43 protein-coding genes and 3 pseudogenes (2 of these 46 cut by a window edge) are annotated in these 57,671 nt (G+C 67.6%); 13 read left to right on the top strand and 33 right to left on the bottom strand.

Annotation, left to right across the window (positions count from 1 at the left end):
• From ruvB to JHB91_RS12870, 16 genes and pseudogenes are all read right to left on the bottom strand, one after another.
• On the bottom strand, window positions 1-697 hold the 5' portion of the coding sequence (gene ruvB / locus JHB91_RS12940) for a Holliday junction branch migration DNA helicase RuvB (RefSeq protein ID WP_199373376.1). It extends 326 nt beyond the left edge of the window; the window shows 697 of its 1,023 coding nt (coding positions 1-697); the start codon lies at window positions 695-697; its stop codon lies off the left edge, out of view.
• 55 nt (window positions 698-752) lie between these two features.
• Window positions 753-2,678 (bottom strand): potassium transporter Kup, encoded by a 1,926-nt coding sequence (locus tag JHB91_RS12935; protein WP_199373377.1) that lies wholly within the window; start codon window positions 2,676-2,678, stop codon window positions 753-755.
• Window positions 2,679-2,699: 21 nt separating this feature from the next.
• On the bottom strand, window positions 2,700-3,290 hold the full coding sequence (ruvA, locus tag JHB91_RS12930; protein ID WP_199473150.1) for a Holliday junction branch migration protein RuvA: 591 nt from the start codon (window positions 3,288-3,290) through the stop codon (window positions 2,700-2,702).
• Window positions 3,287-3,823 carry a crossover junction endodeoxyribonuclease RuvC gene (gene ruvC, locus JHB91_RS12925; RefSeq protein ID WP_199373379.1) on the bottom strand — a complete coding sequence of 179 codons (537 nt, stop codon included), beginning with the start codon at window positions 3,821-3,823 and terminating at the stop codon, window positions 3,287-3,289. Before ruvC ends, ruvA begins: the two co-directional genes overlap by 4 nt.
• Before the next feature lie 9 nt (window positions 3,824-3,832).
• Window positions 3,833-4,564: a YebC/PmpR family DNA-binding transcriptional regulator gene (locus tag JHB91_RS12920; protein WP_199473149.1), complete on the bottom strand. Its 732-nt coding sequence runs from the start codon at window positions 4,562-4,564 to the stop codon at window positions 3,833-3,835.
• Between the two features lie 74 nt (window positions 4,565-4,638).
• Window positions 4,639-5,262 (bottom strand): alpha/beta hydrolase, encoded by a 624-nt coding sequence (locus tag JHB91_RS12915; RefSeq protein WP_199473148.1) that lies wholly within the window; start codon window positions 5,260-5,262, stop codon window positions 4,639-4,641.
• 1 nt (window position 5,263) lies between these two features.
• Entirely contained in the window at window positions 5,264-5,791 is a 528-nt protein-coding gene (locus JHB91_RS12910) for a GNAT family N-acetyltransferase (protein ID WP_199473147.1), read from the bottom strand.
• A gap of 25 nt (window positions 5,792-5,816) precedes the next feature.
• A complete protein-coding gene (gene aspS, locus JHB91_RS12905) occupies window positions 5,817-7,583 on the bottom strand; it encodes an aspartate--tRNA ligase (protein ID WP_199473146.1) in 1,767 nt (588 codons plus the stop codon).
• Window positions 7,584-7,686: 103 nt separating this feature from the next.
• Window positions 7,687-8,019, bottom strand: coding sequence for a zinc ribbon domain-containing protein (locus JHB91_RS12900; RefSeq protein WP_199473145.1), 333 nt, complete (start codon window positions 8,017-8,019; stop codon window positions 7,687-7,689).
• 137 nt (window positions 8,020-8,156) lie between these two features.
• A complete protein-coding gene (locus tag JHB91_RS12895) occupies window positions 8,157-10,241 on the bottom strand; it encodes a hypothetical protein (protein ID WP_199473144.1) in 2,085 nt (694 codons plus the stop codon).
• Between the two features lie 77 nt (window positions 10,242-10,318).
• Complete coding sequence (locus tag JHB91_RS12890) at window positions 10,319-10,993, bottom strand: hypothetical protein (RefSeq protein ID WP_199473143.1); 675 nt, start codon at window positions 10,991-10,993, stop codon at window positions 10,319-10,321.
• 607 nt (window positions 10,994-11,600) lie between these two features.
• Window positions 11,601-12,092: a hypothetical protein gene (locus JHB91_RS13985; RefSeq protein ID WP_233398748.1), complete on the bottom strand. Its 492-nt coding sequence runs from the start codon at window positions 12,090-12,092 to the stop codon at window positions 11,601-11,603.
• Window positions 12,093-12,630: 538 nt separating this feature from the next.
• Window positions 12,631-12,741: pseudogene (locus tag JHB91_RS14040) on the bottom strand (Rhs family protein); the annotation flags it as partial.
• A gap of 482 nt (window positions 12,742-13,223) precedes the next feature.
• A complete protein-coding gene (locus JHB91_RS12880; RefSeq protein ID WP_199473142.1) occupies window positions 13,224-18,203 on the bottom strand; it encodes an RHS repeat-associated core domain-containing protein in 4,980 nt (1,659 codons plus the stop codon).
• A gap of 136 nt (window positions 18,204-18,339) precedes the next feature.
• Window positions 18,340-18,792 carry a universal stress protein gene (locus JHB91_RS12875; RefSeq protein ID WP_199473141.1) on the bottom strand — a complete coding sequence of 151 codons (453 nt, stop codon included), beginning with the start codon at window positions 18,790-18,792 and terminating at the stop codon, window positions 18,340-18,342.
• Between the two features lie 88 nt (window positions 18,793-18,880).
• A complete protein-coding gene (locus JHB91_RS12870; protein ID WP_199473140.1) occupies window positions 18,881-20,743 on the bottom strand; it encodes an ABC-F family ATP-binding cassette domain-containing protein in 1,863 nt (620 codons plus the stop codon).
• Window positions 20,744-20,825: 82 nt separating this feature from the next.
• On the opposite strand from JHB91_RS12870, the gene JHB91_RS12865 reads away from it, so the two are divergent.
• From JHB91_RS12865 to ybaL, 3 genes are all read left to right on the top strand, one after another.
• Window positions 20,826-21,782 (top strand): 2OG-Fe(II) oxygenase, encoded by a 957-nt coding sequence (locus tag JHB91_RS12865; protein WP_199473139.1) that lies wholly within the window; start codon window positions 20,826-20,828, stop codon window positions 21,780-21,782.
• 119 nt (window positions 21,783-21,901) lie between these two features.
• The gene (locus JHB91_RS12860) at window positions 21,902-24,304 is read left to right on the top strand and encodes a TonB-dependent receptor (protein WP_199473138.1); all 2,403 of its coding nucleotides are present in this window, start codon (window positions 21,902-21,904) and stop codon (window positions 24,302-24,304) included.
• A gap of 36 nt (window positions 24,305-24,340) precedes the next feature.
• Complete coding sequence (gene ybaL / locus JHB91_RS12855) at window positions 24,341-26,053, top strand: YbaL family putative K(+) efflux transporter (RefSeq protein ID WP_199473137.1); 1,713 nt, start codon at window positions 24,341-24,343, stop codon at window positions 26,051-26,053.
• Window positions 26,054-26,081: 28 nt separating this feature from the next.
• Here the strand turns inward: ybaL and clpB are convergent, their stop codons facing one another.
• The 6 genes from clpB to rluD form a co-directional block, all read right to left on the bottom strand.
• Window positions 26,082-28,667 carry an ATP-dependent chaperone ClpB gene (clpB, locus tag JHB91_RS12850; RefSeq protein WP_199473136.1) on the bottom strand — a complete coding sequence of 862 codons (2,586 nt, stop codon included), beginning with the start codon at window positions 28,665-28,667 and terminating at the stop codon, window positions 26,082-26,084.
• Between the two features lie 75 nt (window positions 28,668-28,742).
• On the bottom strand, window positions 28,743-30,356 hold the full coding sequence (locus JHB91_RS12845) for a hypothetical protein (RefSeq protein WP_199473135.1): 1,614 nt from the start codon (window positions 30,354-30,356) through the stop codon (window positions 28,743-28,745).
• Between the two features lie 7 nt (window positions 30,357-30,363).
• Window positions 30,364-32,658, bottom strand: coding sequence for a TonB-dependent receptor (locus tag JHB91_RS12840; RefSeq protein ID WP_199473134.1), 2,295 nt, complete (start codon window positions 32,656-32,658; stop codon window positions 30,364-30,366).
• Between the two features lie 75 nt (window positions 32,659-32,733).
• On the bottom strand, window positions 32,734-33,261 hold the full coding sequence (gloA, locus tag JHB91_RS12835) for a lactoylglutathione lyase (protein ID WP_199473133.1): 528 nt from the start codon (window positions 33,259-33,261) through the stop codon (window positions 32,734-32,736).
• Between the two features lie 83 nt (window positions 33,262-33,344).
• On the bottom strand, window positions 33,345-34,142 hold the full coding sequence (pgeF, locus tag JHB91_RS12830; protein ID WP_199473132.1) for a peptidoglycan editing factor PgeF: 798 nt from the start codon (window positions 34,140-34,142) through the stop codon (window positions 33,345-33,347).
• Window positions 34,139-35,152 carry a 23S rRNA pseudouridine(1911/1915/1917) synthase RluD gene (gene rluD, locus JHB91_RS12825; protein ID WP_199473131.1) on the bottom strand — a complete coding sequence of 338 codons (1,014 nt, stop codon included), beginning with the start codon at window positions 35,150-35,152 and terminating at the stop codon, window positions 34,139-34,141. Before rluD ends, pgeF begins: the two co-directional genes overlap by 4 nt.
• Before the next feature lie 91 nt (window positions 35,153-35,243).
• Between rluD and JHB91_RS12820 the strand changes: the two genes are divergently transcribed.
• On the top strand, window positions 35,244-36,098 hold the full coding sequence (locus JHB91_RS12820; RefSeq protein ID WP_199473130.1) for an outer membrane protein assembly factor BamD: 855 nt from the start codon (window positions 35,244-35,246) through the stop codon (window positions 36,096-36,098).
• A gap of 70 nt (window positions 36,099-36,168) precedes the next feature.
• Here JHB91_RS12820 and JHB91_RS12815 read toward each other — a convergent pair whose 3' ends face one another.
• From JHB91_RS12815 to sucC, 5 genes are all read right to left on the bottom strand, one after another.
• Window positions 36,169-37,806 carry an NAD+ synthase gene (locus tag JHB91_RS12815; RefSeq protein ID WP_199473129.1) on the bottom strand — a complete coding sequence of 546 codons (1,638 nt, stop codon included), beginning with the start codon at window positions 37,804-37,806 and terminating at the stop codon, window positions 36,169-36,171.
• Window position 37,807: 1 nt separating this feature from the next.
• Window positions 37,808-38,122 carry a CcdB family protein gene (locus tag JHB91_RS12810; RefSeq protein ID WP_199373400.1) on the bottom strand — a complete coding sequence of 105 codons (315 nt, stop codon included), beginning with the start codon at window positions 38,120-38,122 and terminating at the stop codon, window positions 37,808-37,810.
• Entirely contained in the window at window positions 38,119-38,385 is a 267-nt protein-coding gene (locus tag JHB91_RS12805; RefSeq protein ID WP_199473128.1) for a type II toxin-antitoxin system CcdA family antitoxin, read from the bottom strand. The genes JHB91_RS12810 and JHB91_RS12805 overlap by 4 nt, the downstream gene beginning before the upstream one ends.
• A gap of 201 nt (window positions 38,386-38,586) precedes the next feature.
• On the bottom strand, window positions 38,587-39,465 hold the full coding sequence (gene sucD / locus JHB91_RS12800) for a succinate--CoA ligase subunit alpha (RefSeq protein ID WP_199373402.1): 879 nt from the start codon (window positions 39,463-39,465) through the stop codon (window positions 38,587-38,589).
• Between the two features lie 52 nt (window positions 39,466-39,517).
• The gene (gene sucC / locus JHB91_RS12795) at window positions 39,518-40,684 is read right to left on the bottom strand and encodes an ADP-forming succinate--CoA ligase subunit beta (RefSeq protein ID WP_199373403.1); all 1,167 of its coding nucleotides are present in this window, start codon (window positions 40,682-40,684) and stop codon (window positions 39,518-39,520) included.
• A 174-nt stretch (window positions 40,685-40,858) separates the two neighbouring features.
• Here sucC and JHB91_RS12790 point away from each other — a divergent pair, with 174 nt between their 5' ends.
• From JHB91_RS12790 to coaE, 8 genes and pseudogenes are all read left to right on the top strand, one after another.
• Window positions 40,859-42,448 (top strand): ATP-binding protein, encoded by a 1,590-nt coding sequence (locus JHB91_RS12790; RefSeq protein WP_199473127.1) that lies wholly within the window; start codon window positions 40,859-40,861, stop codon window positions 42,446-42,448.
• Between the two features lie 67 nt (window positions 42,449-42,515).
• On the top strand, window positions 42,516-43,916 hold the full coding sequence (locus JHB91_RS12785) for a sigma-54 dependent transcriptional regulator (protein ID WP_199373405.1): 1,401 nt from the start codon (window positions 42,516-42,518) through the stop codon (window positions 43,914-43,916).
• Window positions 43,917-44,349: 433 nt separating this feature from the next.
• Window positions 44,350-44,442, top strand: a pseudogene (locus JHB91_RS12780) (prepilin-type N-terminal cleavage/methylation domain-containing protein); the annotation flags it as partial.
• A 546-nt stretch (window positions 44,443-44,988) separates the two neighbouring features.
• A pseudogene (locus JHB91_RS14140) lies at window positions 44,989-45,102 on the top strand (prepilin-type N-terminal cleavage/methylation domain-containing protein); the annotation flags it as partial.
• Between the two features lie 313 nt (window positions 45,103-45,415).
• Window positions 45,416-47,140 carry a type IV-A pilus assembly ATPase PilB gene (pilB, locus tag JHB91_RS12770; protein WP_199473126.1) on the top strand — a complete coding sequence of 575 codons (1,725 nt, stop codon included), beginning with the start codon at window positions 45,416-45,418 and terminating at the stop codon, window positions 47,138-47,140.
• Between the two features lie 178 nt (window positions 47,141-47,318).
• On the top strand, window positions 47,319-48,515 hold the full coding sequence (locus tag JHB91_RS12765) for a type II secretion system F family protein (protein WP_233398738.1): 1,197 nt from the start codon (window positions 47,319-47,321) through the stop codon (window positions 48,513-48,515).
• 7 nt (window positions 48,516-48,522) lie between these two features.
• On the top strand, window positions 48,523-49,383 hold the full coding sequence (locus JHB91_RS12760; RefSeq protein WP_199473124.1) for an A24 family peptidase: 861 nt from the start codon (window positions 48,523-48,525) through the stop codon (window positions 49,381-49,383).
• 43 nt (window positions 49,384-49,426) lie between these two features.
• Window positions 49,427-50,050 carry a dephospho-CoA kinase gene (coaE, locus tag JHB91_RS12755; protein ID WP_199473123.1) on the top strand — a complete coding sequence of 208 codons (624 nt, stop codon included), beginning with the start codon at window positions 49,427-49,429 and terminating at the stop codon, window positions 50,048-50,050.
• A gap of 4 nt (window positions 50,051-50,054) precedes the next feature.
• Here coaE and JHB91_RS12750 read toward each other — a convergent pair whose 3' ends face one another.
• From JHB91_RS12750 to JHB91_RS12725, 6 genes are all read right to left on the bottom strand, one after another.
• Window positions 50,055-50,513 (bottom strand): hypothetical protein, encoded by a 459-nt coding sequence (locus JHB91_RS12750; protein ID WP_199473122.1) that lies wholly within the window; start codon window positions 50,511-50,513, stop codon window positions 50,055-50,057.
• Complete coding sequence (locus JHB91_RS12745) at window positions 50,510-52,036, bottom strand: DUF2235 domain-containing protein (RefSeq protein ID WP_199473121.1); 1,527 nt, start codon at window positions 52,034-52,036, stop codon at window positions 50,510-50,512. Before JHB91_RS12745 ends, JHB91_RS12750 begins: the two co-directional genes overlap by 4 nt.
• Before the next feature lie 30 nt (window positions 52,037-52,066).
• The gene (locus JHB91_RS12740) at window positions 52,067-52,690 is read right to left on the bottom strand and encodes a hypothetical protein (RefSeq protein WP_199473120.1); all 624 of its coding nucleotides are present in this window, start codon (window positions 52,688-52,690) and stop codon (window positions 52,067-52,069) included.
• 83 nt (window positions 52,691-52,773) lie between these two features.
• Window positions 52,774-53,742 carry a Nudix family hydrolase gene (locus JHB91_RS12735; RefSeq protein ID WP_199473119.1) on the bottom strand — a complete coding sequence of 323 codons (969 nt, stop codon included), beginning with the start codon at window positions 53,740-53,742 and terminating at the stop codon, window positions 52,774-52,776.
• A 78-nt stretch (window positions 53,743-53,820) separates the two neighbouring features.
• Window positions 53,821-56,547 (bottom strand): preprotein translocase subunit SecA, encoded by a 2,727-nt coding sequence (secA, locus tag JHB91_RS12730; RefSeq protein ID WP_199373423.1) that lies wholly within the window; start codon window positions 56,545-56,547, stop codon window positions 53,821-53,823.
• A 153-nt stretch (window positions 56,548-56,700) separates the two neighbouring features.
• On the bottom strand, window positions 56,701-57,513 hold the full coding sequence (locus JHB91_RS12725) for a M23 family metallopeptidase (RefSeq protein ID WP_233348231.1): 813 nt from the start codon (window positions 57,511-57,513) through the stop codon (window positions 56,701-56,703).
• A gap of 120 nt (window positions 57,514-57,633) precedes the next feature.
• Between JHB91_RS12725 and JHB91_RS12720 the strand changes: the two genes are divergently transcribed.
• Window positions 57,634-57,671 carry the start of a DUF721 domain-containing protein gene (locus tag JHB91_RS12720; RefSeq protein WP_199373425.1) on the top strand. The gene runs 388 nt beyond the window's last position, so the window shows 38 of its 426 coding nt (coding positions 1-38); the start codon lies at window positions 57,634-57,636; its stop codon lies off the right edge, out of view.

Raw genomic sequence — 57,671 nt, 5'->3', positions numbered from 1 at the left:
CGAAGTCACGCACGCGGCGCAGCAGGCGGTTGGCGATGCGCGGCGTGCCGCGCGCGCGGCGCGCGATCTCGTCGGCACCTTCCGGCGCGCAGTCGATGCCGAGGATCCGTGCCGAGCGACGCACGATCCGCGTCAGCTCCTCCACGTTGTAGAACTCCAGGCGCTGGACGATGCCGAAGCGGTCACGCAGCGGCGCGGTCAGCAGGCCCGCGCGGGTGGTGGCGCCGATCAGCGTGAACGGCGGCAGGTCGAGCTTGATCGAGCGCGCGGCGGGACCCTCGCCGATCATGATGTCGATCTGGAAGTCTTCCATCGCCGGGTACAGCACTTCCTCGACCACGGGCGACAGGCGGTGGATCTCGTCGATGAACAGCACGTCGTGCGGCTGCAGGTTGGTCAGCAGCGCCGCCAGATCGCCGGCCTTCTCGATCACCGGGCCCGAGGTCACGCGCAGGTTCACGCCCAGCTCGTTGGCGATCACGTGACTGAGCGTGGTCTTGCCCAGGCCGGGCGGACCGAAGATCAGCACGTGGTCGAGCGCCTCGCCGCGACCCTTGGCCGCTTCGATGTAGATCGACAGCTGCTCGCGCACGGGCTGCTGGCCCAGGTATTCGTCCAGCCGCTGCGGGCGGATGGAGGCCTCGAGGGCGGCGTCCTCGCGCGAGGCGGAGGGGGCAATGATGCGGTCTTCGCTCATGCCGACATGTTCGCATGGGCGCCGCGGCCCTGGCGCGCCAGCCGCCCTTCCCTGCTCAGATCTCGACCTGCGCGCCCAGCTCCACCAGGCGGTTGCCCGGGATGCGGAAGAAGTTGTTGGCCGGCGCCGCGTTGCGGTGCATGAAGGCGAACAGCTTGTCGCGCCACACCGGCATGCCGACGTGGCGGCTGGCGACGATGGTCTCGCGGCTGACGAAGTACGTGGTGTCCATCGGATCGAAATCCATGCCTTCTACGTCGCAGGAGCGCATCAGCGCCAGCGGCAGGTCGGGCGTCTCCATGAAGCCGAAGCGCGCGGTGACCCGGTAGAAGTCGTCGCCGATTTCCTTCACTTCCAGCCGTCGCTCGCGCGGCGCGTACGGCACCTTGAGCGTCTCCGCGGTCAGGAACACGTTGCGCTCGTGCAGCACCTTGTTGTGCTTGAGGTTGTGCATCAGCGCGTGCGGCACCACGCCGGGGTCGCTGGTCAGGAAGATCGCCGTACCCGGTACGCGCACCGGCGGGGCCAGCATCAGCCCGGGGATGAAGGTGTCCAGGCGGATGCCTTCCTTCTGCACCGCCAGGCGCAGCAGCTCGCGGCCGTGGCGCCACGTGCGCAACATGGTGAACAGCACGATGCCCAGCACCAGCGGGAACCAGCCGCCCTGCAGGATCTTGGCGCCGTTGGCGACCACGAACGCGACTTCGATGGCCACGAACGCCACGCAGCACGGCAGCACCCAGCGCCGTGCCCGCAGCCACAGCGCGCGCGCCACGATCACCAGCAGCAGGGTGTCGATCAGCATCGTCATCGACACCGACACGCCATAGGCCACCGCCAGCCGCGACGAGCTGCCGAACGCCAGCACCAGCCCGATCACCACAATCGCCATCGACCAGTTGATCGCCGGGATGTAGATCTGGCCGATGGTCTCGCTCGAGGTGTGCTTGATGCGCATGCGCGGGATGTAGCCCAGCTGCATGGCCTGGCGCGCCACCGAGAAGCCGCCGGTGATCACCGCTTGCGACGCGATCACCGTGGCCGCCGTGGCCAGCACGATCATCGGCCAGCGACCCCACTCGGGCACGCCGATGTAGAACGGGTTGCGGATCGCCGTCGGGTCCTCGAGCACCAGTGCGCCCTGGCCCAGGTAGTTGAGCATCAGCGCCGGCAGCACGAACCAGTACCAGCCTAGGCGGATCGGACGCGGGCCGAAATGGCCCATGTCGGTATAGATCGCCTCGCCGCCGGTCACCGCCAGCACCACCGCCCCGAGGATGAACACACCGCCCCAGCTGTGCTCCATGAAGAACTTGGCGCCCCACCAGGGGTTGATCGCCTGCAGTACTTCGGGTTCGTGGAGGATGTTCACCACCCCCAGCACCGCAAGCGACAGGAACCAGAGGATGGTGATCGGCCCGAACACGCGCCCGACCTTCTCGGTGCCGTAACGCTGGGTGGCGAACAGCCCCGCGAGCACCAGCACCGTGACCGGCACGATCCAGCGGCGCAGGCCCGGCGCCACCACCTCCAGGCCTTCGACCGCCGACAGCACCGAGATCGCCGGGGTGATCACGCCGTCGCCGAAGAACAGCGAGGCGCCGAACACGCCGAGCAGCCCCACCATGTACACGGACTTGGATCCGGGCTTCAGGCTGCGCTGGGCCAGCGCCATCAGCGCCATGATCCCGCCCTCGCCTTCGTTGTCGGCGCGCATGATGATCGTGACGTACTTCAGCGTCACCACCACGGTCAGCGCCCAGAACACGAGCGACAGGATGCCAAGCACGGTGTCGTGGTTGGCGACCAGGCCGTAGTGCGGCGAAAACGCCTCGCGCAGCGTGTACAGCGGGCTGGTGCCGATGTCGCCGAACACCACGCCAACCGCACCCACCACGAGGGCGGGCAGGCCGGTCCTCGACTTGGCCTTGCCTGGCGCGCCGTGGGTCGCGGCAGCGCGCCGTGGAGTACCTGCGGACATGGGTTTCCGGGGTGCCTGCGGTCAACGAAGCGCGGACTGTAGCGCCTTTCGGATGATGGTTTCCGCAGGATCGCCGTCCACGTGCGCCTGGCGCGCCATGCGCTGCGCCTCGGCCGGCTTGTAGCCCAGCTGCTGCAGGGCCTCGGTCGCCTCCGACAGCGGGTCGGCGGGCGTGCCCGGCATCGGCATCGCCGTCGCACCACCCATGATTGCCTCGGCGCGGTCGCGCAGTTCCACCACGATGCGCTCGGCGGTCTTCTTGCCGATGCCCGGGATGCGGGTCAGCGCGGCGACGTCGCCGCCCGACACCAGGCGCGCGAACTCCTGGACGCTGGCGCCGGACAGGATCGCCAGCGCGATCTTCGCGCCGATGCCGGTCACCCGCTGCACGTCGCGGAACAGGCGCCGCTCGGCCTCGCTGGCAAAGCCGTACAGCGATACCGAATCTTCCTTCTGCGCGTAGTGCGTGAACAGCGAGACCTCGGCGCCGAGCACGGGAAGTTCGTAGAACGTGCTCATCGGCGCTTCCAGCTCGTAGCCGACGCCGTTGACGTCGATCACAAGCCACGGCGGTGATTTGTGCGCGAGCTTGCCGCGCAGGCGTCCGATCATTTGCGGCTCCAGGCCAGGCGTTCGTCGATGCCCAGGCGCCGCGCGCTGGCGCTGACGTGGGCGTGGGTGATGGCGATCGCGAGCGCGTCCGCGGCGTCGGCCTGCAGGCGGCCGCTGAGCCCCAGCATCGCGCCGACCATGTGCTGCACCTGGGCCTTGTCCGCGGCGCCCTTGCCGACCAGCGCCAGCTTCACCTGGCGCGCGCCGTATTCGTGCACCGGCAGGTCGTGCATGACCACCGCGCAGATCGCCGCGCCGCGCGCCTGACCGAGCTTGAGCGCGGAGTCGGCGTTCTTGGCCATGAACACCTGTTCGATGGCGACCTCGTCCGGGCGGTGCTCCTCGACGATCGCGCGCAGACCGTCCAGCAGGCGGCGCAGGCGCTGCGGCAGGTCGCCCTTGCACGCGGCCACGCCGGCCATCAGGTTGAGCGGCGCGTGGAACACGTGCTTCACCCGCCCGGTGGCATCGACATCGATGATGCCCACGCCGGTGCGCTGCGAGCCGGGGTCGATGCCGAGGATCCTGGTCACGTCGTGCTGCTACGCGTACGCGTCGTCGCCGAGTTCGGCGTTGGAATACACGGCCTGGACGTCGTCGATGTCCTCCAGCCAGCGCAGCAGCTTGACCACCTGCTGCGCGGTCTCGCCTTCGACGGCGATGTCGTTGTCGGCGCGCATGGTGATTTCGGCGTGGTCGGCGGGAAGGCCGGCGGCGGCCATCGCGTCACGCACGCTGCCGAAGTCCTCGGGTGAGGTGACCACGTCGATCGCGCCGTCCTCCGGGTACACCACCACGTCGTCGGCGCCGGCCTCGATGGCGGCATTGGTCACCGCGTCCTCGCTGGCGCCCGGCGCGTAACGCAGCACGCCCTGCTTGTGGAACATGAAGGCCACGGAACCGTCGGTGCCCAGGTTGCCGCCGAACTTGCCGAACGCGTGGCGCACGTCGGCCACGGTGCGCACCTTGTTGTCGGTCAGGCAGTCGACGATCACCGCCACTCCGCCCGGGGCGTAGCCCTCGTAGCGGATCTCCTCGTAGTCCACGCCTTCCAGTTCGCCGGTCGCCTTCTTGATGGCGCGCTCGATGACGTCCTTGGTCATGTTGGCCGAAAGCGCCTTGTCGACGCCGCTGCGCAGGCGCGGATTGCTGCCGGGATCTCCCCCGCCGGCGCGCGCGGCAACCGAGATCTCGCGGATCAGCTTGGTGAAGATCTTGCCGCGACGCGCGTCTTCGGCGTTCTTGCGGCCTTCGATGGAGGGGCCTCTGCCCATGCGTATTCCCGTCAACCCTGGTGGCGATAGGAGATGGTACCCGCTCCGGCGAATGCGCTCCCCGGCGCAGCCGGTCAGCGGGCGAAGCGGCCGTCGCGCAGGAACGTGATCGCCAGGCGCGCGGCCTCGGCGGAGACCAGCAAGCCGCTGTGCGAGGCGTCGATGACCACGTGGCCGGCCAGGCCCGGCAGGCGCGTCTCGGCCACCGCCACGGTGCCGTCGTGCGGCTCCTCGAAACGCGCGACCAGCGCGCCCAGCCCGTGCGGCCGCGACCCGGCGACCATGCCGACCTCCACTCCCTGCGGCAGCGCGATGCAGCCCTGCCGCAGCAGCGCGGCGCTGCGCCCGAGGTAGAGCGCGGTCAATGCGCGGCGCGACAGCGCGTGGGCTGCGCCGCTGCCGCACAGCGGCGTGCCCAGGCAGACCACGCGCGCCACCGGCAGTCCCGGCTCGGTATGGAGCGCCTGCAGCGCGACCAGCCCACCAAGGCTGTGGCCGACGAGGTGCGTGGGCTCGCTGCCGCGCAGCCGCGCGCGCAGCGCGTCGACCGCGGCCCCGGTGCTGCCCAGGATGCTGCGGTACCCGATGATCCCGGTAGTGAAGCCGGCTGCGCGCAGGCGTGCAGCGAAGCGGTGCATCGCCAGCGGCGGCATCCACAGCCCGTGCAGCAGCAGTACGCGGCGGGCGGTGGCGGGCATGTCAGGCTGCGCCAGGCGCCGGGCGGCGCAGGATGAACTCGAGGTCGCGCACGCGGCCGACCGGGAACAGGTATTCGCCCACCGGCTCGAAGCCGCGGCGCGCATAGAAGCGCTGCGCGCCGAGATTTCCGGACCAGACGCCGATCCACAGCGTGCGCGGACCGTCGCGTTCCAGCCAGCCCATGGCGGTGTCGAACAGCCGCCCGCCCCAGCCGCCGCCCTGGTGGGATGCCATCAGGTACAGGCGCTTGAGTTCGCCGTCGCCCGGGGCGACATCCGGATGCGGCAGGCCGCAGGGCCCGACCGCCGCGTGGCCGACGGCTTCACCGTCGTCCTCAAGCAGCCAGACCGCGTAGTCCGGGTGCGAGAGGATCACGTGTTGCTTTTCGACCGCATAGGCGTCGGCGAGGAACGCCTCGAGATCCTCCGGCGGGTACAGGTGGCCGAAGGTTTCGACGAACGTCCGCGCCGCCAGCCGCGACAGGGTCGCGGCATCGTCGGGCGTCGCGCGGCGGATGGTGACGGTCACGCAGTCGCGTCCAGGCGCGCCGCGATCAGGCAGCAGGCTTCGGCCGCACCGCCACGTGCACCTCGGCCAGCTGCACGTCCGGGATCGGCGACGGCGCGCCGGTCATCAGGCACTGCGCGCCGGTGGTCTTGGGGAACGCGATCACGTCGCGGATCGATTCGCTGCCGGCCATCAGCGCGGCGATGCGGTCGATGCCGAAGGCGATGCCGCCGTGCGGCGGCGCCCCGTACTTCAGCGCGTCCAGCAGGAAGCCGAACTTGGCCTCGGCCTCCTCCGCGCCGATGCCGAGCAGTTCGAACACCGCCGACTGCATCGAGGACCGATGGATGCGGATCGAACCGCCGCCGATCTCGTTGCCGTTGAGCACCATGTCGTAGCCGCGGCTGGTCGCGGTGCGCGCACTGGCGCGCAGCGCGGCCTCGTCATCCACTGCCGGCGCCGTGAACGGGTGGTGCAGCGCCACGTAGCGCTGCGCCTCGTCGTCGAACTCGAACATCGGGAAGTCGGTGACCCACAGCGGCGCCCAGCCCGCGGCGACCAGGTCGAAATCCTTGCCGGCCTTGAGCCGCACAGCGCCCATGAAATCGCTGACCGTGTTGTAGGCACCGGCACCGAAGAACACCATGTCGCCGTTGCCGGCGCCCACGTGCTGCAGCAGCGCGGCGAACGCCGGCTCGTCGAAGAACTTCGCGATCGGCGAGTTCACCGCGCCGTCGTCGCCGATCTTGGCGTAGGCCAGGCCCTTGGCGCCGTACTTCGCGGCGTGCGCGGCGTACTCGTCGATCTGCTTGCGGCTGAGCGCCGCACCGCCGGGGATGCGCAGCGCGCAGACGCGGCCGCCGTCCACGCCGGCGAAGTCGGTGAACACCTTGAACTGCGAGTCCTTGACCAGCACGTCGACGTCCACCAGCTCCAGCGCGATGCGCAGGTCCGGCTTGTCAGAGCCGTAGCGACGCATGGCCTCGGCCCAGGTCATGCGCGGGAACTCTCCCAGCTCCACGTCGATCACCTCGCGGAACACGTCGCGCATCATCGCTTCCACCGTGTCCTGCACGATCGCCTCGTCCACCCATGCGAACTCCATGTCCAGCTGGGTGAATTCCAGCTGGCGGTCGGCGCGCAGCGCCTCGTCGCGGAAGCAGCGCGCGATCTGGTAGTAGCGGTCGAAGCCGGCCATCATCAGCAGCTGCTTGAACAGCTGCGGCGACTGCGGCAGCGCGTAGAACTCGCCGGCGTGCATGCGCGCCGGCACCAGGAAATCGCGCGCGCCCTCGGGCGTGGCCTTGGTGAGGATCGGCGTCTCGATGTCCTGGAAATTGCGCGCGTCCAGCCAGCGGCGCAGCGCGGCCACCAGCTTCGAGCGCGTGCGCATCTTGCGCTGCATTTCCGGCGTGCGCAGGTCCAGGTAGCGGTACTTCAGGCGGATGTCCTCGCCCGGGTTCTCGTGCGCGTGGAACGGCAGCGGCTCGGCCTTGTTCAGCACCTCGATCGCGGTCGCCACCACTTCCAGCTGGCCGGTGGCGATCTTGGCGTTGACGCTCTCGCGGCGGCGCACGGTGCCGGTGACGCGCAGGCAGTCCTCGTAGCCCACCCTGGCGGCGGTGGCGATCACCTCGGCGTTGCCCGCCGTGGCGGCGTCGGGCTCGGCGACCACCTGCACGATGCCTTCGTGGTCACGCAGGTCGATGAAGCACAGGCCGCCGAGGTCGCGGGCCACGTCGGCCCAGCCGCACAGGGTGACGGTCTGGCCGACCAGGGAGGCGTCGATCAGGCCGCAGAAATGGGTACGCATGGAAACTCCGGACGCGGGAAACGGGCCGCCGGGCGGCGGAGCCCGCTAGTTTAAAGCGTCCCGCCGCCGATGCCGCCCCGGTCCGGATTGTTTCCGGGCGCCGTCAGGCAACCGGCTTGGGCTCCGCCTTGGGTGCAGGTGCCGCCGCCGGCGTGGCGGGCTCGCTCTTCGCCGGGGTGGCGGTCGCCGGCTTGGCATCGGCCTTGCCGGCGCCCTCGCCGCCTTCGGCCAGGTTGCGCTTCTTGTCGCCGTCCTTCTTGAAGTCGGTCTCGTACCAGCCGCTGCCCGCAAGGCGGAACGAAGGCGCCGTCAGCTGCCGGCGCACCTCGCCCACCGCCCCGCACTCCGGACAGACATCGGGATCGGGATCGGAGAGCTTCTGCAGGCGGTCGAAATCGTGTTCGCACTGGGCGCAGCGGTAAGCGTAGATCGGCATGGCGGTGGCATTGACTCGGTGACGTGGGCTGCGGGCATTCTGGGGGCGCGGGCGGGCGAATCAAGCCACGGTCCCACGGTCCCACGCCCACAGCCCACGACCACCAGGCCCCGAGTCCGCGAATTGCCGGGATTCCGTTACCGCGCGCGGGAGACTTTCCGCTCGCCCACCCGCGGCGGCATCGCATCGATGCCGTCCGCGACGCGGTCGTGGTACGTCGGGCGCACGTGGCGCTGGATGATCGGTGCCTCGCCGAACCAGGCAGCGTTCACGTAGAGCTCGTCGATGCCGTAGATCCGGTTGCCACGCTGCCCCATCGGCCGGAAGTAGCGGACCTGCAGCGGCATGCATTCGGTGGCGCCGATCGCGTATGCCTCAGAACAGGACGGGACCGGGCCGCCGATGTTTCCGCGGTAGCGGCTCTCGTAGAGCCGGGTATGCGGCTCGCCGCCAATGACGGTGCCAAACAGCTGCCAGGAGGCGCGGGAGGTCGAGGTCGGGTACTCCGCCCCCGGATAGCGCGTCACCTGCCGGGTAATGCCGTCCGGGTCGCGCACGAAGGTCGTGTCGGCACGCGGTGACTGCCACGGGCTGGCATTTGCGTTCTGGGTGAACGTGCCGTACTCCCAGCTCCCCAGCACCGACAACGCATCCACTGCCGCGCCGACGCGCGCGTCCATCAGCACCGACGTGCCCACCAGGCTGTGCGTCAGGCCGTCGTCCGCCTGCCTGCGCGCCAGGTAGAGCACCGGCACGGCCATCGACTCACCGCCTTCGAGGCGCCAGTAGGTGACCTCGGTCTGCGGATACCGCAGCTGCAGGGTGCCGCGCGGTCCGAGCTTCCACTCGAATGATCCGCTGCCAAACCCGCCCACCCGCGGCTGCATGTCCGCGTCCACCTTGGACCCGGTGTCCTGGACGAGGCCGCTGCCATCGGGAAGGAACGTGGTCTGCGCGTATTCGCACCCCGAGAGCACGTCCGTCGTGCTGACCGCATCCGGCTCCAGGCAGAAGTGCGGCAACGCGCGCCTTCCGCTCACGTCCGCCGGCCAGATGCGCTGGGACATTCCGTCCAGGCTGAAGGCATGCGCGATCCGGGTGCTGCTCGCGTCAGTCGGCGGGAGATGGGGATGGTCGGGATAGGACACCCGCACGGCCCCGGTCACCGACCACAGGCTGTAGCGATCCCCGACGAAGTGGCGCCGCCAGGTTTCGTGCACGGTGTCACGCCTTGTCAGCACCTGCACCGGCGGCTGGCCCGGCGCAAGCTGCACGAAGTCGTAGGAGAAGACCGGCGCCGACGCGCGCGGGGTCATGCGCAGCGTGCCTGCATCGAGCGCCGTGACGGTGGCGGCCGGATCGGTGCCGCTGCGGCCGTGGTACTCGAAGCCGCCATTGCCGCGCAGGAGCAGGTGGGCCGCGCTCTGGAGCGTCGCCTCACCATAGGCGAGGGGCGGCAGGATCGCGGTCCGGGCTCCCAGCACGGCGAGCGGCAGCGGAATTCCCGTCGGCTGCTGGACGAATGCTTCCAGCGACGCGGCAACGCCTGGCTGGGCTGCCAGGAACGTGCGCACTCCGGCATCGTCCTGCAGCAGCGCGTAGCCGTGCGCATAGCCGGCCGGCAGCGGCGCGGCACCCGAGGCGAGTGCCTGCAACACATTGCCGCCGACCGCGGCTTCAAGGCCGATCGAGCGGATCGCCTGCTGGTGTTCCTGGTCCGACAGCGGCAGGCGGCCACCCAGCACGCGGCTGACGTGATGGTGCAGCGAGGTGCCCATCGCGGTGATGCGGACGCGGTCGAGTTCACCAGACGTCAGGATGGCATCCGCGCCCGCGTTGCGCGCCAGGCGCGCGTAACTGCCCAGGATGGCCGCGTGCCTGCCATGGGCGGAATCGATTTCGATCGAGACCATCGCCTCTGGGCGACCACCCGGGACCTGCACGGAGAACGCCGGCAGGCTGACCGGCAATGTGGCAACGGCATCGCCGACGCGCAGCGTCACCATTGCCGGCCCGCTGTCCACGCCCGCTATCGCGACCTGGCCGTCGATACGCAGGCCCGTCGCCGCGCCAGGCAACCGCAGACGCGCCGACGGCGTGGCAGACACCACAGGCGGGACGACGCGTGCCGGCGTGCGCGACGCCGATGCAGTCGATGCGTCCCATGCCAGGGCACCGCCCGCGACAAGCGCCGCGACGGCAACCGTGAATCCGAGCTTCATCTGTTTCCCCTTTCGATACCGCCCCCTGCGGCAGCGCGGGATGCTCTCAGCTCGGCACGCGAACGGCAACCTTCAGGTCAGTCGCTGCTGCCCCACGGTGCCGGCGGCGCCGCCACCGGCGTGGCCAGGTCGAACGCGACCTGGAACATGCGGCCACCGGGACGCGACAGCTCGTAGAGGAAGCGAGTGCCGGGCTCGATCTCCATCGCCCAGGTGTTGGTGGTGGAGACGTCGGCACCGGTGCGGCCGAACAGCGCGATCGAGTCGGCATCCACCGGGAACTCCTGGCGCACCGCGGTGCCGGCGGTGGTGCTCTCGCCGCCGTACATGGTCTGCACGTCGGAGCTGCCGTCTTCGTGGCGGTGGTCATGCTTCAGGCGCAGGCCGGTACCGGTGCGAGTGAGCACCCAGGTGCGCGAATGGTCGTCGCCAACGTGGAACGGCACGCGCAGCTCGCGGGTCGGCTCATCGCAACCGCGGACGTGCATCACCAGCGCCTTGCCCTCGAAGGCGTCGGGTTCGGCCGAGGCCGGCTCGTTGGCGACGATGCGCCCGGCAAACGCCTGGCCGCAGTGGCTGGCGAGCGCGGCAAGGAAGGCATCGGCGGGGGCGGCATCGGTGGCCGGCGCGTCGGACGCAGGGGCGGATGTGTTGCCCGCGGCGACGTCGGCCGTCGCCTGCGGAGTGGACGGAGTGCAGGCGGCGATGGCCACCAGCGCGGCTGAAAGAGCGGAGAGTCGGATGATCGTCATGCGGTCACCGTAACCGCCGCGCACCGCCCACCGCAAACGCTATCGCGCCGCACAAGCCCGTCGCCGCTTCCTATACACCCTTGCCCGACGTCTCACCGGTAGCACCAGCTGATCGGCATGTTGGTCCCAGGTACTGAACTTCGTATCACCACGCAAGTGGTCATGCCCGATGGAAAGCACGTCACTGACCCTGGCTCCTTTGAAGCTCATCTGAAAGTGCAAGGATGAGCCAGTTTGCTTCCCGATTCTGCTCGTAAGCATCTGGCGCATACGCACCAGCGGACGATGTAGACGTTCATCTTTCGTCAAAGCACCTGCTGCGGCCGCAGCAGCGCTACTCGAACCACAGTCAGTCCTGATGTCACCATTCATGGCGAACGTGCTGCCGTTCGCGCCTGGTTCCATTGATCGTGTCGACATCACATTTGAGATCCGGCATGTGGTGTCGTTGCCACAAGCCTCCTGCCGTCTGGATCAATGAGCGAGTAAAGATCGCTTTTTGCGTATCCCCTTGGCGATCACCTGCTTGGCCGCTTAGGCCTTGAATTCGTCCGTGTACCGCATGCTGCCTATATGCACCTCATTCGATGCCGGTGCGATTCAGTGATTAAACTTCCTGCTGGACGCACCTGCCTCGACCAATCAACTGGGCGAAGCGTCCACCGATGTTCCCCGTGGGACTGTCCTCCTGGAGCCAGAGACAAACACCTTCGAGCTTCAGGAAGTCCCGGCCTTGGGCCAGGGGCGCGATCGCGATGCCGACGTTCGCTCCAGTTGCATCTCCCGGCACCTCAAGGCATCCACTTGTCACCAATGCATCGTCACGAACTGAAACATGGAGGTCGCCTTCCACCCACTTGCATGGGCGCCCTTCGAGCCGCGTTATGGCGACGACCAGCCCCCGGTCGAAAATCAACAACAATCTCCTGCCTTCCGCGGATTCACGGTAGCGAATGTCGCGGAGCTTGAACTTGTATTGGGAGAGGCTCAGGCACAAGCCTGCCACGCAACGATTCGGAGTTACAGGCACGTTGCCGCCCGCGGCCCCGGCAACTGACAGCACGCACGCCACAAGAATGGCAACAGGTAGGCGTTTCATGCATGACTCCGTCATGGGTCAAATCCAAGACTAGACGTCGTGCCTCCTGGCCCGGCAACGCGACTCTAGGATTGATTACGACGGTCGAGAGGTTATGACTTCCGTCGTAACCAGCTAAGGGCTCAGTCCTACGCGCACCACGTTTGCTGCCTGGCAAGTCCGTGTAACCATCTGGAATCCCGGGGAAGTGAAGAATGTCGCGGACAGTAGCGCCGATCCAGTTTTGGCGCGAAGTGTTTGTATGTCCCAGGTGCCCCGCAACTCCTTCTCCGTATTCTAACGTCAACCCTCCCAATCGATCCCAGTCGCCAGGAGATAGATCCATGGTGTTGTAGGTTCCAGTTGCGCGGGGTTCGGGCAGAACTTGCAACAGCAGGCGCATTCCGCCTTGGCCTTCGACGCGAAGCTTGCTGAACTCGGATGCGATTAGAGCGATGTTTTCGCGCGTCGCATCGGATCCTGTGAAGAAGACAGGTATCACGAGTACATCTCGCCCCAATTCATTGTCGACTAGGTAAGCCATTCGTCCGTCAGGGTCTGTGTACTTGTACGGATTGCTATTGGCGTAGCGGTACCGATTGAAGTTCGCGTCGGTGCTTCCGTCTGCCGCCACCGGATCAACGCTAAGGAACTTTCCGATTGCGGGATCGTAATAGCGCTGAACACTCTGACCCGACGCGGGTTCCGCCTATTGCTGCGATCAATCCTAGGCGCCATGCGGCCTGCGGTCGCCAACTCGCTTGGCAGCGTCAGCGAGCGCATCGGAGATCGCCACACTCATGACCCCAGCGACCAACAATGCGCCCCAAGTCAACGTGATGTCGTGACCCATCATAAGAGAAAAAACTATGTAACACCCGACGAAGAGCATCACACTAGCAAGCATTCGCTGAAGCCTCCGCCATTTTCTCGTGAGAAGTATGTAGATCACCAGGAACGTCAGCAAGTACCCCGACATCACAAGGAAATACCCAGCAAACACGACGCTCTGCCAGATCCTCACAGCTGCATTCGCTTCAAAGCGTGGTGTTCCTAAGCCGTCCACCAACCTATGCGCCTCTAGCGTAAGTGCGAGAAGCATCAGCAGCGCGAGAACGAAGACCAAAGGAAATGCCAGCAAAGTAAGCCGCCTTAGCATGAGCGAATCCTCGTGCCCGTTGTCGTGCACGCACCCGAACTCCGAAGATCTTTAATCAGCGCGTTTCCTATCGCCTCCCGGTCAGACTGATTGCCAAAGTCAATCGCGCGCCCAAGGCCCTTCTCTACTCCGTCAAGAACCCTGTTATACGCCCTGTCTGCGGGATGACTGCCAGCAACCCATCGCGCACCGAAACTGGAGTTGATGGATTCAGTTATACGATTTCGCTGCTCAGTTGGCAGTGCGTCCAGCGCCGCTTGAACAGCTGTCTGCTCCATGCTTACAAGCTTGGCATCGAGTCCCGGCCCTGACAGGGAGCCGTTGCGAATCTGCGAGTATGTCTTGGCGTTGAGGGAGTACAGTGCGCTGCTAACGCCATCCAGGAACTGATTCGCCTCCGGATTGATGCCACCACCCATACGTCCGGCGAACCTGACTCCAGGGATGTCCCTGTTAGCTAGATACTCAACAGTCAGTGCCGCAGCTCCAAAGAAGCGCGTTGAGCCTGCTGCACCGCGATCGAAAGCCCTATATATGTCGCGCCTCATGCAATAGACGCTGTCGCTGTTCGCGACGACACACCTACGACCATCCGGATCGATATTGGTGTACGGATTGTTGTTGGCATACCGATACCGATGGAACTGCCCCACCGGGTCGCTGTGCGCGGTGACGGGATCAACGCTGAGGAACAGTCCGATCCCCGGATCGTAATAGCGCTGCTGCATATACGTCAGCCCCGTCGCCCGGTCCTCGACGTGCCCCGTGTAGCCAGGGCGATCGTTGCCGGTGCTCGCCGAGGGGCTCAATTGCTTGCCATAGGGCTCGTACTCCGTCCGCTCCACCAGCCCACCGGCCTCGTTGGTCACCGCCACGGGGCTGCCCAGCGCGTCGGTGTGCTGGTACTTCACCACGGCCGTACCGCCCCCGATCGGCACCTCACGCTGCGCGACCAGGCTGCCGGCCAGGTACACGTGGTCGGTCTCCTTCATCTGCCCGGTGCGGGTGTTCTGCTGGTACAGCAGTTGTCCGTTCTGCCCGTACTGCGAAAACACCACGCCGGTCGCGAAGTTCATCGCCAGGATGCGCCGGCCTTGGTCGTCGTAGCGGTAGCGCTCCACGCCCATCACCTCGCGCAGGCGGTTGCCGTAGTCGAAGTCGTAGTTGGCCTCGTTCTTGAACTGCACGTTGCCCTGCAGGTCGTAGCCCAGGGCGGTGGTCGCCGCGCCGTTGCTGCAGGTGGTCGCGCCGGTGCGCACGAACGCCAGGCGGTTGCTGGCGTCGTAGCAGTACAGGTCGTCGCGCCCGGGCGCCTTGACCCGCACCAGGTTGTCCAGGGTGTCGTAGGCGTACGCGGCGCCGCCGGGGTACATCGGCGAGGTGGCCCCCACCAGCCGGTCGAGGTCGTCATAGACCAGGGTGCGCGTGGTGCGGCCGCCTTGGCCGACGGTCAGGTCGCTGATCTCGCCGATGTTGCCGTTGGCGTCGTAGGCGAACTGGTAGCGGCCGATGCTGTTGTTGAACGCGACCAGCGACGGCAGTTGGCGGGCGTTCTGCAGCATCTCGTGGACGATGCCGTTGCCGTAGGTGAACGACTGGATGCTGCCGTTCGGGTAGTAGGCGACGTTGCTGGCGTAGGCCTGACCGCCGCCCACTGCCTGGGTGGCCTGGCCCAGCGCGTTGGGCGCGAAGTCGACGTTCTGGCCACTCGGGTAGTGGAGCTTCTGCAGGCTGCCGTTGCGATCGTACGTGTAGCCCAGGCTGTACGTGTACCAGGCGGGCAGCAGCTGGACCTCGGTCTTCAGCAGCCGCCGGTGGTTGTAGTCCCAGGCGTTGTCGATGTTGTTGGCCCCCACGACGTTGACCGTGTGCACCTTTTTCGGCAGCCCGTCGGGCGTGTACTCCCAGCTCTGGTCGCCGCGGCCGTCGGGGAAGGACAACTCCCTGAGGCGATTGCGGGCGTCGTACAGTCGGTCGACGCGGCGCGCAACGACCGCCGGCGACTGGGAATTGAAGCATGCGCCCGCGGGCGACCACGCCAGGCCCGAGGCCGACCAGGCAAGGTTGCCGGCTTCGTCGTATCCCATGGCATTGGTGCCGGTCTCCACCTCCGTGCGCTTGCACAGGCGCTGGTGGGCGTCGTAGGCGAAGTAGTGCCGCTGCCACTCGCTGCCGGTGGCGTTGCGGCGGGTGATCGTCGTGGGTTTGCCGAACGCGTCGCGGCCGATGTCGGTGAATGCCCCCTCCGGGTGGGCGATGGCCACCGGGAAATCCATCGTCGGCTCGCTCCAGGCCAGGTACTCCGTCTCGGTGAACACCGCCGGACTGGCGCCCTGGTGCTTCGGGCTGGTGACGCGCGTCTTGAATCCGGCCAGGTACTGCGTGGTGGTGCTGAGCAGCCCGAGCTCGGAGGTCTGGCGGACCGCGGTCACTCGGTCCAGCGCGTCGTATTCCGTGGAACCACCTGCGGTAACGGTTGCGTAGTCACCGAGACTGGCGAGGGGATAGGACGCAAACGCCAGCCGGCCCGCGGTGTCGTAGCGCTTTACCGAAATGCTGCGCGTGGCGCCGGGATTGGCGTCGTCGAAGCGCTCCTCTACCAGCGGACGCCAGAGCGCGTCGTAATAGGTCACGCTGCGTGCTTGCCCGGTGCTGGTCGTCTGCTGCCAGTGGCCCGCAGGGAGGCCGTACTTTGCGGTCGCAGACGGCATGAAGGTCCGGATGGTGGGGTTCCAGTGCGCAGCGCTGCACACACCGCCCTGCCCCTGGCCTTCGGAAGGATGGGTCTGGCTGGCCAGCCGACCCATCGAATCGTAGGTGTAGCAGGTCCTGTACCCGTTCTCGTCGGTGACAGAGCTGATCCAGCCATTGTCGTCCACCACTGCGGTCCGCGTGGCGCCCGAGGGCGCCTCCGGCGTTGCCGCGTGGTGAATCAGCGCCGGCACACCGCGCATCCAATCCGACAATTGCGTCAGGTTGCCCGCGCCATCGGCCACCGACTTCAGGGTGCCCGCCTGGTGGTTGCCGGTCGCGCCATTCCAGACATAGGTGCGCTGCAGCTTGCCCAGGGCGAACTCATCCTTCGGCATCACGAAGCTGTCGGCGGTGTAGCTGGTGGACGACAGCACCATGCCAGTTGGCCAGTCGGCGTTGACGCAGGTGCTCGCCGGTGCGGTACAGGTGACGGAAGCGACCTGACCCAGGATCCACCGGTCCAGGCGGTCGTGGTAAGTCGTCACTTCGGTGCGACTGGGGTTGCCCACGAGTGTGCTTGACTTCGTCACCCGCAGGGGGCGGGCGAAGGCGTCGAACAGTTCGGTCACCGTGCTGAAGTTTGCGCCGTCCTGCACCACGACCCGACTCGTCTGCGGCCGCGGATACTCGTCGCCGAAATCCCCCGACCGCTCAACGCCACTTACGCCAACCGGGGTCGGGAACGGCTGCCCCGACTGCGCGAGTTCGTACCCCGTATCCACGCGTGTGAGCAGCGCTGACGGGCCACTGCCGCGCTCGACTCGCAAGAGCTTGCCCTCGTCGACGCGAAACGTGTTGCCAAAGGTATAGCGTTGGAAGTCCCCCGGCCCGGTCACCTCGGTGTACGCGCCTTCGCCATACACATACGCCCACGCCATGGTCGGGATGGCAGGCCCCGAAAGCGTCTTGGCGATCACGGCATAGGCGTCCCAGACGCTGGGGTAGTACTCCGTGTCGTCGTTAAGGTCGCTCGGCTTGCCGATGGCGCAATTGCTCTCAAAATCGATGCCGTTGCGCCTGAAGCGCTGCAGCTCGACCATGAAGCTCCCGGCGACGCCGGAAGGGTGCGTGACTGTACCCACCTTCGTCTGCGGCCAGACGTCGCCGGGGTTGTCGCAGCTCCGCCAGGGTTCGCCCGGTGCGCCAACGGAATAGCGGATCGGCAGGTTCTGGAAACCCGCCAGGTTGATCGCCCAGGCACCATTGTTTCCAGGCAGTTCAACCGAAGACAACGAACCATTGCTGTAGCCGTAGCTCCACGTGCGGCCGTTGGCTGTCACCGTCTGCACCCGGTCGCCTGCATACACAAGCGTGATCACGCGCCCGTCGCTGGCCTCGACCCGCGTCAGGCGCGCCGGGGCGTTGGCGGCATTGCTGTAGGTGTACGCAACCCAGTTGCCGAAGCGGTCTTCGACACGAGTGGCATACAACGCGTGGCGGCCCCGCGGCACATGGTCGAAGCCCTGGCCGCTGGGCCTGGGTTTGGCCAGCTGCCTCTCCGCTGCCACCGCCATCCAGTCCAGCCAGTACTTGTTGCCACTGGTGTCGGTGGCCAGAAAGCCTTCGCCGCTGCCGTTCTGGATCGCGGGCAGGCAGGCCACCGAGGTCCAGTCGCTGGTGATCCAGTGCGCACCTCCTCCGGTCGGCTGCGGGCTGGCGGCATGTCGGACCAGCATGGCGCGGCTGCCCTGTCCTGGCAGGTTCAACCGCGTTCCCTGCCAGATCTCGTCTGACCGGAAGCTGTTCATGCCGATGGACACGCCGGGCGCGCGCGACTGCCACGCGCTGGTCACCGAACAGCGCTGGGGGGCCAACCCCGCGCCGGGATTGATCCAGCCCGTGGAGAGGGCGAACACCCCGCCCACGTGCGGCAGATCGATCTCCCAGTCGCCCATGGCGCCGTCCAGTGCATTGGAGCCCAGGGCGCCGCCGCCGCGTGCCATGCCCAGCGTCTTGGTCGCAAAGGTCCGGGTGATCTCCACCGGAAGTGCGTTGTTGCCACGCAGCGCGACATCGGTCAATCGGAACGAAAGCGACCCGCTCTGCAGGCTGATGTCGTCGCCGAACACACCCGCGCCATGCGGGGAGATGACACCCGCGTCCTTGACCAGCTTCGCGGCTTCTTCCCAAGGCTCCACGGATGCCCGGGCGGTGCCAGACGGGAACAGGCCGAACACCATCGCTACAGCGGCAACTGCCGCCACTCCGTGCGCGCGCATGTGCGTCTTCCTCTGACATCCCCTGGGTCGGCTTCTACGCCTGCGGGGCCCCCCGGTCAAATCGGCATGCCGGCAGATACGCCAAGCGCGCGCCCCGGCACCCGGCCGCGACGCGCGCCAGCCGCCCTGCCCCGCGTCAGCGGGCCGGCGGCTTGCGGTACACCAGCACCGGGATGGTCGAGTACGTCAGTACCTTGAGCGTTTCGCTGCCGAGCATCAGCGCGCCGATGCCGCGGCGGCCATGGGAGGCCATCGCGATCAGGTCGCAGCCATCGTCACTGGCGGCTTCGATGATCGCGCGGTACGGCGCGTCGTTTTCCACCAGGCGCGTCCGGCATGGCACACCGAGGGCGCTTGCACGCGTCTCGGCTTCGCGCAGGCGGCGCGTGCCCTCCTCCTTCGCACTCTCGGCATACGTGGCGCGGCTGTCGACCAGCTGGGCGCCACTGATGGCGAAGATCTGGAACGGCTCGGTCACGGTCAGGAAGGTGACCGACGCGCCGATGCCCTTGGCAAAGGCCAGGCCCTGCTCGATTGCCGCAAGGGAGAGTTCCGAACCATCGGTCGGGATCAGGATCCGCTTGTACATGGCATTTCTCCTGTGGTCGTCCCAGCGTGCTCCGCCCCACAGGAGAAAACGTTGACCCAGGTCAAGCCAGGTCGTGGCGCCGGTTCGGTCAGGCCGCTTCGTAGAGGGCCAGCAGCGCGGACTCGGCCTCCGACAGGCGGGCGGCCAGCGCGGCGCGGCGCTGGGCGGCGTCGGCCACGCGGTTGGACGCATCGGCGCCGGCGTGGAAACCGGGATCGGCCAGGCAGGCGTCGATGGCCGCGATGTCGGCTTCCAGCGTCGCCACCTGGGCTTCGGCCTGCGCCAGCTTGTGCGGGTTGACCTTGGCCCTGGGTTGCGCCGGCGGGGGCGCCGGCGGTGCGGGCGGTGCCGCTGCAGCCCCTGCCGCCGGCCGCACGTCCTGCGGCCGCGAACGCAGCCACGCCGCGTATTCGTCGAGGTCGCCGTCGAACGGCGTGACCACGCCTTCGGCGACGCGCCAGAAGGTGTCGCTGACCAGGCCGATCAGGTGGCGGTCGTGCGAGACCAGCACGATCGCGCCCGGGAAATCGCTCAGCGCCTCGGCCAGCGCTTCGCGCATTTCGAGGTCGAGGTGGTTGGTGGGTTCGTCGAGCAGCAGCACGTTGGGCTGGCGCCAGGCGATCAGCGACAGCGCCAGGCGCGCGCGCTCGCCGCCCGAAAAACCGTCGATCGATTCGAACGCGCGATCGCCGGGGAAGCTCCACTTGCCGAGGAAATTGCGGAAATCCTGCACCGACGCTTCCGGCGAGATCTCGCGCAGGTGGTCGATGGGCGAGGTGCCGGCCACCAGCGCTTCCACCGTGTGCTGGGCGAAGTAGCCGATGCGCAGGTCCGGGTGTGCATAGCGCTCGCCGGTGAGCAGCGGCAGTTCACCGACCAGGCTCTTCACCAGCGTCGACTTGCCCGCGCCGTTGGGGCCGAGCAGGCCGATGCGGTCGCCGGCCTCCAGGCCGAAGTTGGCGTCGTGCAGGATGGTCGCGGTGTCGTAGCCGCAATCCGCGTGGTTCAGCCGCAGCAGCGCATGCGGGAGCTTCAGCGGCGCCGGGAAATCGATGCGCACTTCGCGCTCGGCACGCACCGCTTCGGTGTTGGCCATCTTGGCCAGGCGCTTGACCCGCGACTGCGCCTGCTTGGCCTTGGCCGCGCTGGCGCTGAAGCGGTCGATGAAGCTCTGCAGGTGGGCGCGCTCGGCCTGCGCCTTCTCGTGGGTGATCTGCTGCAGGCGCAGCTGCTCGGAGCGCTGGCGCTCGAAGGCGGTGTAGTTGCCGGTGTACAGCTTGGCCTTGCCGCCGTGCAGGTGCAGGGTGTGGGTGTTGACGTTGTCGAGGAACTCGCGGTCATGCGAGATCAGCAGCAGCGTGCCGGCGTACTTCAGCAACCACTGCTCCAGCCACAGCACCGCGTCGAGGTCGAGGTGGTTGGTGGGCTCGTCGAGCAGCAGCACGTCGGATGGCGTCATCAGCGCGCGCGCCAGGTTCAGGCGCACGCGCCAGCCGCCGGAAAACGACGCGACCGGGCGCTGCTGGGTTTCGGCCGGGAACCCGAGGCCGTGCAGCAGCTTGGCCGCGCGCGCGGCGCCGTCGTAGCCGCCTACTTCTTCCAGCCGGTGGTGGGCCATGGCGACCGCTTCCCAATCCTCGTTGGCGAAGGCATTGGCCTCGGCCTGCAGGGCGTCGTGCACGGCGGCATCGCCGGCGAGCACGAAGTCGACCGCCGGATCGGGCAGCGAGGGCATTTCCTGGGCGATGCTGGCGATGCGCAGGCGCGACGGCAGGTCGAGGTCGCCACGGTCGGCCTCCACCTCGCCACGCACGGCGGCAAACAGGGAGGACTTGCCGGTGCCGTTGCGGCCCACCACGCCCACCCGCCATCCGGCGTGCAGGGACAGGTCGAGATCGGACAGCAGCAGGCGTTCGCCGCGCCGGAGGGCGAAATTGCGGAAGGAAATCATCCGCCATTGTACCGGGCCGCGGCCGCCGCGCCGGGGATTGCGGTAGTGTCGGCAGCCGGGAAATGAACGGTTTGGAGGCGTGATGGCGATCTCGATCAATCTCGAAACGGCCACCTGGGTGCATGCCCGCGTGGTGGCGCAGGCGCCGTTCAGCGAAATCCACGAGGTGCTTGGCCGCCGTGGCTATGACGAGTTCCAGATCCGGCGCATCTACGACGCCGCGCTGCGCGACCCGGACGGGTTCAAGGCGGGCTTCTCGCGGCTGAGCCCGAGCCAGCCGAAGGTCGCGCACGCCGCACCCAAGGCGCCCGACAGCCAGGCCCAGCGCGCGCAGGCGCGGGCGGAAGTCGGTGCCGGGGCGCGCGCGGGCAGCAGCTTCGTGCCGGTGGCGCCGATCGCGCTGGCCGCCGGCCACGCGATCAGCTGCGAGCATGGCGACGTGCGCGTGGCCTTCCACAGCGTCCGGCCGTACGTGGTGCTGTTCAACAACGTGCTCACCCATGACGAGTGCGACCAGCTGATCGCCGAGGCGAAGCCCGCGCTTGAGCGCGCCAAGGTGATCGATTCGGAAAGGGGCGGCTCCAAGGTCGATGACCGCCGCACCAGCGAGCTGACCGTGCTCATGCGCGGCACCACGCCGCTGCTGGCGCGGATCGACGCGCGCATCACCCGCATCACCGGCGTGCCGGTGGCGCAGGGCGAGGATCTGCAGGTGATGCGCTACGGCGTGGGTGCCGAATACACGCCGCACTTCGACTACTTCAACCTCGACCGGCCGGGCCAGGCCCTGCACCTGGCCAACGGCGGCCAGCGCATCTCGAGCCTGGTGATCTACCTCAACGACGTCGAGGCCGGCGGCGAAACCGTGTTTCCGGAAGTGGGCCTGTCGGTCGCGCCGGCCAAGGGCAGCGCGGTGTATTTCGCCTACACCGATGCGCAGTCGCGCTGCGATCCACTGTCGTTCCATGCCGGTGCGCCGGTGCTGCGCGGCGAAAAATGGATCGCCACGCGCTGGATGCGCGAGCGCGCCTTCACCTGAGTGCCAGGGGATGCGCGGCGCGCAGGGATTCGCGCCGATTGACGCGGTTGTTCAGCGGATGTTAAAGCGGTTGAGCGTGAACCCGCTGCGCCGCCGTCCATCCAACGAGGTCGCCTGCCATGACGCCACACCCGCTCGCTCTCGCACTGATCGCCGCATTGGCCGCCTCCGCCCTGCCCGCCCATGCGCAGGACCCCACCCCTACCGAACGCAAGGCCACCCGCCTGGACACGCTGATCGTGACCGGCACGCGCGCCAGCGACCGCACCGCGGCTGAATCCACGGCGCCGATCGACCTCATCACACCGGAGGCGCTGCAGTCCTCCGGCACCACCGAACTCGCGACCGCACTCGGGCGGCTGCTGCCTTCGCTCAACTTCCCCCGGCCTGCAGTCTCCGATGGCACCGATGCGGTTCGTCCCGCCCAGCTGCGTGGACTTTCCCCGGACCACACCCTGGTGCTGGTCAACGGCAAGCGGTACCACACCGGCGCCCTGGTCAACGTCAACGGAACGCAGGGGCGCAGTTCCTCGCCGGTCGACCTCAATACCATTCCCATCGCCGCCATCGCGCGGGTCGAGGTGCTGCGTGATGGCGCGTCGGCGCAGTACGGCTCCGACGCCATCGCCGGCGTCATCAACATCGTGCTCAAGGGCAGCCCGGAAGGCGGCAACGTCAGCCTGCGCCACGGCCAGACCAGCGCGGGCGACGGGGCGCAGACCAACCTCCTTGCCGATGCCGGTTTCCCGCTGGGCGCCAACGGCGGGTTCGTGCACCTGGCCGTCCATGGCGACAAGCAGGACCAGACCGACCGCGCCCGGCCGTTCCTCGGCCCCGTCACCCCGACCTCCGCGCCGCTGGGCCGCGTGGTGCAGCGGCAGGGCGATCCGGAGATCGACAGCTATTCGGGCAGCTACAACGCGGAGCTCGCCGCGAGCGACAGCCTGACGCTCTACTCCCATGGCCTGCACACCAAGCGCGACATCCTGTCCAACGGCTTTTTCCGGCCGGCGGGTGATTCACGCAACATCCCGTCGATCTACCCCGACGGCTTCCTGCCGCAGATCAACAACAACTCGACCGACTACAGTTTCGTGGGCGGGCTGCGCAAGCTGTTCGCCGGCGCCACGGCGCTCGACCTCAGCTACACCTACGGCTCGAACGAGCTGACCTTCGACATCAAGAACACGCTCAACCGCAGCCTGGGCCCGACCTCGCCCACGCAGTTCTACGCGGGTGCGCTGGAAGTCAGGCAGCACATCCTGAACCTCGACATGAGCACCCCGCTCGACCTGGGACTGTCCTCGCCGCTGATCCTCGCCTACGGCGCGGAGTACCGCGAGGACGAGTTCGAGCAGTCGCCCGGCGAACCGGATTCATACGCACTGGGCCCATTCGCGAACATCCCCGGGTCGCAGGTCTTTGCCGGCTTCAAGCCCGGCGACGGCGGAGAGTTCAAGCGCGACAACATCTCGCTGTACGTGTCGCTCGAAGGCAAGGTGACGGAAAAGTTGTCGGCGGGCGTCGCCGCACGCTACGAGGACTACAGTGACTTTGGCGATACCTCGACCGGCAAGCTGACCGCACGCTACGACTTCACGCCAAGGGTTGCGCTCCGCGGCACGCTGTCGACCGGCTTCCACGCGCCGTCACTGCAGCAGCAGTATTTTCAGTCGACGGCCACCAATTTCATCGTGCTTCCGCCGCCCCAGGGCAACACCCCGTTCGACATCGTCACCTTCCGGGTGACCAACCCCGCCGGCATTGCGCTGGGAGCGGAGCCATTGCGGGCGGAAGAGTCCACCAACTTCAGCGTCGGCCTGGTGTTGCAGCCGATCGATCGCATGTACATCACCATCGATGCCTACCGGATCGAGCTTGAGGACCGCATCACACTGTCGGAGAACCTGACGAGTGCCGCGGTACGCAACTTCCTCAATGCCAACGGCTTCCCGGGCGTCGGCGGCGGCCGCTACTTCACCAATGCCATCGACACCACCACCGACGGCATCGACGTGATCGGCACGTACGGCTGGCAGGTGGGCAACGGCGACCTGGACGTGACCGTGGGCTACAACCACAACAAGACCAGCATCGACCGGATCGCGCCCAATCCCGCGTCGCTCAATGCCATCGATCCCACCGCGCTGCGCTTCGGCAGGGTCGAGATCGGCCGCTTCGAGGTGGGCGCGCCGCGTGACAAGTTCCTGGTCGGCGGCGACTGGAGCTCCGATCGCTGGGGCTTTTCCGCCAATGCGGTGCGTTACGGCGAGATCACCGTGCGCAACGCCAACCCGGCGCAGGACCAGACCTTCGACCCCAAGTGGACGCTCGCGCTTGCCGCAACGCTCAAGCTTGACCGGTGGAGCTTCACCCTGGGCGGCGACAACGTGCTGAACGAGTATCCGGACGAGAACGTGTTCGCCAACTCGACCGGTGGCCAGTTTCCGTATGCCAGTTCCGCGGCGCCGTTCGGCTTCAACGGTGCGTTCGTGTACGGCAAGATCGACTACCGGTGGTAACGACCCAGCGGCGCTGATGGCGCGGTGGATCCCCCCATGCCCCACCACACCGAGCTCATCACGATCCTGACGGTTGGATTCGTGCTGGCCTACGTCCTGGGCCTGGCGGCGCATCGCCTGCGCCTGTCGCCGCTGGTGGGTTACCTGGTCGCCGGCATCATCGCCGGACCGTTCACGCCGGGCTTCGTCGGCGACCAGGCGCTGGCCCCGCAGCTCGCCGAGATCGGCGTGATCCTGCTGATGTTCGGCGTGGGCCTGCACTTCTCGCTGAAGGACCTGATGGCGGTGAAGGCCATCGCCATCCCCGGCGCGGTGGTGCAGATCACGGTCGCCACCCTGCTCGGCTGGGGGCTGGCGACCATGCTGGGCTGGCCGACGCTGCACGGCGTGGTGTTCGGCTTCGCGCTGGCCACGGCCAGCACGGTGGTGCTGCTGCGCGCCATGGAGCAGCGCCGCCTGCTGGAGACCCAGCGCGGCCGGATCGCCGTCGGCTGGCTGATCGTCGAGGACCTGGCCTGCGTGCTGGCGCTGGTGCTGATGCCGGTGCTGGCCAGGCTGATGGTCAACGCCGGCGATGGCGACATCAGCCTGGGCGCGCTGGCGGTGGCGATCGGCAAGACACTGGTGCAGGTGGGCCTGTTCGTGGCGGTGATGCTGGTGCTCGGGCGGAGGGTGATCCCGTGGATGCTGGAGCGCACCGCCGGCACCGGCTCGCGCGAGCTGTTCACGCTGGCGGTGCTGTCGATCGCGCTCGGCATCGCGCTGGGCTCGGCGGAGCTGTTCGGGGTGTCGTTCGCGCTCGGCGCGTTCTTCGCCGGCATGCTGCTCAACGAGTCGGAGCTCAGCCAGAAGGCGGCGCAGGACTCGCTGCCGATGCGCGATGCGTTCGCGGTGCTGTTCTTTGTTTCGGTGGGCATGCTGTTCGACCCGGCGATCCTGGTCGAACAGCCGCAGCTGGTGCTGGCCACCACGTTCATCGTCATGTTCGGCAAGTCCGCCGCGGCCTACCTGATCGTGCGCGCATTCGGGCGGCCCAAGGCCACCGCGCTGACCATTTCCGCAAGCCTTGCGCAGATCGGCGAGTTCGCCTTCATCATCGCCGCGCTCGGCGTGACGCTCGGCATCCTGCCCGAGCAGGGCAAGGACCTGGTGCTGGCCGCGGCGCTGCTGTCGATCATGCTCAATCCGCTGGTGTTCGGGCTGGTCGACCGCTGGCAGGCGCGCCAGGACGCGAAGCAGGCGGCGGAAACCGCGAACCACGCCGCGCGCGTATTGGCCGAGGATGCGGCGAGCCACCACCTTCCGGAATCGGTCACCGACCACACCATCGTGGTCGGCTACGGCCGGGTCGGCCGCCAGCTCGTCACGCTGCTGCAGCAGCGCGGCGTGCCGGTGGTGGTGATCGAGGACGATGCCGACCTGGTCGCGCTGGCACGCGAGGCCGGCGTGCACGCGGTGCGCGGCAACGCGGCGTCGGAACCGGTGATGCTCGAAGCCGCTCCCGACCGCGCCAAGCTCGCCGTATTCGCCATTCCCAACGCGCTCGAAGCCGGCGAAACCATCGCGCGGCTCAAGGCACTCAGCCCCGCCATCACCGTGCTCGCGCGCGCGCACAGCGATGCGGAAGTGAAACACCTGCTGCATCACGGCGCCGATGGCGCGGTGCTCGCCGAACGCGAGCTTGCCTACTCGCTGGCGGAGATGGTGATGTCCACGCCGCCGTACCGGCCGGCGCGCGTCGCCACCTGAAGCGCGGCGCGCGGCCCGCCGTGCGAGGTCAGCCCTTCGTGAACTCCAGGTGCCCGCCCTCGGCATCCACCTGCACGGTGTCGCCGCTGGCGAAGTCGCCGGAGAGGATCTTCGTCGCCAGCGGGTTCTCCAGCTGCTGCTGGATCGCGCGCTTCAGCGGCCGCGCGCCGTAGACCGGATCGAAGCCCACGTTGGCCAGCAGGTCGAAGGCCTTGTCGCTCACCTCGATGCGCATCCCGCGCTCGGCCAGCCGCTTCTCCAGGCCGCGCATCTGGATGCGTGCGATCTCCTTGATCTGCACCTTGTCGAGCGCGTGGAAGACCACGATGTCGTCGAGCCGGTTGATGAACTCCGGCCGGAAGTGCGCCTGCACCACCGCCATCACCCCGGCCTTCATCTGTGTATAGGCCTCGGCCGAATCATCGCCGCCGAGCTCCTGGATCTGGTGCGATCCGAGGTTCGACGTCATCACGATCACCGCGTTGCGGAAGTCGACCGTGCGCCCCTGGCCGTCGGTCAGGCGGCCGTCATCGAGCACCTGCAGCAGGATGTTGAACACGTCCGGGTGCGCCTTCTCCACCTCGTCGAGCAGGATCACGCTGTACGGGCGGCGGCGCACCGCCTCGGTGAGATACCCGCCTTCCTCGTAGCCGACATAGCCCGGCGGCGCGCCGATCAGCCGCGCAACCGAGTGCTTCTCCATGAACTCGCTCATGTCGATGCGCACCATGGCGTCGCTGGAATCGAACAGGAATTCCGCGAGTGCCTTGCACAGCTCGGTCTTGCCGACGCCGGTGGGGCCGAGGAACAGGAACGAGCCGGTCGGACGGCCGGGATCGGACAGGCCCGCGCGCGAGCGCCTGATCGAATCCGACACCACCTTGATCGCTTCATGCTGGCCCACCACGCGCGTATGCAGCTGCGACTCCATCGCCAGCAGCTTCTCGCGCTCGCCTTCCAGCATCTTGCTGACCGGGATGCCGGTCCAGCGCGCGACCACCTGCGCGATCTCCTCGGCGGTGACCTTGTCCTGCAGCAGGGTGAAGCCCTGCGTCTCGACTTCCTGCGCGGCCTTGAGCTGTTTCTCGAGTTCCGGCAGCTGGCCGTACTGGATCTCGCTCATGCGCGCATAGTCCTGCCTGCGCTGCGCGGCTTCGAGCTCAAGTCGCGCCTGCTCGATCTGCTCCTTGACCTTCGTCGCGCCCTGCAGCATCGCCTTCTCGGCCTTCCACACTTCTTCGAGGTCGTTGTAGTCGCGCTCGAGCGTGCCGATCTCGGCTTCCAGGTCAGCCAGCCGCTTCTTCGATTCGGCGTCCTTCTCCTTCTTCAACGCCTCGCGCTGGATCTTGAGCTGGATCAGCCGGCGCTCCTTGCGGTCGAGCTCCTCGGGCTTGGAGTCGATCTCCATGCGGATGCGGCTCGCCGCCTCGTCCATCAGGTCGATCGCCTTGTCGGGCAGCTGGCGGTCGGCGATGTAGCGGTGCGAGAGCGTGGCCGCGGCGACGATCGCCGGGTCGGTGATCTCGACGCCGTGGTGCACGGCGTAGCGCTCCTTCAGGCCGCGCAGGATGGCGATGGTGTCCTCGACGCTGGGCTCGCCCACGAACACCTTCTGGAAGCGGCGCTCGAGCGCGGCGTCCTTCTCGACGTACTTGCGGTACTCGTCGAGCGTGGTGGCGCCGATGCAGTGCAGTTCGCCGCGCGCAAGCGCCGGCTTGAGCATGTTGCCGGCGTCCATCGAGCCTTCCGCCTTGCCGGCGCCGACCATGGTGTGCAGCTCGTCGATGAACAGGATGACATTGCCTTCCTGCTTGGCGAGGTCGTTCAACACGGCCTTCAGCCGCTCTTCGAACTCGCCGCGGAACTTCGCGCCGGCGATCAGCGCGCCCATGTCCAGCGACAGCACGCGCCGCCCGCGCAGGCCCTCCGGCACCTCGTTGTTGATGATGCGCTGCGCGAGGCCTTCGACGATCGCGGTCTTGCCGACGCCGGGCTCGCCGATCAGCACCGGGTTGTTCTTGGTGCGCCGCTGCAGCACCTGGATGGTGCGGCGGATCTCCTCGTCGCGGCCGATCACCGGGTCGAGCTTGCCGCGCTCGGCGCGCTCGGTGAGGTCGATCGTGTACTTCTCCAGCGCCTGTCGCGCTTCCTCGGCGCTCGCATCGGCGACCGTCTCGCCACCGCGCATCGCGTCGATGGCGGCCTCCAGGCGCGCCTTGTCTGCGCCCGCGGCCTTCAACGCGCGCCCGGTGTCGCCGCGGTCGTCTAGCGCGGCGAGCACGAACAGTTCGGATGCGATGAAGCCGTCGCCACGCTGCTGCGCCAGCTTGTCGGTGACGTTGAGCAGGCGGCCCAGGTCGTTGCCGACCGACACCGCGCCATCCTGTCCCGACACGGCCGGCAGCTTGCCCAGCGCTTCGGCCAGGCGCTCGCGCAGCACCGGCACGTTCACGCCGGCCTGCGCCAGCAGCGGGCGCGTGCCGCCGCCCGCCTGGTCGACGAGCGCCAGCATCAGGTGCGCGGGTTCGATGAGGTTGTGGTCGCGGCCGACGGCCAACGACTGCGCGTCGGCCAGCGCCTGCTGGAAACGCGAGGTGAGCTTGTCCATTCGCATGAGGAAGCCTCGGATATCGGGAGCCGGCGCTGCCGGCAATACTCCGGAAATGAGGTTCCCAGGACGTGATTCAAGTCAGCGGTCGGCCCCCGGGGCTGCCGGCGCGCCCGGCCGCTGCAGCGCCAGCAGCCCGAGCGCGAGCGCCAGCAGCGCGTAGCCACCGGCGAACTGCAGCACCATCGCCCGCCGCAGGCCATCCAGCGCCCACGGCCAGTACACCGCGCCCTGCGGATGCACCGAATGGATCAGGCCGAACAGGGTGAGTGCCGCCGCCAGCAGCAGCACGCCGGCCGCGCGCCCCGGCCGACCGTCGACCAGCGCCACCAGCATCGTCGCCCACAACATCGCGGTGATGATGAAGCCGTTGCCCAGCGCCACGATCACCGCCAGCTCGGGCAGTCCGTGCCCCGCGACCGTGGTAAACAGTTCCGCGTAACGCTGCGGCGCCATCCACTGCGGATTGCCGAAGCGGATCGCCAGCAGGTAGGCGATCGCCGGCAGGAACGCCAGCGCCACCGCGATGGTGTGCTCGCGTTTCGTGCTCTGGAACGCCTGCACGGCGATGTCGATGCCGACGAACACCAGGATCGGCGCGAGCACCGCCATCGGCAGCCACTGCACCAGGCCCGAGACCAGGCCCAGCACGCCGCCCAGTCCGATGAACAATCCGGTCAGCAGCGTGTAGCCGGTGCGCGCGCCCATGTGCTTGTACGCGGGCTGGCCGATGTAGGGCGTGGTCTGCGCCACGCCGCCGCAGACGCCGGCCACCAGCGTCGCCACCGCTTCGACCAGCAGCACGTCGCGGGTGCGGAAGTCATCGCCGGCCGCGCGCGCGCTTTCGGCGACGTTGATGCCGCCCACCACCATCAGCAGGCCGAACGGCAGCAGCAGCGACAGGTAGGGCACGGTGGCCGGCAGTCCCTCGATGAAGCCGAGGCCTGGCCAGGGCAGCGCCACACCGGGCCATTCCGCCCGAGGCAGCGCGAAGCCGGTGAGTGCGCCCGACAAGCCCAGCCCGTAATACGCCGCCACGCCCACCAGCAGCGCGAACAGCACGCCGGGGATGCGCAGCGGCACCCTGCCCTTGCCCACCAGCACGTACAGCAGCAGGCCCAGCACCGGCAGGCCGACCATCGGCTGGCGCAGCGTTTCCACCAGTGGCAGGAAGCCCAGCAGCATCAGCGCGGCGCCACCGATCGCGCCCAGCAGCGCCGCGCGCGGCACCGCGCGGGTGACCGCATCGCCGGCGAACGACAGCACCAGCTTCAGCAGGCCCATCACCACCAGCGAGGCCATCCCCAGCTGCCAGGTGGCGATGCCGGCGGCCTCGGGCGCCATGCCCTGCTCGCGCAGCCCGGCATACGCCGGCCCCAGCACCAGCAGCGCCATGCCGATGCTGGTCGGCGCGTCCAGGCCCAGCGGCATCGCGGTGACGTCGTCGCGCCCGGTGCGCGCGGCCAGCCGCCGCCCCATCCACGTGTACAGCAGGTTGCCCACCAGCACGCCGAGCGCCGTGCCCGGGAACATGCGTGCGAACACGATGTCCGCGGGCATGCCGTAGATGCCGACCAGCGCCGCGGCGATGAAGCCCAGGATCGACAGGTTGTCGATCGCCAGGCCGAAGAAGCCGTTGAGGTCGCCGGCCACGAACCACCGTGGCCGCGCGCCCGCGGCGTGGTCGACGCGCATCACGGCCTCAGAACCGCGCCGTGAACTCGATCCCGTAGGTGCGCGGCTCGTTGAGGAAGCCGGTCAGGTTGTTGAAGTCGATGGCGCCGACCACGCGCGTGGTGTCGGTGATGTTGCGTCCGAACAGCGCCACTTCGTAGTCGCCCTGGTTCCACAGGTAGCCCAGGCGCAGGCCGCCTTCGACCATCGACTTGCCGGTGAACTCCACCGCGTCGTAGAGGAAGAAGTCGACTTCGCTGCGGTATGCCCAGTCGGTGTAGACATAGAACTCGGCGCTCTCGCCCACCGGGATCGCGTAGCGCGCGGTGACCGCGTGCACCCATTCCGGCGCCTGCGGCAGGCGGTTGCCGTCGATCAGGTACAGGCCGGACCCGGGCGCGGTTTCGGGATCTGTAACGGTGCAGCCGCCGCCGCAGCCCGGGACGGCGAGGTCCGCATCCTGGATCTCGGTGTCGTTCCAGCTCGAGCCCAGCGTCACCAGCAGGTTCTCCGCCAGGTAGGCCTCGAGGTCGAGCTCGAAGCCCTGGCCGCGGGTCTTGTCGGCATTGAGCAGGGTCGCGGTGTTGCCGCCACCGCCGACCGCGATGATCTGCTGGTCGTCGACGTCATAGCGGAACACGTTGAAGCCCAGGCGCGCGCGGCGATCCCACAGCTCGGCCTTGATGCCGGCCTCCCACGACAGCACCTCCTCGGAATCGGCCGTGGACACGCCGCCGTTGTCGGCAACCGCCGCGGCCGAGGCGAACAGCAGGCGCCCCTGCACCGACGGCGCGCGGAACCCCTTCGCGACGCGCGCATACAGGTTGATGTCGTCGTTGAGCGCGAAGGTGCCGGACAGATCCCAGCTGATGTCGTTGACATCGGTGTGCACGGTGTACGGCCCGCCAACGGGTGCGGCCGAGAACGGCGCGGCCTCCAGCACGCTGGCCGAGAAGTCCTTCTGGTCCTGGGTGTAGCGCACGCCGCCGCGCAGCGCGAAACGGTCGGTGATGTCGTATTCGCCGGAAGCGAACACCGCCCAGGCCTTGTTGCGCTGCGCCTGGATCGCATAGCCCGCCTGTGGATTGCCCGGCGACAGCGAGTCGTAGTTGAAGCTGTCGATCGCGATGTCCTCGTCGTACCAGAACAGGCCTGCCTGCCAGTCGAAGCGGCCCCATTCGTCGGACTCGAGGCGGAATTCCTGGGTGATCTGCCGATGGTCCGGCAGGCCGTCGGCCGATTCGGACGCGAACGGAATGAAGCCCGGGCCGGAGTTGCCGGGGCCGAGGAAGGCCGCGCCGAAGCCGCCGTCGATGTCGCCGCGATTGAGCGACTCCGCGGTCTCGTAGCCGGTGATGGAGTACAGGCTCACGCTGCCGAGGTCCCAGCGCAGGCGCGCGCTTCCGCCCCAGGTCTCGAGGTCGGAGAAATTGACGCCGTCGTTGGCAACCACGTCGCGGTCGAAGCCCGGCACCAGGTCGTTGGTGCCGGGCTGGATGATGTTGGCGCGGAACAGCCGCGCGGTGCCGTTCATGTGTCGCTTGTGCAGGTTGAACAGCGCCTCGAATTCGTCGCCCTCGTACAGGAACTGCACGCGCGCGGCGGATTCGTCATAACCCTCGAAGCCGTCGTTGGGACCGGGGAAGGCGTTGTCGACCGAATCCTCGCGGCGCTGGTAGAGCGCGGATGCACGCGCCGACCAGCGTTCGGTCAGCGGGCCACCGTACGCGCCCTCGAAATTGAACATGCCGTCGTTGCCGAGCGCGAACTGCACGTAGCCGTCGGCATCCTGCGCGGGCTTGGCCGACTCGAACTTGACCACGCCGGCCGGCGTGTTGCGCCCGAACAGCGTGCCCTGCGGGCCGCGCAGCACTTCCACGCGCTCCAGGTCGAAGACCGGGAAGCCCTTCAGCAGCGGGCTTTCCTGCACCACCTCGTCATACACCAGCGATACCGGCTGCGAGGCGTTGAGGTCGAAGTCGGTGTTGCCCAGGCCGCGGATATAGAAGCGCGGGAAGGCGCGGCCGTAGGACGATTCGATGTTGAGGCTCGGCACGCGTCCCGAAAGGAACCTCACGTCACCACCGCCCGATCCGAGCACGTCGAGCTTCTCGCCGCCAACCGCGGTGATCGAAACCGGAACGTCCTGGATGTTCTCCACCCGCCGCTGCGCGGTGACCTGGATCGCGTCGAGCGTGGTCGCGGACTCGCGCTGCGCCGTCGGCGCGTCCTGTGCGGCGGCCACGAATGGAAGTGCGGTGAGCAGGGCCACGGCGAGGCGGTGGCGGCGAAGGGGGAACTGACGGAAAGCAGGCGACGGCATGCGGGGAATCCTCGGCTGCGGAACAGGTCGGGCGACTATATCTCCACATCCGGATGAAGGGATAGTCTCCGCGCGTCAGGCCTCGACCAGCGCCGACTGCTGGATCAGTTCGATCCAGTACCCGTCCGGGTCCTTGATGAAGGCGAGGTGCTTCATGCGCCCGTCCTGCAACCGCTTCTGGAACGGCACGCCGAGCGCCTCCAGGCGCGCGCAGGTGGCGCGCAGGTCGGGCACGCTCAGGCAGATGTGGCCGAAGCCGCGCGGCTCGCTGTTGCCGTCGTGATAGACCGGGCCGTCGTGGAGCTCGGTGCCGTGGTTGTGGGTCAGCTCCAGCACGCCCTGCAGGCCGGCGATCCAGTGCTGGCGTGCCGCGGGGTCCGCTGGCATCGCCGACAGGTCATCGACCAGCGCCAGGAAATACAGCGAGAACGCGGCCTCGGGGAAATCGTTGCTGCGCAGCAGGCTGAAGCCGAGCACGCGCGTGTAGAAGTCCAGCGAGGCGCGCGCGTCCTTGACGCGCAGCATGGTGTGGTTGAAGACGAAGCCGGCGGTCGCGGCGTCGCGCGTCGCGGCCACGCCTGGCGCGGAAGTGGTGTCGGTCATGGTCGGCATCCTGTGGGGGAGTGCCGGTCATTATCGCGCCTCGGCGCTGGCGCCCCCGTGCGGCGCGGGAACGCGGCCGGGTCTCAGCGTTCCAGCCACGCCAGCGTCGCCATGCGCCCCGTGCGCGCGTCTCGACGATGCGAATAGAAGCGCGCCGGCTCGCTGATCGTGCACAGGCCGCCGCCGTGGATGTCGCGCGCGGCAAGCCCGGCGGCCTGCAGCCGGCGGCGTGCGAGGGCGTAAAGGTCAACGCGCCAGTGGCCGGGCCGGGTGGCGGCGAACGCCGCATCCGCGTCGGCGTCGGTGGCCACGAAGGCCTCGCGGACCTCGGCACCCACTTCATACGCCTGCGGCCCTGCGGCGGGACCCAGCCACGCGACAAGATCACCCGGTGCCGTGCGCATCGCAGCGACCGTGCGCTCCAGCACGCCCGCCGCCAGGCCGCGCCAGCCGGCATGCGCCGCGCCCACCTCGCCGCCATTGCGCGCGGCCAGCACCACGGGCAGGCAGTCGGCGGTGAGGATGGCGAGCACGGTGCCCACGCGTCCGGTCACCGCGGCATCGGCTTCCGGTTCGGCGGCCATGCGCGCGCGCTCCGCGGTCGCGTCGCCCGGTGGCAAGGCCGCGTCCACGCGCAGCACGCCCGTGCCATGCACCTGGCGCAGCCAGCGCGGCGCCGAGGGCAGGTCCATGAGCGCGACCAGCCTGGCGCGATTGGCCGACACCGTGGCCGGATCGTCGCCGGCGTCAGCGCGCGCATTGCCGAGGTTGAAGCTGTCGAACGGCGCCTCCGACGCGCCTGCGCCGTGGCGCAGTGTCACCAGCGCGCGCACGCCGGGCGGCGCGGGCCAGTCCGCATCCAGCCACGGCGCGGCGCTCATCGCCGCGGCTGGGCGTGCGCGTGGGCGCGGCTGTCGTCGCGCAGCGCGCGCAGCAGCCCCTGCATGTCGGCGGGCAGCGGCGCCTCGCAGCGGATGGACTCGCCCGTCGTCGGGTGCACGAATTCCAGCACCTGCGCATGCAGCGCCTGGCGGCGGAACCCGCGCAGCGCCGTGACCAGTTCGTCGGTCGCGCCGCGCGGGAGCTTGAGCGGGCCGCCATACATCGGGTCGCCGAGGATCGGGTGCTTCATGTGCATCATGTGCACGCGGATCTGGTGCGTGCGCCCGGTTTCCAGGCGGCACTCCAGCGCGGTGTGCGCGCGGAAGCGCTCCTGCAGGCGGTAGTGCGTGGTCGCCTCGCGGCCGTCCTCGCGCACCGCCATGCGGATGCGGTCGCGCGGGTGGCGGTCGATCGCGGCGTTCACCGTGCCGCCCGACACCAGCGCCCCGACCACCACGGCCAGGTACTGGCGGTGCACCTCGCGCGCCGACAGCTGCGCCACCAGCGCGGTCTGCGCCTGCACGGTGCGTGCGATCACCATGACGCCCGAGGTGTCCTTGTCCAAGCGGTGCACGATGCCCGCGCGCGGCACCAGCGCCAGCGCCGGATCGCGGAACAGCAACGCGTTGACCATGGTGCCGGTGGGATTGCCGGCGCCGGGGTGGACGACCAGGCCCGCGGGCTTGTCGACCACCAGCACGTCGGCGTCCTCGTACAGCACGGAAAGCGGGATGTCCTCGGGCTCGGCGCGCACCTGGGTGTCGAACGTGGCGGCCAGCACCACTTCCTCGCCACCGCGCACCGGGTCGCGCGGACGCACGACTGCGCCATCGAGCAGCACGTCGCCGGACTTGATCCAGGTGGTCAGTTTGGAGCGCGAGAATTCGGGGAACAGCTCGGCCAGCACCGCGTCGAAGCGGCGTCCGGACAGCGCATCGGGAACACGCGCGGTCAGCGGGGCTTCGGGGGTGCCGTCGGCGGCACCGGCAGCGGATTCGTGGTCGGACATGGGGGAGGGGCTCGGGTTCAGGCGCGCCCGGCGGCAGGCCGGGACTGGCTGCTATTATCCCCGGTTCACGCCCCAGCTGCCCCAGATGCCCATGACCGCTCGCCCGACCCTGTTCCGCCGCGCCCTGCTGCTCGTGCTGCTGGCGGTGCTCACCACCTCCGGATGTGCCCGCATGAAGGGCATGTTCAAGGATGAAGATGCCAACGAGGGCGTCGCGGTCGAGACCCTCTATGACAAGGGCCACGGGATGATGCGCCGCGGCAACTGGAGCGCCGCCGCCAACACCTTCAGGCGCCTGGTGGCGCAATACCCCTATGGCACGCACACCGAACAGGCGATGATGGAAACCGCCTACGCGCACTACAAGATGGGCAACAACGAGGAAGCGATCTCGTCCATCGACCGCTTCATCCGCACCTACCCCACGCACCGCAACGTGGCGTACATGTACTACCTGCGCGGCCTGGTGAACTCCAACCGCGACACCGTCTTCCTGCAGCGCGTCTGGTCGCTCGATGCCAGCCGTCGCGACCTGGCCACGCCGACGCAGGGCTTCAACGACCTGTCCATCGTCGCCGACCGCTACCCCAACAGCCGCTACGCCGCCGACGCGCGCCTGCGCATGGTGGCGCTGCGCAACCTGTTCGCGCGCCACGAGATCGAGACGGCGCTGTATTACATGCGCCGCGAGGCCTGGGTGGCCGCCAGCGAGCGCGCCACCTACCTGCTGGAAACCTACCCGCAGAGCGAATACCAGAACGATGCCGTCGCCGTGCTGGTCGCCGCGTACACCGAGCTGGGCAACACCACCCTGGCCGCCGACGCCCGGCGCGTGCTGGAGCTCAACGAGCCGGCGCATCCATACCTGACCGGCAAGTGGCCCAACTACCCCTGGACCATCCGCAAGCTCAACCCGTTCGCGTCGGAAAAATCAGCGCTGGATTGATGGCGCGGCCGCGGTGGCCGTGAGGCCTTCGCGGCTCATGTCCCCCGGATCCGCACCGCCCGCTGTTCGCCTAGTGCGTGTACTTGTTGCTGATCGGGTAGCGGCGTTCGCGCCCGAAGGCGCGGCGCGAGATCTTCGGCCCCGGCGCCGACTGCTGGCGCTTCCACTCGCTGGTGCGCACCAGCTTCACCACGCGGTCCACCACCGCCACGTCGAACCCGGCGGCGGTGATCTCCTCGCGCGACTGCTCCTGGTCGACGAACCGGCGCAGGATGGCGTCCAGCACGTCGTAGGGTGGCAGTGAATCCTGGTCGAGCTGGTTGTCGCGCAGCTCCGCCGATGGCGCGCGCGCGATCACCGCGGGCGGGATGACCGGCGCGCCACCCACCGTGTTGCGCCACTTCGACAGGCCGTAGACCTCGGTCTTGTAGAGATCCTTGATGGGCGCGTAGCCGCCGCACATGTCGCCGTAGATGGTGGCGTAGCCCACCGCGTACTCGCTCTTGTTGCCGGTGGTCAGCACCAGGCCATCCAGCTTGTTGGACAGCGCCATCAGGATCGCGCCGCGCGCACGCGACTGCAGGTTCTCCTCGGCGGTATCCACCTCGCGCCCGGCAAAGGCCTCGCGCAGCACCGACAGGTAGCCTTCGAACGGTGCCTCGATCGGCACCGTCATCAGCTCCACGCCCAGCGCGCGGCACTGCTCGTCGGCCAGGTCGTTGCTGAGGTTGGCGGTGTAGCGCGACGGCATGCGCACGGCGGTGACGTTGCCGGCACCCAGCGCATCCACCGCCATCGCCAGCACGATCGACGAGTCGATCCCGCCCGACAGCCCCAGCCATGCGCGCGTGAACCCGTTCTTGGCGAAGTAGTCACGGATGCCGCGCACCACGGCGCGCCAGGCCAGCGCGTCCATGCTCTCGTCGCCATCGTCCATCCACGTGATGGGCGTGAACGCGCGACTCGCGGCGTCGTAGTCCACCACCAGCCACTGGTCGGTGAACGCGGCCGCGGCCGGATGCACCGTGCCGTCGCCGTCGGCCACCACCGAGGCGCCATCGAACACCAGCGCGTCCTGGCCGCCCACCACGTTGAGGTAGGCGATGGCCGCGCCGTTGTCGCGCGTGAGCGCGGCCAGCATGGCATCGCGCTGCGCGTGCTTGCCGCGCTCGAAAGGCGACGCGTTGGGCACGAGCACCAGCTGCGCACCCTGCGCCACGGTGTCGGCAATCGGCTCGGGAAACCACAGGTCCTCGCAGACCAGCAGGCCCACCGGCACGCCCCGAACGTCGAACACGCACGACCCGCCATCCGGATCGACGTGGAAATAGCGGCGCTCGTCGAACACGTTGTAGTTGGGCAGTTCGCGCTTGCGGTAGGTGCGCTCGACGCGGCCGTCGCGCAGCACGCTCGCCGCGTTGTAGAGGATGCTGCCGGCCGACTCCGGCCAGCCGACGACGGCCACGATGCCGGTCGCGGCCGCGGCCACCCGCTGCAGCGCGCGCTCGCAGTCTGCAAGGAACGACGGCCGCAGCAGCAGGTCTTCGGGCGGATAGCCGCTGATGGCGAGTTCGGGGAACAGCACGATGTCGGCGCCGTACTCGTCGCGCGCCTCGGCGATCATCGCCGCGATGCGGGTCGCGTTGCCTTCGACATCACCCACAGGGAAGTCGAACTGGGCGAGTGCGATGCGGAGCGTTGGGGTCATGTCAGATTCCATGCGTCAGCATGTCGATGGCGGCGAGGATGGCATCACGCTCGTGTGACAGGTCGGCCGCCTGCTTGCCCAGCATTCGCATGGGGACGCCCATGACCTGCGGCGTATCCATCACCATGTGTCGATCGCCCACCAGCAGGCTGGGCATCAGTCGCTCCATAACGCCACCGGCGCGCTCGACCGTCACCAGCGGCACGACCACGCGCGAGCCGATGGTCTCTATCAGGTTGCTCTGTACGTCGAGAAAGTACGGAATCAACTTCTCCGAGACCGGATCGGCATTGGCATACGCGACGAACTGGCTCATTCGCCCGCCCTGGCCGTGAATGCGCGCACGTGCTCGCTCAACATGCCGTCGCGCTCGATGCGGAGGTTGTAGGCCTCGATCGCCGCGCGGTTCTCATCCAGCCATTTCTCGCGCTTGCGTGCCCGCACCTCGGCCTCCAGCGCGCGCTCCAGCGTGGCGGACAGGTTGATGTCCAGGGCCTTGGCGGCCTCCAGCAGCCCCAGGTTGATGCTGACATTGGTGGCGCGCTTGCCAAAGCCGGCGTAGTCGTCACGAATGCGCATTGCTGCTCTCCAAAGTATGCGCATGGATGATGCGCATAGATGACTTGTGCAGTCAATCAGCTGGGGCCCGGGTGCGTGGCCGGGAGGCCATCGTCGGGGGACATGAGTCCTCAAGGGCCTTGGTACCCGGCACCCGACAGCACAAAGAAAAAACCCCGCACGAATGCGGGGTTCTCTTCAACGCGAAGCTGGCAGAAAAACTCAGCCAGCCAGGCGCTTGGCGATGGCGGCACCGAGGTCACCCGGCGACTTCACCGTGGTCACGCCGGCCTTCTCCATCGCCGCGAACTTGCCTTCCGCCGTGCCCGAACCGCCCGATGCGATCGCACCGGCGTGGCCCATGCGCTTGCCCTTCGGGGCGCTCGCGCCGGCGATGAAGCCGACCACCGGCTTGGTCACGTACTCGGCGATGAACTCGGCCGCTTCTTCCTCGGCCGAACCGCCGATCTCGCCGACCATGATGATGCCCTCGGTCTGCGCATCGTCCTGGAACAGCTTCAGGCAGTCGATGAAGTTCAGGCCGTTGATCGGGTCGCCGCCGATGCCGATCACCGTGGACTGGCCGAGGCCGGCGTCGGTGGTCTGCTTGACCGCTTCATAGGTCAGCGTGCCCGAGCGCGACACGATCGCGATCTTGCCCGGCATGTGGATGTGGCCCGGCATGATGCCGATCTTGCACTCGCCCGGAGTGATCACGCCGGGGCAGTTCGGGCCCACCAGCACGGTGTCCGGATAGGTACCGACCAGGGTCTTCTTGACGCGCAGCATGTCGAGCACCGGGATGCCCTCGGTGATGCACACGATCACCTTGATGCCGGCATCGGCGGCTTCGAGGATCGCGTCGGCCGCGAACGGTGGCGGCACGTAGATCACCGACGCATTGGCGCCGGTCTCGCCCACGGCATCGGCCACGGTGTTGAACACCGGCAGGCCCAGGTGCTCCGTGCCGCCCTTGCCGGGGGTCACGCCGCCGACGACCTTGGTGCCGTAGTCGAGCATCTGCTCGGCGTGGAAGGTGCCCTGCGTGCCGGTGAAGCCCTGCACGATGACCTTGGTGTCCTTGTTGATCAGAACGCTCATTCGAATTGGATCCTGGAAAAGTAGGAAGTGGGGGCTGCCGCGCGCTGCGCGGTCAGGCGGCCTTGGCGGCTTGGACGGCCTTGCGGGCGCCGTCGTTGATGTCGTCGGCCGGGGTGATGGCCAGGCCGCTCGACTTCAGCAGCGCCTTGCCTTCCTCCACGTTGGTGCCTTCCAGGCGCACGATCACCGGCACCTTGACGTCCACTTCCTTGACCGCGGCGATGATGCCCTCGGCAATCATGTCGCAGCGCACGATGCCGCCGAAGATGTTGACGAAGATCGCCTTCACGTCATCCGACGACAGGATCAGCTTGAACGCCTCGGTCACGCGCGCCTTGGTGGCGCCGCCGCCCACGTCCAGGAAGTTGGCCGGCGAGCCGCCTTCGAGCTGGATCACGTCCATGGTGGCCATGGCCAGGCCCGCGCCGTTGACCATGCAGCCGATGTTGCCGTCCATGGTCACGTAGTTGAGGTCGTGCTGGCTGGCCTTGACCTCGGTCTCGTCTTCCTGGCGGATGTCGCGCATGGCGACCAGCTCGGGGTGGCGGAAGCCGGCGTTGTCGTCGGAGTCGACCTTGCCGTCGAGCACCGCGAGGTTGCCGTCGGTGAGGATGGCGAGCGGATTGAGCTCCACCAGCGCCAGGTCCTTCTCGTTGAACAGCTTGTAGAGCCCCATCATGATCTTGGTGAGCTGGTTGACCTGCTTGGCGGTCAGGCCCAGGCCGAAGCCCATGTCGCGGCACTGGTAGGGCTGCAGGCCCTGCACGAAGTTCACGTTGAGCGACTGGATCTTCTCCGGCGTTTCCGCCGCCACCTGCTCGATGTCCACGCCGCCTTCGCTGGAGGCGATGAAGGTCACCGACTGCGTGCTGCGGTCCACCAGCACGGAGAGGTAGAGCTCCTTGGCGATATCGGTGGCCTGGGTGACCAGCACCGCGTCGATCGGCAGCTTGATGCCGGCCGTCTGGTAGGTCTCCATCCTGGTGCCGAGCATCGCCGTGGCGTACTCCTTGACCTGCTCGAGCGTCTTGGCGAGCTTCACGCCACCGGCCTTGCCGCGGCCGCCCGCGTGGATCTGGGCCTTGACCACCCAGAAGTCGCCGCCGATGGCCTTGGCCGCGTCAACGGCCTCCTCGGCGGTATGCGCAACGCGCCCGGCCGGGACTGCAATGCCGTAATCGGCAAACAACTGCTTCGCCTGGTACTCGTGGAAGTTCATGTGGGGATCCGTGGTGGGAGGATGGGACAGCGCCCGCCATTCTCGCCGATCCGGCCGCCCCACGCCAAAAACTCCTCCCCCCGCCTCGGCGGACACGGCGTCCGGCACCTATATAGTGCGTGGACACCCAGGGGGGAGCCACGGTCCTTGCCAAGCCCAACCGCCGATCGCGCCATGCGCCGCGAGCTCTACCTGCTTGCCCTCTACCGGGTGCTCGAGGCCACGCTGCTGGCGGCCATGGTGTTCAGCCCGGCCGGCGCGCTGTTCGGCGAGGCCCGCGACCCGGCGCTCGCCGCCACCGTGGCCGTGGCCTACGTGCTGATGTCGCTGGTGCTGCTGCTGTTCTCGCAGCGCGAGAACTACCCGATGCTGCCGCACCTGCTGGTGGGCATCGTCTGCGACGTCGGCGCCGCCACGCTGGCCACGCACGCCATGCCCAGCGCCGGGCCAGGCATCGCGATGATGCTGCTCTTCAACGTCGGCGCGGCCTCGCTGCTGCTGCCGCTGCGCCTCGGCCTGGTGGCCGCCGCCCTGGCCTCCGGCGCGCTGGTGGCGCAGTTCATGGTGGTCGTGGCGAGCGGCAGCATGGTGCGCGACCGCCCGCTGGCCGAGGTGCTGATGTTCGCCGTCAGCTACTTCGCCATGGCCACGCTGACCAACTTCCTGGGCCTGCAGACGCGCGAAAGCCGCACCATCGCCCAGCAGCGCGGCGCCGAAGCGGCGAACCTGGCCGAGATCAACGAACTGATCATCCGCCGCATGCGGGTGGGCGTGATGATGGTCGACGGTTCCGGACACATCCGCATGTCCAACGAGGCGGCCATGGTGCTGCTGGGCAACACCGCCAGCGGCGCCGACGGCCAGCTGCGCACGCTGCCGCAGATCTCCCCGGCGCTGGCCATGCGCGTGGCCGAATGGCGGCGCAGCGGCGAGAGCGATGACACCCCGCTGAAGATCGGCGACGACGGCCACGACATCCTGCCGCGCTTCGCGCGCCTGCTGGCCACCGACGACACCACCCTGATCTTCCTCGACGACACCTCGCTGGTGGCACGCCGCGCCGAGACCCTGACCCTGGCCGCGATGGGCCGCTTCTCGGCGAGCCTTGCGCACGAGATCCGCAACCCGCTGGCCGCGATCAGCTACGCCACGCAGCTGCTCGAGGAATCGCGCGACATCGGCGACAGCGACCGCCGCCTGCTGCAGATCGTCCACCAGCAGTGCATGCGCACCAATGGCATCGTCGAAAGTGTGCTCAGCCTGGCCCGCCGCGAACGCGCCCAGCCCGAGCACGTCGACCTGGTCGGGCTGGTGCGCAATTTCGTCGAGGACTACCGCGAGACCACCCCGGAGGAGAACGGCAGCGTCAAGGCCGCCGGCAGCCTGGCGCGGCTCCCCGCCATGATCGACCCGCGCCACCTGCACCAGGTACTGACAGCGCTGGTCAACAACGCCGTGCGCCATGGCCACCAGCCCGGCGAACCCGCGCGCATCACACTCCACGTCGACACGCAGGACGGCCTGCCGGTGATCCAGGTCAGCGACCGCGGCCCCGGCATCCCCGATGCCGTCACCGCGCAGCTGTTCCGCCCGTTCTTCACGACCTCCGAGCACGGCACCGGCCTGGGTCTCTACATCGCCCACGAGCTGTGCCGCGCCAACGAGGCCACGCTGGATTACGTGGCCGTTCCGGGCGGCGGAGCCTGCTTCCGGATGGTGTTGCGAGGCAGGAATGCGATGCTTGCCTCATCTTCAAACCTTTGACACTCGTCACAGTCTGCAAAAAGGTGCCAAAATTGGTCACCTTTCGCCTGACACGCCCATGACCATCATGAGTGAAGCCCGTAGCGCCCTTATCGTCGATGACGAACACGACATCCGCGAGCTGCTGGTGCTCACCCTCGGCCGCATGGGCCTGCGCACCGACACCGCCGCCAACCTGGCGGTCGCACGCGAAATGCTGGCCGTCGCCAGCTACGACCTCTGCCTGACCGACATGCGCCTGCCCGACGGCTCCGGGCTGGAACTGGTGAGCGACATCTCCACCCGCTTCCCCAACACCCCGGTGGCGGTGATCACCGCCTACGGCAACGTCGAAGCCGCCGTGGAAGCGCTGAAGGCCGGCGCATTCGACTTCGTCAACAAGCCGGTCGACATCAACGTGCTCAGAGGCCTGGTGCGCCAGGCGCTGGAGCTCAACACCAAGCGCACCACGCGCCCGGAGGAAGCCAGCCGCCTGCTCGGCACCTCGCCGGCCATGGTTGCCCTGCGCGACACCATCGCCAAGGTTTCGCGCAGCCAGGCGCCGGTGCACATCAGCGGCGAGTCCGGTACCGGCAAGGAGCTGGTGGCCCGCACCATCCACGCCCAGGGCGCGCGCGCCGGCGGGCCGTTCGTGCCGGTCAACTGCGGCGCCATCCCCACCGAGCTGATGGAAAGCGAGTTCTTCGGCCACAAGAAGGGCAGCTTCACCGGCGCCCACGCCGACAAGCCCGGCCTGTTCCAGACCGCCGACGGCGGCACCCTGTTCCTGGACGAAGTGGCCGAGCTGCCGCTGTCCATGCAGGTCAAGCTGCTGCGCGCCATCCAGGAAAAGAAGATCCGCCCGGTGGGTGCGAGCACCGAGATCGATGTCGACGTGCGCATCCTTTCGGCGACGCACAAGGACCTCAATGCGCTGGTGAATGCCGGCAGCTTCCGGCATGACCTGTATTACCGGATCAATGTGATCGAGCTGCACGTGCCGGCGCTGCGCGAGCGTGATGGCGACCTGCCGCTGCTGTCGAATGCGATCTTCGCGCGCCTGGCGCAGGCGATGCATCGCACTGCGCCGGTGCTGGGTCCGGATGCGCTGGCGGCGCTGGCGGGGTATGCCTTTCCGGGCAACGTACGGGAGCTGGAGAACGTGCTGGAGCGGGCGATGGCGCTGGCCGACAGCGACCACATCACGGCGGCGGATCTGCGCTTGCCGACGGGTGGCGGTGGCGGGTTTGCCTCGCAGGGTCGCGGCGCGCCGATGGCGGCACCGCCGCCGGTGGGTCCATCACCCGGCTCGCTCAACCCCCGCGAGACCGCGTCGAGCGCCCTGCCGTCCTATATCGAAGAGATCGAGCGCGCGGCGATCCAGCAGGCGCTGACCGAGAGCCGCTACAACAAGACCAAGGCAGCGGCGGCGCTGGGGATCACGTTCCGCGCACTGCGCTACAAGCTGAAGAAGCTCGGCATCGATTAGGGCCGCGGTCGTGGCCCGCAGTTCCTCGATGCCGGTTGATTCGGCCAGAGGCATGTGCTCTGCGCGGCCGACGTCAGGATCTGACCATCCACTCGCTTAGAGCGCGGCGGCCGGAAAGTTGCGCAGCGAGATTCTGAGCCCGGAAGCCGATATTCCGCTTCTGATAGATCCGTCACACTCGACCGGCCTCTTCCGACAATTTGCGTCACTTTCAGGCGCAAAACGTGACGCTATGCGACGCAACATTCCCGCCTGCGACAGTACTGATCGTGATTGCGGTTGCAGATCGATTCATCTGCACCGTTTGAGATGGCATTGGCACGCGTTGTGCATACACTCTCTCGGCACGTGCGACGTCGCACGGCTGCCACGGACCGGTACCCATCGGTGACGCGCGGCACGTGAAGTTGAATCCACTCCTAGGGGATACACCATGAAGAAGATGCAGAAGGGCTTTACCCTGATCGAACTGATGATCGTCGTTGCGATCATCGCCATCCTGGCCGCGATCGCGTTGCCGGCGTATAACCAGTACCGCGTGCGCTCGGCCAACAACGCATGCCTGGCAGAAGCCAAGGCTTATGTGAACTCGTTTGTAGCGGGCGTTCAGGGCGGCTTCGCCGACGCTGAACTGCCGGAGCACACTGCTGCTGCCTGCGACGCCGAAATTACCGGCACGCGTGCCCTCGTAGAAGGGGCCCCCGGCACCTTCACGGTGGTCGCTACCCCGAATGATCCGGGCGACACCGACACGCAGTGTGATTGGACCAACGCCACCTGCGAGCTGGCCCCGTAACATGTAGATGCGGTGCGGGGCACTACAGAGAACCGTAACGGCCCGAACAAGCCCCGCCTCGGCGGGGTTTGTTTTTTTTTTAGCTCTAAGTTCCGGTTCTCGAAACACGGAGACCTCAGAAACAAGTGAATTTGACATGCGACTTCAAAACTTGATGGACGCGTGCGTGGACGCAGTCACAAATTCGTGCTGACGAACTTCCTTGCCAACGGTAGCGTCAAGGGGTTGGCGCGTTCCTTGCATCTCAATCAACCTGGGTTCCACAGAGGTTTCCCCATGTTCCGCACCGCCCGCGGCTTCACGCTAATCGAACTCATGATCGTAGTGGCCATCATCGCCGCCCTTGCTGCCATCGCTCTTCCTGCATATAGCGCCTACCGGGTCCGTGCAGCCGAGGCCGCCTGCCAAGCCGAGATGAAGAGTTATGCCAACTTCGCGATCGCCACCTTGCACAACAACAACACTCCGGGGGCCGCGCCAATGCAGGCCTGCAGTGCCGCCGACAATGCCACCGTGATCGGAGTTGACATCACCGGCACTCCACGGCTGCCCGGCACCCGGCAAGTTGGTTGCGACATGGAATCCGGCAACTGCAGCTTCATGTGATCGCATGGATGATCCAGCCACCATCGATATTGGGTGATGGTGATCAATCCGAGTTCCACGTGGACTAAAGTCAACCCATCGCCCCCGAGATTTATCCATGAATGCAGTCACGACCGCCAACCTTGTCGGCATCACCGGCATTGCACGGCGCTTGGTGCTCGACGGCGCGTTGGATGAGGCAACCGCCCGCGACGCGCTGGACAAGGCCACCGCTGGACGCAAGCAGATCGCGCTATACCTGCGCGAGCAAAAGCTGGTCACGGCCGCACAGTTGGCCGCAGCCAACTCGGCGGAGTTCGGCATGCCGATCTTCGACCCCGCAACGATGGACGGCGCGCAGAGCGCAGTGAAGCTGGTCAAGGAAGACCTGCTGCAGAAGCATGGCGTGCTGCCGCTGTTCAAGCGCGGCAACAAGCTGTACGTGGGCATCGCCGACCCCACCAACACCCACGCGCTGGACGAGATCAAGTTCCACACCAACCTGATGGTGGAACCGATCCTGGTGGCCGAGGATGCCATCCGCCAGACCATGGAGCTGTGGCTGCAGGCCGCTGACAGCTTCGCCGAGGCGCTGGAAGACAGCGACGGCCTGGAGAACCTCGAGGTCGAGGCAGGTGACGACGACGCGCGAGACAGCGGCGTCGAAGGCAAGCAGGACGACACGCCGGTCGTGAAGTTCGTCAACAAGGTGCTGATCGACGCGATCAAGCGCGGGGCTTCCGACATCCATTTCGAGCCCTACGAGGACGACTATCGCGTGCGCCTGCGCATCGACGGCATCCTCAAGCAGACCGCCCGGATGCCGGTCAAGCTGAACTCGCGCATCAGCGCGCGCCTGAAGGTCATGGCGCAGCTCGACATCGCCGAGAAGCGGGTTCCGCAAGACGGCCGCATCAAGCTCAACATCAGCAAGACCAAGCAGATCGACTTCCGCGTGAGCACCCTGCCCACCCTGTTCGGCGAAAAGGTCGTACTGCGAATCCTGGACGCGGCCGCGGCCCGGCTGGGTATCGAAAAATTGGGCTACGAGCCGGATCAGCGCGCGCTGTTCGAAGACGCCATCCACAAACCCTACGGCATGGTGCTGGTCACCGGCCCCACCGGCTCGGGCAAGACGGTGAGCCTGTACACCGCGCTGGGCATCCTCAACGACGAGGTGCGTAACATCTCCACGGTGGAGGATCCGGTGGAGATCCGCCTCACCGGCGTGAACCAGGTGCAGCAGAACGAACGTCGCGGCATGACGTTCGCCGCCGCGCTACGCAGCTTCCTGCGTCAGGACCCGGACATCATCATGGTCGGCGAGATCCGCGACCTGGAGACCGCGGAGATCGCCATCAAGGCCGCCCAGACCGGCCACATGGTGCTCTCCACCCTGCACACCAACGATGCGCCGCAGACCATCGCCCGCCTGCTGAACATGGGCATCGCGCCCTACAACATCACCAGTTCGGTCACCCTGGTGATCGCCCAGCGCCTGGCGCGCCGGCTGTGCGAGCGCTGCAAGCAGCCGGTGGAACTGCCCGACAACGCCCTGCTAGCCGCGGGCTTCACCGCGGACGACGTGCATGAAGGATTCACCGTCTACGAGGCGGTGGGCTGCGACCAGTGCACTGGCGGTTACAAGGGCCGCAGCGGCATCTACCAGGTCATGCCGATGACCGACGAGATCGCGGCCATCGTGCTGGAGGGCGGCAATGCCATCCAGATCGCGGCAGCGGCTCAGAAATCGGGCGTCCGCGACCTGCGCCAGTCGGCGCTGCTGAAGGTGAAGGCGGGCGTGACCAGCTTGGCGGAAATCAGCCGCGTCACCACCGACTGAGCGGCCGGACGCTGGAAACCGGCCCCACGTCACAGGCCGGCGCTTCACATGGGGCCGCAACCGGCTACCATCGCTGGCTGGGGCTCCAAGGGGACTAGATATGGCCGTGACACGTTCCGCCGCCAAGACCGCTGCGCGTCAGGCTGCCAAGCCGACCCGCGACGGCGTGACCCTGCCTATGTTTGTCTGGGAGGGCGTAGACAAGCGCGGCAAGAAAATGAAGGGCGAGCAGCAGGCCAGGAACGCCAACCTGCTGCGCGCCGAGCTGCGCCGCCAGGGCATCCAGCCGGGCAAGGTGAAGCCCAAGGGCAAGCCGTTGTTCGGCTCCGCCGGCAAGCCGGTCAGCCCCCGCGACATCGCGGTGTTCAGCCGCCAGATCGCGACCATGATGAAGTCCGGCGTGCCGATCGTGATGGCGCTGGAGATCATCGGCAACGGGCAGAAAAACCCGCGGATGAAGAAGCTCATCGACGACGTCCGCATGGACATCGAGGGCGGCTCGTCAATCTACGAGGCCATGTGCAAGCACCCGGTGCAGTTCGACGAGCTGTACCGCAACCTGGTGCGCGCTGGCGAATCCTCGGGTGCGCTGGAAACGGTGCTGGCCACCGTGGCCGACTACAAGGAAAACATCGAGTCCATCAAGGGCAAGATCAAGAAGGCGCTGTTCTACCCGGCCGCCGTCATCGCAGTGGCGATCCTCGTCTGCGCCGTACTGATGGTCTATGTGGTGCCGATCTTCAGCGAGCAGTTTGCCAGCTTCGGCGCCGAGCTTCCCGCGTTCACCGCGCTGGTGTTCGGAATCTCGGGGATGATGGTGAAGTGGTGGTGGGCGATTGTGGTCGTGGCCGTTGCCGGTGCCGCCACGTTCCTCTTCTTCTACAGGCGCTCGCTGCCGCTCCAGCACTGGGTGGATCGCATGCTGCTGAAGATCCCGGTGATCGGCCAGGTGCTGCACAACTCCGCTATCGCGCGCTTCTCGCGCACGCTGGGCGTGACCTTTGCGGCAGGCGTGCCGCTGGTGGAGGCCATGGAGAGCGTGGCCGGTGCGACCGGCAGTACCGTGTACCAGAAGGCCGTGGACGCCATGCGTGAGGACGTCTCGGTGGGCTATCCGCTGAACGTCGCCATGAAGCAGGTCAACCTGTTCCCGCACATGGTGGTGCAGATGACCGCCATCGGCGAAGAGGCCGGCGCGCTCGACACCATGCTGTTCAAGGTGGCCGAGTTCTACGAGGAAGAAGTGGGCAATGCGGTTGATACGATTTCCAGCTTGATCGAGCCGTTCGTGATGGTGGTGATCGGCGGCATGGTGGGCTCGATCGTGGTGGCCATGTACCTGCCGATCTTCAAGCTCGCCCTGACGGTGATGTAAGCAAGGCATGTCTTTCCTCGGCGACAACCCCGAACTGGGCTATCCGGTGATCGCAGGCCTCGGCCTGCTGGTCGGCAGCTTCCTCAACGTGGTGATCCTGCGCCTGCCCAGGCGCATGGAGTGGGAGTGGAAGCGCGACAGCCGCGAGATGCTTGGCGAGCCGGAGATGTACGACCCGCCGCCACCGGGGATCGTGGTGGAGCGCTCGCACTGCCCGCACTGCGGCCATCAGCTCAGCTGGTTCGAGAACATCCCGGTGTTCAGCTGGCTGGCGCTGCGCGGCAAATGCCGCTCATGCAAGGCGCCCATCTCCGCGCAGTACCCGGCGGTCGAGCTGCTGACGATGCTGCTGATGGTGCTGTGCGTGTGGCGCTTCGGCTTCGGCTGGCAGGGCTTTGGCGCCTGCCTGCTCACCTGCTTCCTGATCGCACTGTCGGGCATCGACCTGCGCACCCAGCTGCTGCCTGATTCGCTCACCTTGCCGCTGATGTGGCTGGGGCTGATCGCGGCGGTGGAGAACCTGTACGTCGCGCCCAAGGCGGCGCTGCTGGGCGCCATTGCAGGCTACGTGAGCCTGTGGTCGGTGTGGTGGGTGTTCAAGCAGGTCACCGGCAAGGAAGGCATGGGCCACGGCGACTTCAAGCTGCTCGCCGCGCTGGGCGCCTGGTGCGGCCTGGCCGGCGTGCTGCCGACCATCCTGATGTCATCGCTGGTGGGCGCCATTGTTGGCGGCGCCTGGCTGGCCATCAAGGGCCGCGACCGTGCCACCCCGATCCCTTTCGGACCGTTCCTTGCGCTGGCCGGCTGGATCGTCTTCATGTGGGGCGAGCAGATCATGGGCGCTTACATGGCCTACGCCGGGTTCTGACCTCTCTCCCCGAAAACGGGGAGATGCCTGCCACACTCATCGCATGGCCGACTACACCATCGCCCTCACCGGCGGCATCGCCTCCGGCAAGTCCGAAGTGGAGCGCCGCTTCCGCGCGCTCGGCATCACCGTCGCCGACGCCGACCAGGCATCCCGTGACGTTGTGGCCCGCGGTACCGAAGGCTTGGCGGAAGTCGTGTCCGTGTTTGGCACGGACGCCCTCGATGCCGAAGGCGACCTCGACCGCCCTGCGATGCGCCGCCTGGTATTCAACGACGCCACCGCGCGGCATCGCCTGGAAGCCATCATTCACCCGCGCGTGCGCCTCGCGTTGCGCGCTGCCTGCGCGGCAGCGCCGGGCCCTTACGCCATGGCTGCCATCCCCTTGCTCGCAGAAGGCGGCCGTGCGGCATACCCCTGGTTGCACCGCGTGCTGGTGGTCGACGTGCCTGTCGACGTGCAGCTGGCGCGGCTACTGCGTCGCGACGGCATCGACGGGGCGCTGGCGTGGAAGATGATCCGCGCACAGGCCGGCCGCGAGGAGCGGCTGGCGATTGCCGACGATGTGATCATCAATGACGGGCCGGTCGCGGCGCTGGACGGCGCGGTGACGGCGCTGCATGGGCGCTACCTGGAGCTGGCGCGGGGTGCTGCGGTGCGCGGATAGCTGGTCAGCGCCGGGCAACGGTACGGTATGGGCCGTCCGCGCCTGCATACGGCTCCCCTGTCTCCACACGCGCGCAGACCCGATCACCGCACAGGGTGAGATCGGCCGCATTGATCGCCTGGAGAAGCCGTTGATCGCGGCTGATCGAAGCCAGCTCGCGCTTGGCTGAAGCCAGGGCCAGCGTCGCGCCGGCAACGGCGACCACGGCGCCGATCAGCAGCGCAGCTGATGCGATCCAGAGCACGCGCATGCGCGACTCGACCGCAACAGCCTGCGCCACCGCTGCCCGGGTGCGCTCTGCCCCGAGTGTGTTGGCAGCGGACGTGACCTCGCGTCGGAAATCGGCGCTGGTGCGCTCAAGTTGTTCGACCGCGCGCGTGCTCCGCTCGTCGAGGCGCCCGGCCACGACAGCCAGCTGCAGCGCGAACTCGCGCGGGTCGAGATCGGCCGGCAACCGGGTCATGGGTGCAGCATCGCCGGCGCACCCTGCCCTGGCGCGACCGGGTGAGGCGGTCGGCGCGCTACTTCCTGCTCCACCTCTGCGCGCAGGCGGATGGGGTCTTCGTCACTCCGGTATGTAGTCGACCAGGCTTGGCCGAGTCGCAGACCAGACTTGAAGACCTGGCCCATGGGGGTCTCGAGATAGGCCTTGGCCACCGCTGACATGCTGGCCGCTCCCTGGCGCTGCGCGGCGTCGAAAAGCTGGTCGAACATGACCTCCACGGTGTCGCGCGCCACCAGTATTTCCGCCCGCATGGGGAGGGACGATCGCGCTGCAACGTGGTCGAGCAGCGTCACCTCGCGCGTATGCATCCGTTCGATGGCGGTCAGCGCCGCATCCATCTTCGGGTCGGTGCCGCCCGGTGTACGTCCGCGCTCCACATGACGCCACTGCAGGGTGGCCGCGAGATCGTGGTCGACGGGGTCCCTGGCGCAGGGATCGGGAACCAGCACCTTGCACGCAGGCGACAGGTCGGTGTGGATGCGACGCTCACCGTTGCGCCGGTAGTGCACGGTTTCGATGACGCCGAGCTGGTGCTGGTCAGAGCTGTGGATGACGTACAGGCGCGGGTCGAGCGGCACCGGCACCTTTTGCAGCAGCGGCGCGCCAAACATGGTGTTGAGGTAGTCCACGTCCATGTTCTGGACGCGCCGCGAAATGCCGTCGATCAGGTAGCCGCCCCCGACGTCCGCGTGCGCGCCGGGCACGGAGAAGTTGGCGACGCGGCCGCGCTCCGACAGTCCGTCGGGCAAGTGGCGTGTGGCATCGAACAGGCCGCGTGCTTCGTGCAGGGCGGTGAACCCCAATGCGCTGACATTCGAGCTCGGGAATGCCCGCGGCTCGTCTTTTATGGAGGCGGCGACCGGGTCGTGGATCAGCGCGACCTGCACTGTTCGGCCGGGTGCCACCAGCGGCGGGCGATCGGCGTACTTGATGCTGCTGAGCAGGCCGTCGGAATCGAGAACAACCTGGGCACCCTTGGTGCTGAGAATGCCCCGATCGTGGATCAACCGCTGCAGCGCGGGAACCTGTTCCGCGCCGCGGCTGAAGCCGATGCCTACGAGGTGAATCCTGACGTTGGGATCCTCGTCGATCCACTTGGCCGCCTGCGCGCAGAACTGGTAGTACACGTGCTCGACCCGACGCTGGAATGTGCCACCGCTGATGCCATCGGCGGCCTTGGACAAACTGTGGCTCTGGGTGCCAATGCCTTCGACGTAGCCAACGGCAATCGCCGAATTCTTCAGGCCTTCGATATCCTTCTTCAGACGTCCAACAATCGTGTGTTGCTCAGAAGAATCCTTGTAGATGCTATTTCCTGTGCCATCCATTGCCGCAACAAATACGCGGTCGGGTGCTGTTTCCAGGAGAAGCGGGACCCGCAACTGCGCTAGTCGGTCCTCGGCCAACTGCAAATAGACCATGTCCGCTGCAGTTGCCCGCCGAGCCTGCACGCCGTCCGGCGTCAATCGGAAATCAGCCATGCAATCCTCCTTGATTGCAATCTGTCGCGACTAGTAAGTCTTGGAATCGACGAGCACCATTCCTGAATATTGGTCACTGTGTGGATTGTCAGGATTTTTCAGTTCTTTCAACGCCATCCATGTACTCATGTAAACATTGATGGTGCGGCCGTCGACGACGAGAATAATGCCCGGATAGGGAATGAAGCTATCCTCGAGAATATCTTCTCGCTTCGCGGTGTGTCGCACCATGCGATCCGCAAAGATCTCCGCCATGTCGACGCTGGCCGTTAGCGATGTTCCATCAAGCGAGACCCACGTGACTTCTGCCGGCGGTGGGAAATTCCGGATCGGCCCATTCCCTGCCCGCAGCATCTTCTCCAACGGATGACCATGCGATTCGACTGAAGCCTGCGGCCGGTCGCTGCCATGCCAATCATTCGCATAGCGGATTTCGCAGCGCTGTGTGTCGAAGCAGTAGCCGCCAAACTGATGCCACGCAAACCACAACGGCCAATCCGCCACCGTGCCGGTAAACGGACCATGCCCCGGGGGCGGCGTCATCGGATCGAACTCGGGCTCCACGGCATTGCATCCCTGCAGCAGCGTAGCGCCGGTCAATACTGTGGCGAGGAAGGCTGCCAGGCCTGCGCGCCGGTGGTGGCATCTGCGCATGCATCCATATCCTTATGGTCTGCGCCCGAAGCTAGTCAGGCCCAGTGAGGGCGTCAAGTCGGGTTTGTCCGCGCGTCACAGTTTCAGCGCGGTGGGTGCGCCCACAGGCCGCGAATGGCGGCGATGCCCTGGCCCCCATGGCGCCTTGCGACAGCAACGTCCTCCTCCCCCATGCCGCCGATGGCGTACATCGGAAGCACCACGCCTTCGCGCAGCTCGGAAAACCTTGTCCAGCCGATACCGGCCTGGCCGGGGTGCGTGGCAGTGGCCATCACCGGGCCGACCACGCAAAAGTCGCAGGCCAGGCGCGCGGCGTGCTGCAGCTCATCCGCGTCGTGGCACGAGGCGGCCAGCGCCGCGCCCTCGGCCAGCACCGGGCGTTCGCCGAGCGCGGCGAGCTGTGCGGCACGCAGGTGCAGGCCGGCGCCGAGTTCGCGCGCCATCTCTGCGTCGCCATTGACCAGCATCTCGGCGCCGGTGCGCCTGCATCGATCAAACGCCGCGCCGGCCAGCGTGCGCACCCGCGCCGGCTCCAGTCCGGGCAGGCGCAGCTGCACGCGTGCGATGCCGGCATCCAGCGAGGCGTCCAGCGACGCCAGCCAGGCCGCATCGGCGCGTGCGGGGTCGCCGTCATCCGCAGGCAGCGGGGTGACCAGATAGCGATCGGGCTGGTGCAGCGCAGCCACCACGGGAATGTCCGCGGGCGGCATGGCGTAGGTGTGCAGCTTGTGCAGCGGCACCCAGGCCAGGGCCTGGCCTTCGCGGCCGCGCGGCACGCCCTGCCAGCGCGCGATGCGGCGTACGTCAAGGCGCAGCCGCTTGCCCGGGTATGCCTGCGGCACGGTGATCAGCGGCGCGCCAACGGTGGCGGTGATGCCGAGTTCTTCGTGCAGTTCGCGGGCCAGCGCTTCGTCGGCGCCCTCGCCCGGTTCGCGCTTGCCGCCGGGGAATTCCCACAGACCGGCAAAGTCGCGGTTTACGGTGCGCCGCGTCAGCAGGACCCTGCCGCGCGCGTCGCTCAACACGCCCGCAACGACTTCGGTCACCTTCATGCCGCGGCCCTCTTCCCCCGGGTCAGCGGGGGAAGGTGCCCGGCGTGCGGACGGGGGCGATCCCGCGGGACCATTCCGTCAGGCGATCTGCCCATGGCAGTGCTTGAACTTCTTGCCGCTGCCGCAGGGGCACGGCTCGTTGCGACCGACCTTCGGCATGCCGGGCGGACCGTCGAGCTGGTAGTCGGGAGTGGCGGCCTCTTCGTCGGCGCCGTAGCCGCCGGAATCGGCGTGCTGGAACTGCAGGTTGCGCGCCTGGGCCTCGGCCTGCTGGCGCTCCTGCGCTTCCATCGCCGCCACTTCTTCCTCGCTGCGCACGCGCACGCGGGCCAGCAGGGTGATGACTTCGCGCTTGACCTTGTCCAGCAGCTCGGAGAACAGCTCGAAGGCTTCCTTCTTGTACTCCTGCTTGGGCTGCTTCTGGGCGTAGCCGCGCAGGTGGATGCCCTGGCGCAGGTAATCCATGCGCGCAAGGTGCTGCTTCCAGTTGTCGTCGAGCACGCTGAGCATGATGTGCTTCTCGAGCATGCGCATGGTCTCGCCACCGACCGATGCTTCCTTGTCGCTGAACACCTTGGCCATCAGGTCCTGGACGTGGTTCTGGATGCCCTCGGCGTCGAGTTCGGACTGCGAGGTGGCCCAATGCACCAGGTCCACGTTCTGGCCGAAGTCGGCTTCGAGCGCCGCCTGCAGGCCGGCGAGGTCCCACTGCTCGTCGATCGAGTCCGGCGGCACGAAGCGGTCCACCAGCTCGCCCACCACGTCGCCGCGGATGCCGGCGACGTTGTCGTGGATGCTGTCGGCGTCGAGCAGTTCATCGCGCTGCGCGTAGATCACCTTGCGCTGGTCGTTGTTGACGTCGTCGAAGTCGAGCAGGTTCTTGCGGATGTCGAAGTTGTGGGCCTCGACCTTGCGCTGCGCGTTGGCGATCTGCTTGGAGACGAGCGGCGACTCGATGATGTCGTCTTCCTTCAGGCCCATGCGCGCCATGACCTTCTGCACCCAGTCGGCGGCGAAGATGCGCATCAGGTTGTCTTCGAGCGACAGGTAGAAGCGGCTGGAGCCCGGGTCGCCCTGGCGCCCGGAGCGGCCGCGCAGCTGGTTGTCGATGCGGCGCGATTCATGGCGCTCGGTGCCGACGATGTGCAGCCCGCCGGCTGCCTTCACCGCGTCGTGGCGCTGCTGCCAGGCCGCCTTGAGGCGCGCGCGCGTGGCGTCGTCGATCTCGCCCTGCTCGGCCTCGAGCGCGGCGATCTCGGCTTCCAGCGAACCGCCGAGCACGATGTCGGTACCGCGGCCGGCCATGTTGGTGGCGATGGTGACCGCGCCCGGCGCACCCGCGTTGGCGACGATCTGCGCCTCGCGCTCGTGCTGCTTGGCGTTGAGCACTTCGTGGTGGATGCCGGCCTCGGTGAGCTGCTGGCTGAGCATCTCGGAGACTTCGATCGAGGTGGTGCCGACCAGCACCGGCTGCTGGCGCGCGTGTGCGTCCTTCAGCTCGTTGATCACCGCGCGGTACTTGCCGGCGCGGTTGAGGAACACCGCATCCGGATGGTCCTTGCGCACCATCTCGCGGTTGGTGGGGATGACCACCACTTCCAGGTTGTAGATGGACTGGAACTCGAACGCTTCGGTATCGGCGGTGCCGGTCATGCCGGCGAGCTTGCCGTACATGCGGAACAGGTTCTGGAAGGTGATGCTGGCGAGCGTCTGGTTCTCGCGCTGCACCGGAACGCCTTCCTTGGCCTCGACCGCCTGGTGCAGGCCGTCGGACCAGCGGCGCCCGGTGAGGGTGCGGCCAGTGAACTCGTCCACGATCACCACTTCGCCGTCGCGGACGATGTAGTCCACGTCGCGCTGGTAGATGGCGTGTGCGCGCAGCGCGGCGTTGAGGTGGTGCACCACGTGGATGTTCTGCGGCGCGTACAGGCCATCGTCCTCGCCGAGGATGCCGGCGCTGCGCAGCAGGTTTTCGGCGTGTTCCTGTCCGGCCTCGGACAGGTGGACCTGCTTGCCCTTCTCGTCCACCCAGTAGTCGCCCTCGCTGTCCTCTTTCTCCTGGCGGCTGAGCGAGGGGACGATGCGGTTGACCTTGATGTACAGCTCGGGCGAGTCGTCGGACGGGCCGGAGATGATCAGCGGCGTGCGCGCCTCGTCGATCAGGATGGAGTCGACTTCGTCGATGATGGCGTAATGCAGGCCGCGCTGGTGGCGCTGGTCGCGCGACAACGCCATGTTGTCGCGCAGGTAGTCGAAGCCGAATTCGTTGTTGGTGCCGTAGGTGATGTCGGCGGCGTAGGCGGCGGCCTTGTCGCCGTGCGGCATGCCCGGGTACACCACGCCGACCGACAGGCCGAGCCAGTTGTACAGGCGGCCCATCCATGCGGAGTCGCGGCGCGCCAGGTAGTCGTTGACGGTGACCACGTGCACGCCCTTGCCCTCGAGCGCGTTGAGGTAGGTGGGCAACGTGCCGACCAGGGTCTTGCCTTCGCCGGTGCGCATCTCGGCGATCTTGCCGGTGTGCAGCACCATGCCGCCGACCAGCTGCACGTCGTAGTGGCGCATGCCCAGCACGCGGACCGAGGCCTCGCGGCAGACGGCGAACGCTTCCGGCAGCAGTTTGTCGAGCGACTCGCCGTTGGCGATGCGCTCGCGGAATTCGGGGGTCTTGGCCTGCAGCTCGGCGTCTGACAGCGCCTGCATCTGCGTTTCGAACGCATTGACCTTGGCGACAACCTTGTTGAACTGTCCGACGACGCGTTCGTTGCGGCTGCCGAAGACGCTGGTAAGCAGGCGATTGAGCATGGATTGACCGTTGCTGTGAAGAGTGGCCCGGGGACTACGCCGGGATGTCATGGTTCCGGAAACAGGAAAAGGGCGCGGGGCGCCCTTCTCTGCTGGCGACGACATTGTACCGTGGGGGTCTGCAGGCCGCCTATCAAGCCCCCCGGCGCAGGATCAGCCGCGCTTGGCGACCGCCTGCTGGTCGCCGAGGAACTGGCGCGGGTTGGCGACGCGGCCGTTTTCCCAGACCTCAAAGTGCACATGCGCGCCGGTGCTGCGGCCGGTGGAGCCGGCACGCGCGATCTGCTGGCCCACGCGCACCAGGTCGCCCACCTTCACCACGTTGCGCGAGTTGTGCGCGTAGCGGGTGACGTAGCCGTTGCCGTGGTCCACCTCGACCACGTTGCCGTAGCCCGAGCGCACGCCGGAATAGCTGACCACGCCGTCGGCGACCGACATCACCGCGTCGCCGGTGTTGGCGTCGAAATCGATGCCCTTGTGGTACGCGGCGCCGCCGCCGAACGGATCGGCGCGGCGGCCGAAGCCGGAGGTGATGTAGCTGGCGGCCACCGGCGAACGCGAGGGCACGGCGTTGCGGTCGAGCTCGCGGTTGAACAGCAGCGACTCGAGCACCGAGAGCTGGCTGCCGGCGCCGGTGAGCTCGGAACCCGCCTGGGCGATGCCCTCGCGCAGCTCGGTGGCCGGCATGTCGCCGACCGGGCCGTAGCCGCCCACGCCCACCGGGCGGTTGAAGTCGAATTCGCCGTCGCCAAGCTGGGCCACGCGGGTCAGGCGGTCGCCGAGCGCGTTCAGGCGGTTGGCCTGGGCCTGCAGCTCGCCGAGGCGGGCGGCCAGTGCATTCACCTCGCGCTGCGCGGCGCGGCGGGTGTCATCAAGGCGCGCGTCCTGCGTCTGCAGCTGCGCCTGGAGGTTGTTCACGTGCCCGGCCTGCAGGCTGGCACCGAGCGTGGTGCCGAGCACCAGCATGGCAGCAGCGGCGGCGAGCGGTTTGCGGCCGGCGACGCGCGCGACCCGAAGGGCGCTGCGGCGGGCGTATTGCAGGAGCCAGTCCTGCGAATGTTGAAGTGAGCGGTGTAGAGTCATCAGATGTCCAGTTCCAGATCCAAGCAGGCAATCCCCCGAGG

The organism is Luteimonas sp. MC1828, assembly GCF_016461615.1.
Lineage (GTDB): Bacteria > Pseudomonadota > Gammaproteobacteria > Xanthomonadales > Xanthomonadaceae > Luteimonas.
The sequence above is the reverse complement of the archived record's forward strand: the minus strand, read 5'-3'. Positions and strand labels throughout refer to the sequence as shown.

Coding starts and splice junctions, on each gene's coding strand:
- JHB91_RS12790 (WP_199473127.1), top strand. CDS start 40,859: ATGCGCCGCGAGCTCTACCTGCTTGCCCTCTACCGGGTGCTCGAGGCC.
- JHB91_RS12815 (WP_199473129.1), bottom strand. CDS start 37,806: ATGACCCCAACGCTCCGCATCGCACTCGCCCAGTTCGACTTCCCTGTG.
- JHB91_RS12915 (WP_199473148.1), bottom strand. CDS start 5,262: ATGCCCGCCACCGCCCGCCGCGTACTGCTGCTGCACGGGCTGTGGATG.
- JHB91_RS12895 (WP_199473144.1), bottom strand. CDS start 10,241: ATGAAGCTCGGATTCACGGTTGCCGTCGCGGCGCTTGTCGCGGGCGGT.
- JHB91_RS12820 (WP_199473130.1), top strand. CDS start 35,244: ATGACCGCTCGCCCGACCCTGTTCCGCCGCGCCCTGCTGCTCGTGCTG.
- aspS (WP_199473146.1), bottom strand. CDS start 7,583: ATGCGTACCCATTTCTGCGGCCTGATCGACGCCTCCCTGGTCGGCCAG.
- JHB91_RS12890 (WP_199473143.1), bottom strand. CDS start 10,993: ATGACGATCATCCGACTCTCCGCTCTTTCAGCCGCGCTGGTGGCCATC.
- JHB91_RS12810 (WP_199373400.1), bottom strand. CDS start 38,122: ATGAGCCAGTTCGTCGCGTATGCCAATGCCGATCCGGTCTCGGAGAAG.
- secA (WP_199373423.1), bottom strand. CDS start 56,547: ATGCTCAATCGCCTGCTTACCAGCGTCTTCGGCAGCCGCAACGAACGC.
- clpB (WP_199473136.1), bottom strand. CDS start 28,667: ATGCGAATGGACAAGCTCACCTCGCGTTTCCAGCAGGCGCTGGCCGAC.
- JHB91_RS12725 (WP_233348231.1), bottom strand. CDS start 57,513: ATGCTGGTGCTCGGCACCACGCTCGGTGCCAGCCTGCAGGCCGGGCAC.
- JHB91_RS12805 (WP_199473128.1), bottom strand. CDS start 38,385: ATGCGCATTCGTGACGACTACGCCGGCTTTGGCAAGCGCGCCACCAAT.
- JHB91_RS12750 (WP_199473122.1), bottom strand. CDS start 50,513: ATGACCCGGTTGCCGGCCGATCTCGACCCGCGCGAGTTCGCGCTGCAG.
- ybaL (WP_199473137.1), top strand. CDS start 24,341: ATGCCCCACCACACCGAGCTCATCACGATCCTGACGGTTGGATTCGTG.
- JHB91_RS12845 (WP_199473135.1), bottom strand. CDS start 30,356: ATGCGCGTCGACCACGCCGCGGGCGCGCGGCCACGGTGGTTCGTGGCC.
- JHB91_RS12900 (WP_199473145.1), bottom strand. CDS start 8,019: ATGCCGATCTACGCTTACCGCTGCGCCCAGTGCGAACACGATTTCGAC.
- JHB91_RS12860 (WP_199473138.1), top strand. CDS start 21,902: ATGACGCCACACCCGCTCGCTCTCGCACTGATCGCCGCATTGGCCGCC.
- gloA (WP_199473133.1), bottom strand. CDS start 33,261: ATGACCGACACCACTTCCGCGCCAGGCGTGGCCGCGACGCGCGACGCC.
- JHB91_RS12920 (WP_199473149.1), bottom strand. CDS start 4,564: ATGGGCAGAGGCCCCTCCATCGAAGGCCGCAAGAACGCCGAAGACGCG.
- JHB91_RS12870 (WP_199473140.1), bottom strand. CDS start 20,743: ATGATTTCCTTCCGCAATTTCGCCCTCCGGCGCGGCGAACGCCTGCTG.
- JHB91_RS12865 (WP_199473139.1), top strand. CDS start 20,826: ATGGCGATCTCGATCAATCTCGAAACGGCCACCTGGGTGCATGCCCGC.
- JHB91_RS12740 (WP_199473120.1), bottom strand. CDS start 52,690: ATGCGCAGATGCCACCACCGGCGCGCAGGCCTGGCAGCCTTCCTCGCC.
- ruvA (WP_199473150.1), bottom strand. CDS start 3,290: ATGATCGGACGCCTGCGCGGCAAGCTCGCGCACAAATCACCGCCGTGG.
- JHB91_RS12785 (WP_199373405.1), top strand. CDS start 42,516: ATGAGTGAAGCCCGTAGCGCCCTTATCGTCGATGACGAACACGACATC.
- JHB91_RS12935 (WP_199373377.1), bottom strand. CDS start 2,678: ATGTCCGCAGGTACTCCACGGCGCGCTGCCGCGACCCACGGCGCGCCA.
- JHB91_RS12765 (WP_233398738.1), top strand. CDS start 47,319: ATGTTTGTCTGGGAGGGCGTAGACAAGCGCGGCAAGAAAATGAAGGGC.
- rluD (WP_199473131.1), bottom strand. CDS start 35,152: ATGTCCGACCACGAATCCGCTGCCGGTGCCGCCGACGGCACCCCCGAA.
- sucC (WP_199373403.1), bottom strand. CDS start 40,684: ATGAACTTCCACGAGTACCAGGCGAAGCAGTTGTTTGCCGATTACGGC.
- JHB91_RS12745 (WP_199473121.1), bottom strand. CDS start 52,036: ATGGCTGATTTCCGATTGACGCCGGACGGCGTGCAGGCTCGGCGGGCA.
- JHB91_RS12880 (WP_199473142.1), bottom strand. CDS start 18,203: ATGCGCGCGCACGGAGTGGCGGCAGTTGCCGCTGTAGCGATGGTGTTC.
- JHB91_RS12875 (WP_199473141.1), bottom strand. CDS start 18,792: ATGTACAAGCGGATCCTGATCCCGACCGATGGTTCGGAACTCTCCCTT.
- JHB91_RS12760 (WP_199473124.1), top strand. CDS start 48,523: ATGTCTTTCCTCGGCGACAACCCCGAACTGGGCTATCCGGTGATCGCA.
- JHB91_RS12735 (WP_199473119.1), bottom strand. CDS start 53,742: ATGAAGGTGACCGAAGTCGTTGCGGGCGTGTTGAGCGACGCGCGCGGC.
- sucD (WP_199373402.1), bottom strand. CDS start 39,465: ATGAGCGTTCTGATCAACAAGGACACCAAGGTCATCGTGCAGGGCTTC.
- JHB91_RS12840 (WP_199473134.1), bottom strand. CDS start 32,658: ATGCCGTCGCCTGCTTTCCGTCAGTTCCCCCTTCGCCGCCACCGCCTC.
- pgeF (WP_199473132.1), bottom strand. CDS start 34,142: ATGAGCGCCGCGCCGTGGCTGGATGCGGACTGGCCCGCGCCGCCCGGC.
- pilB (WP_199473126.1), top strand. CDS start 45,416: ATGAATGCAGTCACGACCGCCAACCTTGTCGGCATCACCGGCATTGCA.
- coaE (WP_199473123.1), top strand. CDS start 49,427: ATGGCCGACTACACCATCGCCCTCACCGGCGGCATCGCCTCCGGCAAG.
- JHB91_RS13985 (WP_233398748.1), bottom strand. CDS start 12,092: ATGAAACGCCTACCTGTTGCCATTCTTGTGGCGTGCGTGCTGTCAGTT.